This is a genomic window from Elusimicrobiaceae bacterium (assembly GCA_017528825.1).
Lineage (GTDB): Bacteria > Elusimicrobiota > Elusimicrobia > Elusimicrobiales > Elusimicrobiaceae > Avelusimicrobium.
Genome location: JAFXOI010000001.1, coordinates 172,846 through 213,410, shown reverse-complemented (window position 1 = coordinate 213,410; position 40,565 = coordinate 172,846). Strand labels below are relative to the sequence as shown.

Genomic DNA, 40,565 nt, shown 5'->3' with positions numbered 1-40,565 from the left:
TGAACGGCAAGGATATTCGATTACCGGAAAGATCCAAAGCGGATTGCAAACACTGCAAGACTATTTTTACTTAAATTATATAGCTCCTTGGTGGTATAGATATAATCCGTTCTATCAACAGCAAATGAGAGCGCAACAGGCGTTGGCTCAACAAGCCACTCCGGCCGTCGCAGAAGAAACCGGCGAAGAAACAGCGCAACAGACCGAGACTGCAACTGCGGAAGTACAAGAACAAGCGGCTTTGGCAGGCATGTTCACTTCCTCGGCATTTGCCTCACAACTGTTGGCCCTTCTTGCCGCAGGAAATACGTCAGCAGATCCAAATCAATCTCCCAAGAAACGAAATAGTCTGCTCAATCGTTACTTGCAAGCCAAATATACAAAGATTTTGAAAGAAATTCAGCCTTTGGCTAAACAGCGTGCTATATTTGAATTTTTAGCCATGGAAACAGACATCATCGATTCGTTTGTGGAAGATCAGGCCTTCTTGGCGGTATATCATAGCGAATTGAATAAAGCCATTTTGGCCACGAAACTGCCCGATGCCGTAAAAAAATTAGCATTACAGACGGTGGAAGATCGTATGCAGGCTGCCGCAGAAGCAGTGAGAGAAAATCCTGCACTGGCGGCTAAACATAAGGTAATGGCTATTCCGCTATATCATCACAACCGAATTATTGACTATTGGTTGGTGGAGCCGCCTGCCGGATTTAAGTTGAAAGAAAATCAGGAAGTATACGCGGTAGTCGGAGAAGAAAAAGGAAAAGCCGATTTATTTGAAAGCACCTATAAAGAAGAGGATAGAAGAGATAAAATTGAAAGCACTCGTTTGAGAGCTGATATCCCCATCACCAAAGAAGGCCGTGTATTTGCGACAACCGGCTTTGGATTGCGTAAAGTGGCGGAAGGTTTATCCTTGATGATTAACCATCTATGGCCTATGTATTTGATTTATGTGTTGGCAGGTCTTGGAAATGTGTCTAGCACAATTGCCACTTTTGCCAAAGCGTCCTTTACTTTGAGCCAGCAAGAGATGTATATCTTCGGCGGGGTGACTTCGGTGGTTATGGGATTGTCCTCGTTTGTAGTGGGGCTTTTGCAAGAACGGTTATCTCGAAATCCGGATGGTTCTATCAACAGTAGCCGCGGCCGTTTAATCAGCATGAATATTGGTATGGCCCTGTGCTTATTGGCCTTTGTATTGCCGATGTTTGGAGGAATTGCGGGCAATATGGGTCCTGCTACCGAAGTTAAGAAACAATTATTAATAGCCAGTTTCATTGCTCTGGGTATAGGAGCGGCATTTATTGATGTGGCTATGAAACCTACTTTGTTATCCGTCACTAAGAAAGGAGATTATCAAGCTAAACAAGGGTATTTAAGTGTCTTTAAGCAAGTGGTTGGAAATATGTCCAATTATGTGATTCCGCCGCTCGCTATTGGGTTGGGAAGTGTAATAGGACAGGCTTGGGATTGGAGCGTTTATTTCCCGATATATTCCGCTGTTACCATGGCTATCTTGGCATTATATAATGCGTTTAAGATGCATAGCCAAACCTTAGAAGAAACAGAATTTGTTCCGGAAAAAACCAACTTGTGGCAGGATGTTAAAAAGATAGGAACTGAATTCTTTGGCAGCCAAAAGTACAATCAGCTTTTCCGTCACGGTGTGGCCAAAACTATCGCCCACGGGGCCAACATGAGTATCTTGGGCTTGTACGTAAATAATTTGTTCAAGGATCATTATCCGGCAGATGAACATACGTGGCTTATTCACTCCTTAATTATGTTCACGTTACCGATTATTGTAGGCAGAATATTTGGTACGGCTGTGATGAAACATGATTTGAAAATAGGTAATAAGACTATCATTAAGAAACAAAATTTAGGAAGTATGCTCAAACTCAGTTCCGCCGCGGTTCTGTTGGCTTTGGCGGCAATTGCCTCCGGTGTTTGGACATTACAAATGGCAGGGGTTGTGCTGGCCGCTTTGGGTCTTACCAACATATCTCCGATTGTAGGCGGATATACAGCAGATCATACACGTAAAATATCCAATACGGTTTCGGCTATGTTGTCAGCCACTTCCGTAGTAACTTTTGGACTGGCGGCTTTGTTCGGTACATTACTGGAATGGAGTGGTAGCCCCTGGGTATCCTTCCTGTTACCGGCTGTCTTATTGAGTGGAATATTCCTCTTCGGTATGGAGATTTCTTCCCATCGTTTAGAAGGAGAAGGAACGCCTGAGATTTCCGGATGGAACTGGTTGCGTACTCAAATGCAACAATTTATGGGCGCGCCAAAAGCAGATGGCAACGCGGAAAATCCGACGGATGCCACTGACATAAACAATGAAGAAGATGATTGGATTGATTTTGACGGGGGAGAAGCCCCGGCGTACTAATTTATTTGCCTAGCAGTTTACGCAAAAGGCGGTCTGCATACGGAGTGGGGATGGACATTCCTACAGAAGCGTTACGGCTGGCGTGGGGCCCGTGATAGTCAGATCCTCCGGTAGCCAGCAAGTCATACTTACGTGCAATTTTAAGCAATTCTTGTTTTAAGGTATAGCTGTGAGCGGGATAAAACACTTCTAAGCCGTCCAATCCGGCTTCCACCCATTTTGGGAAATCCCATACTTCTTGTACGAGTCCCGGATGGGCCATCACCGCCAGTCCTCCTGCTTTTTTGATTTCTTGGATAGCTTCTACTACAGTCACGCCGGCCGAAGGCACATAACCTATTTGGCCGGGTACTAAATAATTGCGGAATCCTTCTTGGCGGGAAGAAACAATTTTTTTCTTACGCAGTGCATCAGCCACGTGAGCCCGGGATACGGTATGAGGGGCCAAAGCAAAAACATCTTCTTCCGTAATGTCTATTCCGTTTTGAGCTAATTGGGAAATAATTTTGCGAATACGGTTATTGCGGTTTTCGCGGTTCGTGCGTAGGAATTGTTGAAAAGCGGAATTTTGTAAATCTACTTGATAGCCTAAAAAATGTAAGTGGTCATGCTCGCGGGTGCTGATTTCCACGGCACTTACCCATTCTATGCTTTGTTTTTGACAGGCTGTTTGTGCTTGCAAAACCCCCTCTGTGGTATCGTGGTCGGACAGTGCAAAGAGTTTTACACCGGCCTTGCGCGCCTCGTACACTACTTCCTCTGGAGAAGAAGTGCCGTCGGAAAACACAGAGTGGGTATGCAAGTCTATCTTCATAAATTACACACGTTCTACAGCCGTGACACCCGGAACAATCTCTTTAATTTTGCGTTCTACGACAGCTTTGAGGGTCATTTGGGCTGCCGGGCAACCCCCGCATCGTCCACGTAAACCAACGGTCACGATACCGGTTTTTTCATCTACCCCAACGAGCTGTATATCTCCGCCGTCTGCTTGCAGAATGGGGCGAATTTGATCTATTACTTGTTGTACTTGTTCTTTCATGCTGATTTCTCCTGCTAACTATTTTCCTTATTATAGCTTTTTTGGTTTTATCTAAAAAAGGGAGGGGGTTGGCAAAACCCATATAATATTTGCTATACTTTGTATAGTAGATTCTATTTTGTCAGGAAGGAGATATTTAACCGATGAAAAAAATTACAGCTGTTGTATTGATGTTGGGTCTAGTAGCTCCTGTGTTCGCTCAGAAATACGCGAGTGTGAACACTACGAAGGCTAATATTCGTACCTGTGCCGGTACTAAATGTGCCGTCAAGTGGTATGCGTGGAAATATACTCCGTTAATCATGGTCAAAGCCAGCTCCGATAAAGAATGGGTGCAAGTGAAAGATTTTGAAGGATTTTCCGGTTGGATTTCCTCTTCCTTGCTCAGCCCTAACGGCGGCATGTCTGCCAAAGTGGACTTAAACGTACGCAAAGGGCCGGGCACCAGCACAGAAATTGTGTGCACGGTAGAGAAAGGTTACCCGTTCAAATATATTTCTAAGAAAGGGAGCTGGATCCAAGTAGAAGATGATCCGGCCGATAAAAAACAAGGCAAATGCCGCGGCTGGGTATACAATCAAAACTTGTGGGGCTTTTTCAAACAATAAGCCAGTAGTAAATTATGAAGAAATTAGTATTAGTAGTAGTAGCAATTAGTTTGGCGATATGTTGGATGTGTGTGCATCGACAAGTGCGTCCGGCTCGTTTTGCCATTAGCGGTACAATTACTGTACCGGAACGATTGGCAAGCGTAGCGGAAGCAGATAACAATTCCTGCGCCATCATTGTGAAAAATGAAGCGGATGTGCCGGTGGCTATTAAACGAGTGGTCAACCCTAAATTTCCGCTTGCTTTTGAACTGGGAGAAGATGATTTGCTGGCTTCTACGGTAGAAGGCGACTTGAAATTAGAAGTGCAAATCAATAGCCATGGCAAATTAGGTGTCATCAAAGAAGGTGATATTTTCGGCGCCGCTGAAACTACGGTGCAACCTAATACCAAGGAAGTGCTCATACAGGCCAACAAAATGACAGGAATGCCTCGTTTGGCGCGTAACACTCGAGGTAATTTCTTTCGCACAGCTGCTCGTTAATCGAAATTTCCTTATCTGACAAAATACCCGCTTTCAAAGCGGGTATTTTGATATAAAGACGCATGGGATATTAGTCCGAGCACTTGGGGGCGTCTGCCGGGCAATATCCTTTTCCGTAATCTTCGCAACAACCGCCGTTGGTGTAAGTACTTCCCCAACATGTATTCGAGTTGTTTGCAATACATTTTCCACCATTAAAAGTATTGGAGTTGCAATTTCCTCCTACATTACCATTACAAATTGCTCCTTCATTAAATGTATTATAAATACAAGCGGCGCCCGATGTAGAGTTTCCATTACATTCTCCTGCATTAAAAACTGAAAAATTACAACCACCGTATACGGTACCTGTACATTTACCGCCTAGATTGAACGTGGACCAACCACATGCATTATGCCCATCCCCCTTGCAAAGTCCTCCCTCGTTTATAACCGAACGTGCACATCCTTGTTCTACAGTGCCCGTACATATCCCACCTTCATTAATATCTCTCCGTTGTTCCTCAGTATAGCCACAATATCCATTTGCATATGGCATACCCATGGCACTGCAGCGGGCTTCTTCGCTCACATAACATTGCCCCGTCGTATTGGCCCACGCACACGTACCCGGATAATCTAGGATATATTTATCATAGCCGTTTTTACTGCCTGCCTTTTGTCCGGCTAGTAAATTTTTACACAAGCGTTCTGCGCGTGCATCTCCGCTTTTGGCTTCACAAAATAAATAACTTTCCGGATTTTTAAGTGCCATAGAAAGTCTTACATTCGGCAGCGTATCTAATTGCCCGGTAATGGTACTTTGGTTGGCACTTTTGGTGTCTATGCTATACTCGGCATCCGGCATAATATATTTATTATCTTGCGCTTCTCCAGGTAAAGACAAAACTAAAGCACTGGTATCCTCTGCGTATGCTCCGTTTTCCATATAGGCGGCAGTTTGGGCAGTTTGTAGTGCTTTGGCCGGGGTCAGTAAAGTGCTCCAGCGGCTTTTATCAATTGCTCCTTGATACATAGGCACTGCTACAGCACTTAAGATCCCTATAATCAGTACCACTACTAACAACTCTACTAGCGTAAATGCTTGTTGGTTGTGTTTCATAATTTCTCCTTTTCTGTTTATGAAACCCAACAAAAACGGCTGTTTATCTGTAAGCCAACGCTAAGGTCTTACATCATAAACAGCCGTGGTTTGCCACTCCCAAAGGGGTGGCAAACACTCGGCACACAACAAAGGGGTTATAAGGCCCTTTATTATGTGCCTAATATCGGCTGTTTTTGGATTAGCGTTGGATTATCTTTACAGATAATACCCCGTGTTCTGCACACGGTTCCAAAAACAGAATAAATTGTATACTGCGCTACTACTCTTCTAGTATAACAAATTCTTTTCTTAATTTTAAATTTTACTTGACCTTTTTTACAATAAATAGCAAAATAAGAATATAACCTTACAGGAGAGGATAAATATGCATAAAAAATGGATGTTTATAGCTGTTTCTTTTTTGCTTTCTGCCGGCTGGGTGCAGGGAAAACAAAATTTAGGACAAGAAGATGTCTTGGCGGCATTTGCCCAATATAATCCTTCCGCCCTAGAAAAAGCCACCCAGAATGACTCCTACGGAAAAATCCTTCAGGAGTTGGTTACCTCTGTTTCGATGCCCAATACAGAGGAAAATCAGGCAGAATTAATTGCACTGGCTAAAAATTTTGATAATTCGTTGCAGTTATACACCATTCGTTATGCTTATTTTGAAGGCAGAACACTGCAAAAGGTATCCGGTAGCAATTTAGAAGCGCTCGATCAAACTACCAGAGAGAGTTTATTGCCGGTGGTGCAGTCCATTTATCAAAACACATTAGATGTCAGAAATTTACAAGTAACATTCTATAAAAAACGAATTAAAGAAACTAAAAAATCGACTGATTTGTCGTCGGAACAAAAGAAAGAACAGGTGGCTCAGTTAAAACAAAAAGTCAAAGATCTGAAGGCCGAACTTCGTGCTTTGAAAAAGAATGCTACCCGGCAAATTGATGACACGGTGAGTTATTATTTGAAAGATATGCAGGACGCTTACGACAAGGCACAGACCGAACAATTGACGGCCTTGCAGTCCGCTACCCATGATGTAAAAGCTAATCATAAAAAACCGGTCGCCAAATAAATTATCCATTTCCGCCGCTACACCTACTAAAAGAGGTGTAGCGGTTTTTATGTGTATAGTTGCAGGACGTCCGTATAAATTGATTTAATATATAAATAACCCATTGAGAGGAAAAAGATATTGTATGATTCGAATGTTAATAGATAAGATTTTTGGAACAAAAAGCGAACGTGATTTGAAGAAAATTCAACATTATGTGGATAAAGCCAATCATTTCGCTGCGGAAATGGAGGCACTCTCAGACGAGCAGTTAAAAGCCAAAACCCAAGAATTTAAGGACCGTTTAGCCCAAGGCCAAACCTTGGACGATATTTTATCGGAGGCATTTGCGGTAGTGCGGGAAGCTGCCAAACGGGTAATCGGATTGCGCCCGTACGATGTGCAACTGTTGGGCGGTATTGTACTGCATCAAGGCAAAATTGCCGAGATGGGCACCGGGGAAGGAAAAACCTTGGTAGCGGTATTGCCTTCCTATTTGAATGCTTTAACCGGTAAAGGGGTACACGTAGTTACCGTGAACGATTACTTGGCCCGCCGTGACCGTCAGTGGATGGGGCCAATACATGAATTTTTAGGATTAACGGTAGGATATATTAACCATGATATGGGAAATATAGAACGCCGCGAAATGTATGCAAAAGATATCACCTACGTAACCAACAATGAATTGGGATTTGATTATTTGCGTGATAATATGGTGATTACCCGCCAAGACCGGGTCTTGCGTCCGCTTAATTATTGTATCGTAGACGAAGTGGACTCCATTTTAATTGATGAAGCACGCACCCCGCTGATTATTTCCGGCCCGTCGGATCAAAGTACAGACAAGTATTATATTGTTAATCGGCTCGTTCCGTCCTTAAAGGTACGTTTAATCACCGAAAATGATGAAGTGAAAGCCAAATATGAGCATATTGATTTGGCGGCCGGTTACGATGCTATTGTAGATGAAAAAAATCACACCGCTACACTTACCGAAACGGGTATTGCCAAGGCAGAAAATTTCTTGCATGTGCCGAATTTATATGATGATGTGCAATCCGAATGGGTGCATCACATTAATCAAGCCTTGCGTGCACATCACTTGTATGAACGGGATGTGGATTATGTAGTCAAAGACGGCGAGGTTATCATTGTAGATGAATTTACCGGACGTTTAATGCCGGGACGCCGCTGGAGTGATGGCCTGCATCAGGCGGTCGAAGCCAAAGAAGGTTTATCTATTAAAGAAGAAAACCAGACATTGGCTACGATTACCTTCCAGAATTTCTTCAAACTTTACAAGAAACTGTCCGGTATGACCGGTACAGCTATGACAGAGGCCAATGAGTTTTGGCAAATTTATAAACTCGATGTAGTGGAAATTCGCCCCAACCGTCCTTCGAAGCGCAGAGACTATCCGGATTTGGTGTTTTTGACAGAGAAAGATAAATTCCGCGCGATTGTGGAAGAAATAGAAATGCTTTGGAAACAAGGTGCTCCGGTATTGGTGGGTACGCGCTCTATTGAAAAATCCGAAAAGCTGGGAAATATGCTTCGCGCCAGAGGCATCCCGCACAAAGTGTTAAATGCCAAATACCACGAAATGGAAGCCCAAATCATCAGCCAAGCCGGCCGCAAAGGAGCGGTGACGATTGCTACCAACATGGCAGGCCGCGGTACGGATATTGTGCTGGGCGGTAATCCGGCTGATGAAAAAGAACAGGAATATGTGTTGAGTCAAGGCGGTTTGCATGTAATCGGTACGGAACGGCATGAAAGCCGCCGCATTGATAATCAGTTACGCGGTCGTTGCGCCCGCCAAGGAGATCCGGGTAATTCCCGCTTTTATATTTCGCTGGAAGATGAGCTGATGCGGTTGTTTGCCAATACGGCCAAAATTAGTGCCATTTTGGGAAAGATGGGTATGAAAGAAGGAGAAGCCATTGAGTCGCGTATGCTCAGCCGCCAGATTGAAGGCGCGCAACGTATGGTAGAAGGTCATAACTTTGATATTCGTAAACATTTGTTAGATTACGATAAAGTAATGAACCAACAACGCACGGCAATCTATGGCTTGCGTAATGCCATTTTAGACGGTGAAGATATGACGGACACCGTACTGAAAATGATAGATGAAGTGGTGGAAGAAATCGTAGCCACTCATTTTGTCCCGCGCCATCCGGAAAAATGTAATTTTGAAACGCTCAACATTACTTTACGTTCTTTGTTCCCGTATGCTTTTGAATATAATGCAGATAATACCAAAGATAAACATACCGAACAATTGGTGAGCGAAATTTTGGAAATCGTGGAGAAATTGTATCACGAACGTTCTGATTTCTTTATGCAGCAAGGTGTCAATTTCGCCGAGTTAGAACGGATGTTGTTGTTACAAATTATTGACAATGCATGGAAACAAAATTTGTATGAGTTGGATCAGTTGCAAAATAGCGTGAGCTTGCGCGGATATGCCCAAAAAGATCCGTTGATTGAGTATCAAAAAGAAGCGTTTAAGTTATATAGCGCGATGATGAATAAGGTGCGCGATCTGATGGTAGGGTATATTTTCCGCTTGCAATTACCGCCGGTGCGCCCAGCAGTATCTGCTAAAAAACAGGCAGTGTCGGATAACAAGACCAACGGAGAATCCGGCGAGGAAGACCCGCCCGTTAGCCACAAGATCGGGCGCAATGACCCCTGTCCGTGCGGCAGTGGTAAAAAATATAAAAAATGTTGCGGAGCGAAACAATGATTTCAAAAATTCACACCATTCTTTTGCTGGTAGCCAGCGGAGTAGTTCTGTTGTTGGCTTTTATCTTTTTTATGCATCCCGATCCCATAGAGGCGCAAGCTCCTTTGCTTACCAAACAGGCATTGGAAGAGTATCAAACACAACAACAGCAAACAGCACAAAAACGCCAAAATGAGGCAGCCGCTCGTAAGCGGGCGGAACTGGAAGCAAAACTGGGATTGTGTGAAACCAGTGAAGAATGTATTATCGTCGATAAAGATCCGTGCGGTTGTTTGAAAGGCCCGGAATTTGTGACAGCAATTAATTCTAATTTTTCGCTGGAATATTCCCGGTTAATGGAAAAACGTTTTTCCGTAACGACAGCCTGTCCTTCTGTTGGTTCTTCCGAGAAGGAATGCTCTGCTTCTGCCCGTGCGGTTTGTCAGGAAAAACATTGTAAGATTATTTATTAGTCAACTATTATGAGTTTGTTTCACCGCCCTTTTTTGAACGATATTTCTACCGATCAGGCAAAAGAAAAGCCCTCCGGTTGGAAGAGATTTTTGATAGAAACAGGGCGGTTTTGTTTTGTCTTGTTGTGTGCTTTGCTGACGGCTGTCTTATTCAAATTATCATATCCAAAACCTTCTTACAGTTTGCTGGCTTGGTTGGCATTGGCTCCCTTCACGGTGGCGCTGGTGCGCTGCCAGCAATTATCCAGTTCTTTTTGGTACTCCTGGCTTACCGGCATATTCGTGTATAGTGGCTTGTACTATTGGATTTTTATTACTTGTTGGCAAGGTGGCGGGCTGAGTGTTGCTCTCTCTGTGGCGGCATGGCTTGGATTAAGTGCACTAATGGCATTGCAGTTCGCATTTTTTGGTGTCAGTTGTTTCTACTTAAAAAGACTACACGGTTTGTTTCCGTTGTTAGCGGCCATGGGATGGGTAGCTTTGGAATGGGGGCACGAGGTATTAGCTTCTTATGTATTGGGATTTCCGTGGTTCACGTTAGCCTATTCACAATGGAATTTGCCGCAGGTAATACAAATTGCTTCTTGGACCGGTGCGGCCGGGGTAAGTTTTGTAGTAGCTTTTACGGGGCTTAGCATCGGCTATGCTTTTGCGACTCCTTCTTTGCGCAAAGGATTATTTCATTTACTCTTGTCTTTATTAACGTTTTTAATGACATACGGATATGGCTATTGGTATTTTAGACATGATACGTCCCGTACGCTACTTCGTTTACAGGCCGCTATCGTGCAACCCAATATCGACCAGTATAAGAAGTGGAGTCTGGAATTTGAAGAAGAAATTCACAATACGCTGTCGGAGTTAAATACCCGTGCGGCGGCTACAGAGCCTATGTTGGTGCTTTGGCCGGAAAGCGTTACGCCCGGGCCCATCCAAGAAGAACCTTATTTGGATTGGCTGAAACAAGGCCTCGGAAAACATAATGCATGGCAATTAGTGGGCTCTAACCGTGAAGAAGAAAAGAAACAATATGTGAGTGCTGTTTTGTTTTCACCCACTGGAGAAATGACTGCTGTTTATGACAAGACGCAATTGGTTCCGTTTGGAGAATTTATTCCCTTTGAAAAATGGGTGCGTGAAATTTTTCCGCAAGTACAAGTGTTAGGGGAACTAGGAGGATTTAGTGCCGGCAAATGGGAGCAACCTCTGCTGGCGATGGATCAAATTGCGTTCGGGAGTACGATTTGTTATGAATCCGTTTTCGGTCGTTTATGGAGAAGTCAAGCCCATGCCGGAGCCCGCTTTTTTGTCAATTTAACAAATGATGCTTGGTTTTTCGATACGGATGCTCCGTACCAACATTTGGCGGCTTCGGTGTTGCGCGCAGTAGAGTTGCGCCGGCCGGTACTGCGGGCGGCCAATACAGGTATTTCGGCGGTGATTTCTTCCCGCGGGGAAATCCTTTCTCAAGCTCCGCTCAACACGCAGGCAGTCTTAACGGCTGAAGTACCGTTGCCGCTAGGCCAAGATTTTAGTTTTTACGTGCGTTGGGGAGAATGGCTCTCTTGGCTCTGTGCGGCTTTTTATTTAACTATTTTAATCTCTGTCATGGCTTTTGTGTACGAGTAATTTATGAACATAGAATTTAAGGATATTGAAAATTTGTTGTCGGATTTAGAAGGCCGTATCCAAAAAATTGCCAGCATGGAAAATATTCCTGCCAAAGAGCAAGAGTTGGCCGCACAAGAAAAAGTGGCGGCGGATCCTTCTTTTTGGAACGATCAGAATAAAGCCAAAACGGTTACTCAAAAAATAGATAGTTTGAAAACTGCTTTAGACACCTATGCTTCCCTTAAAAAACAATGGGAAGATGCCCAGACTTTATATGAGTTGGCACGGGAAATGCAGGCAGAAAGCGAACTGCCTGTATTGCAGGAATCGTTGACAGAGCTGACCAAGCAAGTAGAGAAAAAAGAATTTGAAATTACACTTTCCGATCCGCATGATAAACTGCGTGCTATTTTAACCATTCATGCCGGTGCAGGCGGCACAGAATCGTGTGATTGGGCGCAAATGTTGCTGCGGATGTACACCCGTTGGGCCGAACAGCATGGTATGAAAGTATCTGTTTTGGATACTTTGCCCGGGGAAGAAGCCGGCATTAAAAATGCTTCCCTGATGATTGAAGGGGCTTATGCGTATGGATATTTGAAGGGAGAAAACGGCGTGCACCGGTTGGTGCGGGTTTCTCCGTTTGATGCCAATGCCCGGCGCCATACTTCTTTTGCTTCGGTGGATGTGTTACCGGATATTGATGAAGAAATTAATATTGAAATTCCGGAAAGTGATATTGAGCTAGAAACCTCCCGCGCCGGCGGTCATGGCGGGCAAAACGTAAATAAGGTGGAAAGTGCGGTGCGCTTACTGCATAAACCAACGGGGATTGTCGTTTCCTGTCGTATTGAAAGAAGCCAATTGCAAAACCGCCAAACAGCCATGAAAATGCTCAAAGCCCGTTTGTATGAAATGGAGCTGGATAAAAAACGTGCCGAGGCAGAAAAACGTTATGGCCAAAAGGGAGAAATTGCGTGGGGACATCAAATCCGTTCCTATGTATTTATGCCATATCAGTTGGTAAAAGATTTGCGCAGTAACTATGAAAGTTCTCAAATTACTGCCGTGATGGATGGGGATTTGGACCCGTTTATCTTTGCTTATCTGCGCCATGAAGCAGAACGAAAAGCATGAGCGAAATAACTTGCGGCGGTCTTTATTTACACCTTCCTTTTTGTCGTCAAAAATGTCAGTACTGTGACTTTGCTTCTTTTGCCGGAATACAAGAACATATAGACACCTATTTAAGTGCATTGGCTTTGGAAGCACAATCCTACAAAAAATATCGTTTTGACACTTTATACGTGGGAGGAGGTACTCCCAGTTTACTCTCCGTGGAACAATTGGAAAAATTGTGTGGGGTGGTGAGTGCTAATTTCGGCCCAATTTCTTCTTTTTCCGAAAGTACTTTAGAAGCTAATCCTGAAAGTTTGTCCGTTGAAAAATTGCATTTTTTGCATCAGCAAGGTTTTAACCGATTGAGTATCGGACTACAAAGTTTGGACAATTCGGTTCTGAAACGTATTGGCAGGATACATACAGCGGAGATGTTTTTATCTGCTTATGAGCAGGCTCGTAAAACCGGCTTTCAAAATATCAATGTGGATTTAATTGCCGGGTTACCCGGTCACAGCGAAACTCAATTTTTAACCGGTCTAAAAAAAGTAATTTCTTTAGCTCCGCAACATATTTCCGTATATGCTTTACAAGTGGAGGAAGGCACTCCTTTTTACCGGCAAGGAGTACAAGCAGACGAAGATCTCATTCGCCGTGAATGGGAACAAACGCATTTTATGTTGGAAGAAGCCGGATATACGCATTATGAAATTTCCAATTTTGCGCGGCCCGGATATGAAAGTAAGCACAATATCAATTATTGGCGCAACGGAGAATATCTGGGGTTGGGAAGTGCGGCGGCCTCGTATCAACGGGGGGCGCGCCGCAGCAATAGCCCCGCCGTATTGGAATATATCCGCCGAATGCAGACCCAGCAATCGCCGGTAGATTTTTCGGAAGAATTAACCGGTAAAGCAAAAGAAGGGGAAACGATTATGTTGGGTTTACGTTTGTTGGGCGGAGTGCGGCTGTCTGCCCGGCAACAGCAATTGTTTTCTGCGGAAATAGCGGATTTGCTACGCCTTGGACTTGTAGAGCAAAAAGCAGATTTACTAAAATTAACTTTTGAAGGGATGTTCTTGGCCAATCAGGCATTTATGGCGTTTGTGGGCCCTTTTGCGTAATATGCATATTACACCGTATCGTACCGCTATTTTTCAACTAAATGAGGATTTGCCGAACTTTATCGGTCGGCATATTTCGCAAGTAGCGGAAAAAGATATTGTAGTGGTTTCTTCCAAACTGTTCTGTTTGTGGAAGGGCTGTGCGGTAAAATACGAAAACGCCTCTCAAAAAATAGATTTAATCCGCCGAGAAAGTGAGAGCGTATTGCCCACTAAACTAGCTTGGTTAACCATCAAAAACGGTATGATCATGACCAACGGCGGGGTAGATGAATCCAATGCCAACGGATATTTGCTTTGGTTGCCGCCGGATCTATACGGTTGTGCGGCCCAGTTGCGCCAAGCTCTTTGTAAACACTATGGGGTGAAACAACTGGGAGTGCTTGTTACCGATAGTATGATTTTGCCCTTGCGTTCAGGTGTTATCGGGGCGGCGGTGGCTTATAGCGGATTTAAGGGTGTGCGCGATGAGCGCGGCAAAAAAGATATTTTTGGAAAACCGCTTCAGACCACACTCGTCAATTTGGCAGACGGACTGGCTGCAGCCGCAGCCGTGACCATGGGGGAACGGGACGAGCAAACGCCGCTAGCAGTTATTACGGGGGCCAAGGTGGACTTTACAGACCACACAAACCCGTCGGAACTGAAATATCCGCCGGAACAAGATTTGTATGCGCCGTTACTTCAAGCGGCCGGACTTATACAAAAGGAGAAAAAAGCATGAAAAGTATGATTGGTGAGTTTAAGAAATTCATCATGCGCGGAAACGTAATTGATATGGCTGTCGGTATCATTATCGGCGGTGCGTTCACAAAAATTGTGAACTCAATGGTAGCAGACATTTTAATGCCGCCATTAGGGTTACTGCTGGGAAAAGTAGATTTTTCCAACTGGTTCGTGGTAATCAAAGATGGCGCCAACGGGGCCGCTCATTATGCCACCATGGCAGAAGCGCAAGCCGCCGGTGCCACTACCTTAAATTTAGGTCTTTTCTTAAACGCAGTCATCAGTTTTGTGATTGTGGCATTCTGTGTGTTTTTGTTAATCAAAGCCATTAACAAACTCAATGCTCCCAAAGAAGAAGCTCCTGCTCCGGTAACGACCAAGAAATGTCCTTATTGCTGCAGCGAAATTGCTTTGGAAGCAACAAAATGTCCGCATTGTACTTCTGAATTGAAATAAGCGTACTGATTTACCGAAAAGCGCACCACCTGAGGGTAGTGCGCTTTTTTGAAAGAAAATAAACTGCATTTGCAAGCCATAAAAAACCCCCGCAATTATGTTTCGGGGGTTTAGCTCATATATGTCATTTTCATGACCCTGTTCCTCTTTCCCGCCGGGGCTATGTACTCGGGCCTTCGCACAATCGGGCAACACGCCGTGTCACCAGCAACTGCAGCCAACAGCATCATGCTTTCCAGCGGTACTTCGTACTACTAATATAATCGGATTTTGAAAAATTTCAAGGGGTATTTTTGAAATTTTATTTCTCGTTGGGAATCTTAGTCCGGAGCCAACTTGAAAATAAAAAATTACTAAAAAGTACAGGGGGGGTGGCGAGCATGGTGCCGTATATACGCGAACGGGGGATTTTAACGCGGACGGTTGTGTCTAATAAATTTTTTTCTTGTTCTAATTTATTAAGTGTGTCGGCCGCCCACAATACCGGCCATGCAACGGCCGCCCGATGACGGGGTTGCGTTTTGGGAATAGATGCCAAATACTCGTGAGCGGCGGAGAGTTTTTCTCGCCCCCAGGCAATCCATTTTTGTTTAATAGGTTCAAAACGGGAACTACTGGATGCGGCGAATAAATCTTGCGCGCTTAGCGAGGCGGTTTGTAAATCCGCTTGCGGAAAATAGCAACGTCCGATACGTAGATCGCGCGGTAAATCTCGCAAAATGTTTACAATCTGTAAAGCATCTCCGATTTGTTCGCCCAGTTTTAGGAAAGAAGCAGTATCGGATTTTAGCTTAACCGTATGCGCCAACAATTCACTCCAAAATATTCCGGGTGCGCCTCCCATTAAATGACAGTAGTGTTCCAATTCTTGTTGTGTTTGGAAAGCGGCTACGCCGCCTGAGTTTTCGGCGGGAAATGTTTGCAAGTCAATTTTCATGCCCGCACATACGGCCTGTACTACGGTCAAGATAAGTTCTTTTTTCCAGTTGTCTAATTTCTTAAATTCGGCAACACAGTCTATAAAATGACGCAGTAATTTTTCTTCATACATCGTAGATGCTGAAGAAGAAATATCGTCAATGAGCGTTTGTACTTTTTGAGGTTGCGGTTGCAAAATAAGCGTAGGAAATTGTTGTATCCAAGTAAGGCGTTTAGCCGGTTCAATTAAAGAAGTGTCTGCGATACTGTCGGCGTAACGGCACAACAAATAAGCTACACAAAACGCATCCCGCACCGAGCGCGGCAATAACCGTGCACTGAGATATAAACTGCGGGAAGTGTGTTTGAGTAAGTCGTTTAGATCCGTCATAATATCCATAGTATAAAATTTTATTGACACGAAATACAAATGTGTGCTATACTTTCTTATATGAAAGCAATTTATACTCCTAACTTGTCCATGGTAGTAGCAATTAATTCCTTTGCCGTAATGTGTGAAGGGACCGGACTTGTTGGTGGGTGTAAATAGTTAAAAATTAGATTTTGAATTTATTTACCCCACATTTAAAAAGAATGTGGGGTTTTTAATTTGAATAAAAACGGAGAAAAGAACATGAACATAAAGAACATACTTATCAGTGCAACAGTAGTTGCAACGGCCGCAGCGGCGGCTCAGGCGCTAGGATGGGGTACTGTTCGCGATATTAACGGCTATGGCGAAGAGTATTTGTTAGAGATGCGTACTAAAGCAGCTATGCAACAGGTAGAAAAAGAAGCGCAAAAGCAACGCATTGCTCAATTGCGCGCCCAACAACAAAAGGCTCAGCAAGCTCAGCAAGCTCAACAAGCTCAACAGCAACAACCCAAAGAGGCTGCTGCCCAACAAGCCAAACCGGCTCAGCAAGCAGAGGTCCAACTCCCTCTCTGCTATTATGGAAAAGAGGGTAAAATACTCGCTTTGAGTGATAGAACCGCAGAAGTACTAAACGGCCAAGCGGAGCCCGCTTGCAAACAAACTGCGGCTAAACCGAAAGCCAAAAAATCAACGGAAACAAAATCGAAAAAGAAAAAAAGTTTCTGGAGCTATTTACTTCCCGGACCCATGGATGGCGAATCTTGGGAGTCATATAACCAACGTATGAGTTACCCCAGCAGTCAACCTTTCAAGTAAGTCTTGAATGTTGAAATAAAAAGACCGCTTACGAGCGGTCTTTTTTGTGCTTTTTTATTCTTTCTGTTCTCAGGGAACAAGATTGTCTTTGTATCATGCAGTATTTACAGTATAACCTACTGCAGCTGTTGCAACAGATTTGCTACACTAAAGACATGAAACATTTTCTTTATACACATCGTCCGTTATGCGTGGCTTATGAAATGTTGCGTTGGGCGGGGCATCAAATGTTCGGACTGGGAAAAGTCCCCACGCCTGTTTGGTATCAATTTGACCAAAAACAAACGTCTGCTTCTCCGACGGAAACCTTGCCCATAGATAAAAATTGGTACCGCATTTGCCGGCCATTATATCGGCGGGAACATGTGTATTATGATATCGAAAAGGCTCTGGCAGTAAATCCAAAAATAAAAGGGATTGCTTTTATCTTTTTTATGGGGATTGGAGATTATTTGTACACGACTCCCGTGCTGGCCGCCTTAAAACAAAAGTTTCCTTCGTTGGCTTTTTATGGATATGTGGGTGCTCAATTTGACCGCAACAATTCACCGCTGGTGGGCAAATTATTAGAAGGAAATCCTAACTTTGAAAAAGTGTTTTACTTTGAGGGGTTTCGCCATCCGTTGATTTGGAAAAATTATGATTATACGACTGCCTTGCCGCAAATTCCGGAAGGATTTTTGGTGATGCCGGTGTATTACGATTACAGTATAAAGGTGCCGCACCGCGTCAGCAGTTTGTTTGAAACATTTAATTTACCGGTTCCGGCGCAAGTGCCCGCTCCTGTCATGTATTTCCCGGCAGAACCGGCTCCGGCCGTTCAAGAATATCTACAACAAATTTCTTCCAAAGCAGCGACTAAAAAAGGAATTATCTTTTTACAGCTGGATTCCCGCGGATCTAATTACACTTATCCGCACATGACTGCTTTGGTGCAACAGTTAACCGCGCTCAATTATCTAGTGTTAAGTGTTACCAAAGGCGGGCCGCTGGCGCATCCGGATTACCTGGAATTAGACATTAAAAAATTGGCAATTAATGATACGTGGCATTTACTATCTTTGTTAAAGGAAAAGTATGCGCTCTATGTGATAGCGGTAAATTCTGTTTTTTGGGCGGCTTCGGCGGGGCTGGGGCTACGTAATTTGGGCTTACAGCATTGGATTGATCCCAAGGTGCACAACTTGTGGTATCCCAATATAGAAGTGGTAACCAATCATCTTTATCCGCATTTGCCGCGTGAAAAGCAAATTTTTGCGCCACCGGAAAGTTATACTCGCCACAACAAAAAAATTATTGACTACAAACCGGATTGGATTGTGAAATGGTTTGAAGAGAAAATCATAAACTGATGCTAAATTTTAAATCCCCGTCATAGGACGGGGATTATCATTTATTTATATTCGTTGTAACTAGACATTTCTTCGAGTTTCTTTCGCGGATGCGGTTTGTCGTCCGCGGCAGAGGGGGCCGGATACCCTACGGCAATTAGATGCTCTATCTTTTTTCCTTTGGGAAGGTGAAAAAACTTTTCCGCTTTGGCAGAATTTAACCAGCCAATCCAACAAGTGCCCAGTCCCAATTCGTGAGCACGCAAAACAAAATGTTCGCCGGAAATACCTTGGTCTACCAAGTAAAATTCCGTACGGCGAAAATAATTGCCGATTCGACTGGTAAAATTTCCTTTATCGGATATAACAACTACTAGCACAGGCGCGGCGGCGGCCCATTGCGTTAGATTGTACACCCCGCTAAAAGCCTCTTTGCAAAAAGCCTCTTTTACTTTCGGATCGTCTATCACTAAATAATGCCACGGTTGCGAATTGCAGGCCGAGGGAGCCAAACGGGCGGCTTCCAAGCAGGCATTGAGTTTTTCCCGCTCTACGGGTTGGTCTAAAAATTTTCGCACGCTGCGGCGTGTACGAATTGCGTGTTCCAGTTCCATATCTGCTCCTATTTTGTATTTATATTAGCAAAATATATCCGAGTTTGTGATAGATATTATATAATGTTTTTATATGTAAAAATTAATGTTTAATAATTAGATTATCAGAAGGTTTGATTATTTCATTTCCGGGGGGAAAAATGAAGAAAAATCAACATCCTAAAACAGGGGAAAAATGTGATAAAAAGGCCGCGGCTTCTTTAGCGGCTTCAAGTGTAATACACTATTTTCAGTCTAAAAAATGGAAAATTATTTCGTTTTTTCCAAATTCAATCTGCGCGGGGAAAGAATTACTTCTAAAAAAGAATCGGTCTAAATAGCCCTCAGCGCATTCCCACATAAATCAACCATACCAGTATGTAGCGCAAGCCTTTTCCCGCCGCTACCAAGGGAATAAAGATGCACAGGGGCACTTGCAACATGCCCGCAGTCACGGTAATGGGATTGCCGATAAACGGTACCCCGGCCAGTAGTAAAGTAATATGTCCGTGTTTTTCAAAGAGTGCGCGTGGCTTACGCATGTATTTTGGCTTAAAGGGAAACCATTTCCTATCCTGCCAGTGCAGAATAGAACGTCCGAGGTAATAGTTGGCTAAACTTCCCAATGTATTGCCGGCGGTGGCGGCTACGATGAGTAGCAGAGCACTTTCTTTGCCAATGGCCAAAAAGGCAAATAAAACCAGTTCCGCCTGCGATGGCAACACAGAGGCTGAAAATACCGCCACAAAAAATAAAATGATTAGTTCATGTAATTGGGCCATAATTAAAACTAGTATGCCAAATCAGTTGTGCTTTTCCAAGGACAAAAAACAGTTAGAAAAGGGTTGTTGGCGATTACCGGTGCAAATGCTACAATAAACGTATGAAAGCCATTGTAATTACGATTGGGGATGAAATCCTGCTGGGACAAATTTTAAATACTAATTCCCGTTTTATTACGGACCAACTGGCCCGCATCGGAGTGGATACCCTGCGTACAGAGAGTATTTCCGATAAGCCGTCTGCCATTGTTGAGTCTTTGGATCAGGCGTTGCATCAGGCCGATGTAGTAGTGATAACCGGCGGTTTGGGCCCTACCAAAGACGACGTGACCAAAAAAACATTAGCTGATTATTTCCATACGAAACTGGTATTTAATCAAGCAGCCTATAAGCGCGTGGAGGAGTTTTTATCGCATTATCCGCGTGCACAAATGAATGAATATAACAAGAGTCAAGCGTATTTGCCGGAAAAGTGTGAAGTATTGCCCAACCCCAAGGGGACAGCCAGCGGCATGTGGTTTGAGCAGGACGGGAAAATTGTTGTTTCTATTCCCGGCGTTCCCTTTGAGGCAGAGTATTTGGTGGAGCGAGAAATCCTTCCCCGTTTAACGGCGCGCTTGGGGGCTGATTTGGTAAGGTACAATATGTGGACGGTGTTGCAAATACCGGAGGCGGAACTGGCCTTGCATTTGCGTTCTTTTGAGGAAAATTTACCGTCTGAAGTAGGGCTGGCTTATTTGCCCTCGCCCGGTTATGTACGGCTGCGCTTAACAGCCAAAGGGGAACAGGCGGCCGAGCAGTTGACTATTTTCAGTAAACAATTAGAAACCTCTTTGCAGGGATATACAGTTTTAGCCGGTGAAGAGCCCGTGGAAGATCTTTTACTACAAACTCTAGCACAAGCCGGCGTGAGTGTTGCTTGCGCCGAAAGTTGCACCGGAGGAAATATCGCTCGTTTAATTACCCGCCGTCCCGGTGCGTCGAATTATTTTTTAGGCGGAGTGGTGGCTTATTCTAATGAACTGAAAAACAAGGGACTGGGAGTGAGCGCAACAGATTTAGAACACTACGGGGCCGTGAGCGAGCCCGTCGCCAAACAAATGGCGCAAGGAGTGAAACGTTTAACGGGAGCCGATTGGGCCGTGGCCACTACGGGCATTGCAGGCCCTACGGGCGGAAGTGCACAAAAACCGGTCGGTACGGTATGGATTGCAGTGTCAGGGCCCCACGGAACACAAGCCCAAGAATTTCATTTCTCCGCTACACGGGAACGAAATATAGCCAAAGCATCATTACAAGCATTACAGTGGTTGGTGGAAAGTATTCAGATGGACATGAAAAAGGGTCAAAAGGATTCGGAACTGCTAACCTATGTAATGGAAAACGAGGAAGTTCTTTCCGTCTGTTTGGACGACCTAGACCGTACTTATGATGTCGCTCCAAGTACAATAGGTTTGGATTATAATGAAATCTGTAATAAGTGATTTAATTAACCAGTAAACTATCATTAAAGTTACGCTACATAATAATATACGAACTGTACTGGCAGCATACCTATAACCAAATCTGGCCCACCAAGGCCTGTTAGATTTGGTAAATAAGAGCTGCCAGTATTCTTTATTCCGCCACATTTCGCCACTTCCAATCCATAGCCAAAGCAGTATTTATGACAAAAACCGCGAACCAGATGCCTTATACGCAGTATCTATTTTTTCAAAATAGCTGATTTGCAGGGGAATTAAATAACACTCACGCATTCTATTTGTAATATAGTACAATAAAGAAAAGTTAACAGAAGGAGCCAGAACAAAATTAAAAAGTAGCACATACAATTTGTGAAGATTATTTGTTGAAGTGTGGGACAAGCCCACACCGAGCAAAGAAGGGAAATTCTCTTCTGAAGCATGTTAGCACTCATCAAATAATCGTCTGCTTTTGTGCCTACCCCATGAAATATGGGGTAGGCAAGCGGCGATTATTATTTAGGGGTCAGTGCTAACAGCTCTTAAATAAAGTTGCCGCTTTTTTGTCGGTAAATTTATGATGAAAGAGAAATTATTGTAACAACTAAATGTAATAAGGAGGTATTATGTGTAAATGCTCAGAGAAGAGCTGTAACAACCAAGCGGACTATTTGGTCTTGCTGACAAAGTATTATGAAGATACTCATCAGATGTTCGTAGAGATTGACTATACTTGTCCTTTGTTATGTGAAAAGCATAAACAGGAAAATGAGGACAAGAAGAAAGAAGACCCAAATCATATTTGGTCTATTGATTATCCCTATTCAAATAAAAATGACACTACAGGAATGACAAAATATATCCCGTTACGGAAAATTATAAATTACTTAAATAAACAATAAGGAGTGTATATGAAAAGAAGCTTGATGTTTGGAATATTGCTGGCTGGGTTAGGTCTAATGACAGCTTGCAACTCTAAAAACGTAGTAAAAACTCCCCAATTGAGTGTAAAAGTGTTGGAAACGATTCCAGCGACTTCTACCCCCGATTGGGTCAATAGTACACAGGAATTCTGGGAAAAAGGCGGTCAGTATTATTACCGCGGTACAGCGGAAGGATATACTAATCTGGAAGCTGCTAAAAGAGCCGCATCTGCTTCCGCTCGCGTAAGCATTGCAGAACAAGTAAAAAATGTGGTGCGTAATGAATTTTCTCGTGCCATGGAATCAGGAGCTTATGATGAAACTACTGGTGGTTATTTAAAAGATGTATTCTTTTCTGCTGTGGATAATTTAACATTGAGTGGCGTACAGGTAAGAGAATCCTATTTACAGCATTTGCTGGAAACGAGTGATATGAGCGAACGAATGTATTACCGTGCGTATATATTAGCTTCTATTAGTAAAGCAGATTATAATAAACTGGTACGTGCCGCATTTAGTGATACTAAAGCACAGGTATCAGCCAATAAAAGTGCCAAACAGTTGGCTGCTGAAACGGAAGCTCGTTTTTGGAAACAGCAAGAACAAGCACAGTAATTCAGTTTGTCAGGAGAGGGACCGTGGTCCCTCTCTTTGATATAGTATTGATAGCTTTATTTGGGTCATATGTCTCATTTAGTTAAACAAAATTGTATTATCTTTTTGGCAGTTGCCATGCTCTGTAGTTGCAATATGACTACGGTAAGAAAAAAGACTTTTGTGGACTACCATACTGAAGGGGTTCCTGCTACTCCCATTGTGTCTTATAAAGCACACGAAATACATACTACAATTCGCGAATCCACAGGGGAAAAATGGGTATTTCCATTTGTTCGTGGTGCTGCTAATGGGGATCCTGGATTCCTGGCGACGATCTTTATGCTCTGGGGCATTCCGCTAGGTTTTGATTTATTCACTACTATTTTTATAGCACCGTTTGCTCATACTGCTACGAAGACTGTTTCTTATGATGCAATGCTGGTGCTTAACGGTAAGTTAGTTGATGCTGAAAATAAGCCACTTGCTCACTATCGTTTTAATGTTCAGTCTGCTCTTGGATCACGTAAAATTGTTACGGATGAAGAAGGTGTTTTTTCATACAGGCTGACTTCTTCTAGTATTGTAGACACTGTGCCAGTAGTTTTTATTTTCCCTGATAATCACGTGAAGTCTATTGCTTATGAAAAACCATTTAAATCTGGACAAAGGAAGGTGGTCTGGACTTCAGATAATGCTGTACATACTAGTTCTATTGATGCAAAAGGCCGTGTTATCGTGTTAAAAGGAAAACTACAAAAAGAAAATACTACACGTAAAAAAAAGGACAACACCAAAAGTAATTTATTGGAGAGCAATTGGAGATCAAGAGATGAAATACAACAAACGAATTTTCTTCATAAGTATCTGTCTGATAAGTTGTAGCCTTTTCATTCAGGCAAAAGCAGTTTCTTTTACAAAAGAAGGAACTCATATTGTGCCATCTAACCAATCACAAGACCAGGTAATTGCCTATTTAACGCAAAAACTAACTCGTGAAGCTACAGAAGAAGCAGGCATTTTTATCAAATCAGAAATGCATATACAAGAAGGCAATATTACTAAAGAAGAAATTACTAATATTGCGGGTTCTATTTCAAAAATTAAGAAGGAAAAAGTAAAAACATATACCGAAAATGGACAACAATACGTATATATGAAGTTAAATGTGAGAGTAGATACGGAGAGTGTAAGTGCTTTTTTGACAAAAATTAAGCAAGATCATACATATAAAGATGAAATAGAACGATTGCGCAAAGAAAATTTACAATTAGAAGAAAAATTACGTACTGCTAATAAACAACAATTTGATGAAGAACTATCTATAGCCGCCAAACATCAAGTAGAGATACAAAAGCAAAGAGCGCTTGAGTATAACAAGATGGCGCTTCAGGCTAAAGAAGAGTTAGCTATGGCAGAAAGATCACAACAAGAACAAGAGGTCAAGCGCCAACAACAGATACAGCAGATGCAGCAACAAATGGAGAAAGATAATTTGATTCGTCAACAACAAATTGCCAAAGAGAAAGATGAACTAAAAAAAGCAGAGTTAGAAAACCAGGCGCAAATTAAACAATTAGAACACCAAGCTCAAATGAGTTCATATCAAATACTGCTTGCAGATCAAATTTCTATTCAACAAGCTGTGCAGGAGGCCCAAAATATACAACAAGAAATTGGTGATCTGACTCAAAAGTTTAACATTTTACAAACTAATGCTAATAGAAACCTAGTTCAAGGTTATAAACAACAGGAAAATACTATTCGTAATGAACAATTTACAAAACGAGAAAAACCTATAAAAGATGCTTGGGAAACTACGGACAACTATAATCTTCGTGTAGAGCAGTATCGACAAGATAAAGCAAATTTTGAGACTAAAAAATCAACTCGTTTAGCACTGTTGGACAGTGAGAAACAAGCAGCAATTGCCAATAATGAAAAGCAAATACTACAAGCCAAACAAACAGCAATTACTCCGTTTGTCAATAAATTGAAAAAAATGCAACAGAACTATTTCCCTCATGCTAATCGTCCTCGTGCTACTTTGGTTTCTATTGACGAAATCAATGCAGATGAACAGTGTTTTATAATGAACATTAGTTATGAAAAGACAACCTATCGCTTGCTGTTTGATTTTGAAGATATTGGACTTGCTCGGGCTAAATTGCTGTATCAAACAAAGAATCAGTTTATTATTGAGCCACTTTTCCAAATTGATAACAAAAAAGGTGCTCCGCAAGCAGTGGTGTCTTCTTTTCGTCTCACACATTCGGGAACTAAATTGCAAAAAACACTTTATTTGTATGTATGGATAGAATATTTGCCAGAAATTAAACAATATACAACCTCCCAAAGAATTTGAATAAGCAGTAAGAAGTAGATTGGATGCATGATAGGGTTTTTTAAGAACTATTAGTTGTTGTTATGACAAAAATTATAATACTCTTGTGTTTATTATTGAGCGTTAGTGCGTGTAGAGTAGTACCAACATATAGGATTGAATATACATCTGCCTCTCAACCGTCCTGGGTAAGCAGTACACAAGATTTTTTGCAGAGAGGTGGTTGGTTGTATTACAGATCCATAGCGGAAAATGCTAATAGCATAGAAGAAGCACGTCGTTTGGCTGCTACTCGTGGGCGTTTGACAATGGCTGAACAAATCCGTACGCGCATTAAAAGCCAATTTGTTTTAACTATACAAAGCAATCATATAATTTCAAATCATTCTATACAAGATGTTTTTTATGAGAAAGTAGATGGACTCATTCTTACAGGTACTCATATAGAAGATAGTTATTATCAAAAGATTCGAGTTAAACATAGCAAACAGGATCAAATGTTTTATCGTTATTATTTGTTATTAAAAGTATCTGAAGCAGATTATAATAACGCGGTTCAAGAGGCCTTTTCTGAAACAATTCAGGATTTACCTCAGTATAAAAAAGATCTCTCAAACATTTACAAGCAATTTAATAATAATTAACATATAGATTGTTCTATTGTTTGTCCACTGTGAATATGTGTGGATTATTTTTCTTCAGATGAGAGATAAACATAGGATATTATCCAATATAAAAAAATGGATTTCCTAATTTCTAATGAAACAGCTAATATTGGAGAGGCACTCTATCGTTGTATATTAGTGTGGGGAATCTATCGGAAAAACTCAACACGCAAGCGTTGGCTTATTTTTAACTCAACAAACAGTATTTACAAAGTTACAGACACATGTTGTGATAAGGTACTCAAGCATAGGCCAATATAGGTATCTATGCCATCCCGCATAACATGTTGTTCTATTATGCGGGATAGTAACAAAGAACCATTTAATCTAATACGAGCAAAGGCCTATAAAATAGTAGTGGATTTAGCTAGTATATGGGTAAATAACTGTAATCTAAAGCAAAATATAGTACACTGTACAATATGAAATTTTTGACATCAGAACAAATAGCTCATATTTTGCAAGTAAACAAGATGACGGTTTACCGTGAAATTAAACGAGGTAAACTGAAATCGTATAAATTCGGTAAAGAACTACGCATCCGAAACAGTGATTTTGAAGCATACTTACAGGATGCGTATCAGGCTGCACAACAATCCATAGCTGTTCAGCATAGCTGCATAACCCCAACATCTTCAAAAACGATTGAAAGGGGTAAAATGGCTCAGCAAACAGCATCTAAAAAACCGAATAGAACAGCAAATAGACCTAGTCGGACCAAGATAGTTAAGAAAGCTACTCTTAAGAAGGTTGTTAAGAGCCAATCTAACTTTAGTAAACAGAGTAAATAAACCATGCTGCAAGATAAATTAAATCCACAATACGCTACCTTAGATGTGTTATTAATGATGTTGCTATACAATGCAAAGAAACCTGTACAGATTCCAACAGAAATATTTAAGAAACATAGTTTATTTTTTGCTAAGCATCATACAGTTAGCGTATTAGTACAATGCTCAGATAAAGAAAACATCCACGCAGATACTATAACACTAAAATGTACAAATAAGAGTAAGCTCCGACGACTCATTGAAAAATACCTTTCCTTATATCGAAGGAATAAAGTTTCTAGTAATGAAGTGGTATTGGGTTGTGAAAAAATGGATGCAGTCCTGACAAGGATTGTGTCTATACAGGGTCGCCACAAACGCAAGATATCTTTTGAATTTACAAATATTAGTAAACGTATAAATTCCGGTATAATCAATGCCTATCCATTGGATACAGCATCCTTTGTAATGGCATGCAGTTATAATGGATTTCCAGTCAGAGGGAGTCTCGGAAATAATACAACAGGTAAAAAATATTTTATAGTGGAAGTGGATGATTCTGCCTTATGGGATAATGTAGTAACCCATGTTCGTACTGGTTGGCGTGTACGGTTGAATTCTACTCAGGCGAAATGCCAAGGCCACCCAATAGAATTTGATAGGTCTTCAGATAAACAGAAACGCTTATTAGATATGTTGGTATCGTCTAAAAATGGTGTGGCAGATACCGATAAAATTATTAGAGAATTAGAAATAGATAATACCAACAGAAAAGGGGAAGAAGATATAGAATTCGCTTTAGAGCGTATCCGTGAGCTTGGACGTGAAATAAGAAAGAAAGTTAATAAACAATGCAAGAAGGACGGGTACGGTCAAGCTAATTTCCGTATAGAGGTTGATAAACGTCACATTAGATTGATAGACGTAACTCCTGTATAGTAACGCAAAAACTTACGTTTTATGAACCCTTTTGGCATATTGCCAAAGGGGTTCTTTTTGTAAGGTCCCATATAAGAGAGCTGCTAAATCTGGGTTTGTCCCACCTCGCCTACGTCTGAGCATATAGGTCCATATTGCTATTGCTTTCCGTTATTTTCGCCGTGCGAAACTGAAGTACTATGAAACAAAATAGTACTTCAAATAACGAAAAGTCGTTCAAAGAGTCCTTAGAGGAGCTCTACGGGCACATTGTTTCTGAACAAGAAGCGTTTGATGCTCAATATGACCTGTCAGAATTATTAAAGGTCTTAGATGAAATAGACCGAGCTCTGCCGCACAAAGACGTTCACGGCTTACCGGACGAAGATGTTACGTTTCAAGGCGGTGTCCAATGATTGATACTGTTGCCTTGAAAATTGATAAGTATTTAGATGGCTCTTATGGTTCTATTGCTTGGGAAGTAGAACAACCTGATTTATTTAGCAATATAGATGTGGCAAGCTTTTCCGGTAGTAACTGGCACAAGTGGAATAAGCGTGGCCAAGAAAAGCGGCTACAGGACTATTACCCACACGTGGAAATCTGGAATTTCTCCGGATACAAATCCTGCTACTGCTTGTTTGTGCGTTTTTCCGTACCAAAATTAATTTACGGGAACAATCTATTAGAGGTAACAGATGCCCAGTTTAACACGGTATGCCAGATGCTACAAACCAAGCTACAGACAATGGGAATCAAGGTTGATATAAATGCAATCCGTGCTGCTTCCGTGAATAAAGTCCACTATGGTAAAAACATCATATGTTATGGTGTGCCTGTTGAATTAGTGTTGACACGTTTAGTAGCAGCCAAACCGTGTATTGCGGGAATGGATGTACAGAAAACTATTTTTCGTAATGGTAGGCAATTTTCGTTTCACAACAAAACACGGGAAGTTTGTTTCTACGACAAGCGCCAAGAAGTTCTCCAGTACCACCGGAAAGATACAAAGTTGGAGTGGTTGTTCAAACGACCTGACCTAAAAAATATTCTGAGAATAGAAGTCCGATTGAACAAGAAAACCAGCTTCAAGCGACACTTCAAAAGTACGGACTTAACCTTTCAAGATGTATTCAGTGAGCAAAAGGCAAAAGAGATTATCACGGATTACTGGGATACTATTTATAAGTCTGTACAATTTATACCACCTATGTGTTACGCTCCGGAGTACCAATTGTTAGCCGGACCGGTTACGGGTGTGCTAGAACGGGATTTAGAGTTGCTCGGACTTCGTAGCGTGGTTAATTCTATGGGATATGCTGCTGCTTATAAATTGATGAGTGCCTTGTATCCAAAAGATAAGATGCCTGCTTTGTTTGGTAAATTGCAGAAGAACGTGCCTTCACTGGTACTTCCGGCAGAATATGACGTGCTACGGATGATAGATGCAGAGCTGAAACAGTTTAAGTGGTTAGGCAAACATTCGTGGGGGTTGCGTCAAAAACTGTTAAGGAACAAAGAGCCACTGACTTATCAGTGTTTACTAACGGTAAAGGATGCGGCAAAGTACGCTAAAGTAAACGAACGAACGCTGCAAAAATGGTTAAAGGAAGGCCGGATTGGGTACTTTAAGATTGGCAATGAGTATCGTCTTAGAAAAGAGGACTTATTTACCCTATTTTGTGGTAAGAAAATAGTGTGAGTGTCTTATATATTATAGTTGTTATACAAGATACTTGTAAATCAAAGTAAATAATAGTAAATTATAGATAGTGAGGAAAAGAAAATGACAAATAACAATCAAAATACTAAACTGACCGCCACAAAAGCGGTTATCTTAGCCAGAGTATCAAGCCGGAGTCAAGAGGATGGATACTCTTTAGATGCTCAAACTGAAATGTGCCGTAAATACGCAACACAGAATAACTTGCAGGTTGTAAAGGAATATCAAATTGTGGAATCATCTACCCAAGGAGCACGTAAAGAGTTTAATAAGATGATACAATTCGTATCCCAGCAAAAGGGATGTACCGCTGTAATTGCACACACTGTGGACCGTTTCCAACGTCGTTTTAATGAAACTGTAGCTTGTGAACCTTTCATTTTAGCAAGCCAAATGGAACTACACTTTGTGCAATCTAATTTAGTAATCAATTCGGAAAACTACTTCAATAATGCTCTTGTCTGGGATGTGAACGTAATGGGTGCACGGGCTTACATCAATGCCATCAAGGTCCATACCCGAAAGGGAATAGCTCGCAAGATTGAGAAAGGCGAATGGCCATGTAAAGCTCCGGTCGGTTATAAAAACGTAGAGCAGAACGGTAAGAAAACAATCATCATTGACCCAGTAGCAGCACCACTGGTTCAAAAGTTTTTTCAAGATTACGCTACAGGTAATTATTCACTGGAGCAAGCATCTAGGGATTTTAAGAAGGCTGGACTTATCAGCTGTAGAGGTGTACCATTTAATGCAGCCAGTATGCAACGAACACTTACTAATCCGTTTTACTATGGCATAATGAACGTAAAGGGAGCTTTGAGACCACATAGTTACGGTCCTCTCATCTCTAAACAGTTGTTTGACAAATGTCAACAGGTACGTGAAGGTTTTAATAAACAACCACTCCGGTACGATAAACTGCCTTTCACTTTCAAACGGATGATAAAATGTGCTGATTGTGAATCGTACATTTCCAGTTACCACAGATACAAGAAGAATAAAACAAACAACGGAGAACACCACTACGTTTATTTACGCTGTGCTGGCAAAGCAAATAACAAGGAGTGTTCTTGTGGGGAAATCCGTGAAGAAGTAGCTACTAAAGCGGTTATGGAAACACTCAAAGCAATTCAAGTTCCACCTGCTTTGCTGAAAGGTGTACTGGCTCAGCTGATTGGTAAACTGAACACGCAGGAGAAAGCTCAACAGACAGAATTAGCTAACGCACAGCGGCGGTTAGGCCAGATTGCCAAAGAGAAGGAAGTCTGGATACAGAAGGAAGCAGCAGGACTTCTTCCCAGTCAAACAGTTAATGAAAAGCTGCAAGCTCTGGCAGAGGAAGAAAAGAGTCTGCAAGCTAAGCTGTCCGGTAAGCAGAAACCTTCCAAACAGGTAGCGTGGACGTTGGCACGTGCTGTAAACCTGCTTTCACGTTTGCCGGAACTCTATGCAGGTTCGCAGAATTTGCAGAAACGTAAGATTTTGAACCTTTTATTTGCGAACCTCTTAATGAAAGGAAAAAGTATTGAAATTATAATGAAAAAACCCTTCAGTTTCGTGGCCGAAGGGTCTAAGTATTGCGTATGGGGTACTTTATTGCACGAAATGTATAACTACTTTGCATTTGGGCTTTACAGCATCCCTGTTTATAAATCCGAACTCCGACTACTATGAGTATATTATAACAAAATCCGCCAACTTGCTTTCAAAAATCGGTAATTTGGCGGATTTTCAATGCCAAGAAACACATGTCTTATGCACGCTGGCACTGCTCAAAAACTGCTAAATCCCAGGGGATTTTAATGCTTAGGGGTTACAGGGGGAAGAACATATCGGAGTAGCAATAACTCAGCGTGTTGAATATCTTCATGAAAATTAGTCGTGGGCATCCTTCGCACATGTTCTTCGGTAATTTCGTACAGGGGGCAATCTCCTTTTCGGTAATGAGGGAATATGGCTTTGATGTGTGATTCCACAGCTGTGGCATTCATTGGGCTTTGGTAATGCCCTTGTTCTTCACATATCCGTTTCCATTTTTGGCTTTCTTCGGTGGGTAACAGAGAAACGAGGAAATCTTCAAAGCTGTACTCAAAGAAGTATAAGCGTTTTAATCTGGCATTATAAGGTGCTATGTCCTCTCCACGTTTGAAAACATCATAATCTAAAAATACCATTACATCTGTTGTTAATACTCCGCCGAGGTCCTTTTTAATTTTCTTACCCGCCTTTTTGACAGCATCCAACACTTTCTTCAAGGTGTGGCCTTCGGCATTTTCTATTTTGAAACTCACCGGAATATCCATGCGCGAACAATAGGAGTTCAGCTTGGTAAAAAAAGATTTTTCTGAGCTACCTTCAACCACAATATAGATATTTTTGATTTGTTGTGTCATAAGTAAGCGTTTGGAATCCCTCTGTAATGCCCTTCTAAGTATTGCTTACGAAAATTGACATCGTTTCTGGCATTGTCAAAATCAACAACACGGGTGAGAGTAGTGCCTTTGGAAACAGTGTTGTTAATAACCGCAATATCAGATACCCGCACATTTTCATCTTCCAATATGTAGGGATCATGTAAAGATGTAATTAGTTGGGCATTCATTGTATTATACCGTTTGGATTTGAACATCTGTAATAATTCTTTTAACAAACAAGGGTGCAACGAAGCATCCAATTCATCCCAAATAAGGACGCCGCCTCTTTTGATGGCTAAAATAAAGGTGCCGATAATAGAAAATAAGCGGATTGTTCCCTGCGATTCTTCTTGGAAAAACTCAAAAGGGATTTCTTTTCCTTCAATGTCCTTGTGGAACGAAATGATACGATCTAACCGCTGTTTGAGTTGGTGCGATTCTTTTTCAACATAAAACGATGCGGGAGCTACCGTTACTGGTGGCAAAAACGGAATCGTTTTTTCTTCTTGAATCAGCTCTAAACGTGTGATTGTCAGATCCAGAAGTTGGAGAATGTGGGTTATTTCGGCAAAGGCCTCGTCAAAAGATATACCCAAACCTTTGAACGCATCAAATATCATGGAAGGATGCAATGTATTTCCAAGAGTAATTACTCGCGTATCTATAATCAAGTATTGACATGCCCCAGAGATGTTTTGATCAAGACCTGGAAGTCGTCCGGTTAGTTTGGTTAAGAAAGAGTGGATTTGCATATCTCCTTCTGAACATTCCACGGAAAGAATATTGTTAAATTCCGTTAGCCCGTATCCTTTTGTTTCAATGGTTTGTGTTACGAATTTATGGCCTTGTATTTCAAACAGCACCTTCTTTTGGCGGGTAAATTTTTCTTTAATAATGTGTGTTTGATCGTACTCAATAAAGTGTGTGTACTCCGCTCCCTTCCAGATAAAATTCAACTCAAAGGTAGTAGTATTGTATTTTTTGTTTAGTTTGTTTGGAATAAATTTTCCTTTGATACCTTCCCGCAATATATGAAGATAACAAGAAAACGCAGCAACAAGGTTTGTTTTACCCGAAGCGTTTGCGCCGAAAAGCATCAAAAGCGGTACGACTCTATCTCTTCCAGCTTCTAAAAAGGGAATCGTTTCTTTTTCTTTATAGCCATTGGGTGCCTTCTTTTCCATATAGGTTAGCGGCACTGTTGTTTCCAAAATTGATTTGAAATTCACAACCTTAAATGACTTAAACATTTAGCTCCTCCGTTAAATAAACATATTTTCTGTTTATCTTTGTACTAATAGCATAGCATAAAAGCAAATAAAAAGTCAATATAAACGTATTTTCTGTTTATTTAAGTAAAAAGCCACCAAACAGGTATGTGTTTGGTGGCTAATCGCGAAAGAATAGGCGTGTTTTACATCCCCATGTTTTCCCATTCCGTACGCTCTATCTTTGTGTTAAAACCACCAATCAGCAGTTCTTGGTGCTTGGTCAGCCCAGTATAGGACAAGCTGGCTTCCTCATAACGCCGGAACGCAAACACGGCCGAGTTCATGATCTGCTCGTTAAAGATGCCTATATTGACCAGCAGTTCAAAGTCCGGTATTGTTAAGCCCGTTACCTTCTGGAAGAGTTCCGGTTCCAGCTGGGTGATTACGTCTTGCAAGGTTTGTTCGCGGTAGTCCGTCAAATACATAAACACGGGGATCCTAGTTGCGAATTTGAGTAGCTTTTCTTGTATCTCTTTTCGTTTGGATTTAATTTCTTTTTCTTCTTGTGTTAGTTCCTTCTTTTCTTTCTTTGAAAGTTCTTCTTTGTTCTCTTGCTTAGCTTTTTTAAGTGCTTCGGACTTGTTCACTAGCGTTGTGATGTCCTTATTCAAATTACGGAACCCTTCAATGCGAGATAAAGCATCCATGGCCTTGTCGTTTTCCATCAGTTTGAGCAAGGTCGGGTTGTCCACATTTACAAGTAAGGCACTTTGCCAACGCCGTGCCAGCATGGAAGATGCCGTGCCGGAGATAACCAAGTCCAGCAGCTCGCTGGCGTTGATTAGTTCCATAGTGCTGCCGTCATAACAGAGCACGGGCAGGAAGTTGATAAACTCTTCCACACGCTTTTCCGGCGATTCCTTACTGTTTGCGTTTAAGCGTGCACTGTATTCGGCAATCTGGCTCAATGCCCGATCCGGTGCGAAGTCAAACACATAACAGGTATCTTTCACAATACCTTTTTCATTTGGGTTCGTTCCGTCCGGATTTTTAACCGTCCAGGGAGATTGCACACGGAAGGCCGATTGAAAATAAGTTTCTGGGCTGGACGTATTACGCAGCATAAAAATCCCGCCCCATTCCGGCACTGTTACACCTGTGGTAAGTTTCCCACAGGAGAGCGTGATCGTTTTTGTGTCAAACCCTTTGCCGATGGCACGCCGGACAGGTTCCAGGGCATCCACGCCCATTCCGGCTTCATTTCCGGCACAGACAATCACCTTATATTCTTTATAAACCGGATGCTTGCTTAGTAACGTACCCATTGCTTTGCAGCTGGCCACGGACGGCAAAAACCAAAATGTATGGCTTAGGGCACTGAGCAAACGCACGTCGGAATATGGCATCGGCGGTTTCTTGCCGATTTTCAGTTCATCTAAGGTGGTGGGTTTGTATTGACCACGGATCAAATTTAGCCAGTCGGCCACTTCTGCTTCGTGCACAAATTTACACACGGAACCTTCTTCTTTTGCTTTGAAAAACTCGTTCAGGTCAAATTCGTTATACTCACCCAGCAAGGCAATGGAACGTATTTCTTCCGGCATTTGGTAGGTCATCATCACCATTTGGGGAAGCTCCAAGTACGGGTTTTCTCCTTGTTTGGGATCCCAGTTGTTTTTCTCGCGTTGTTCGTCGGTATAAGTCCAGTTGAAGATTTGGTCTTCTAAAAACTCACCGTTGTTTAACGCACGGAACGGCGTGCCGGACAGGTACAAATAAGCACTGGTGGTTAGTGGCATCTGCTCTTCATCGTAGTATTCCAAGCCGTCGCCGTCTTGTTTTTTCTGTTCTGCTTTGTCTTCGGCATCGTACAGATCCTTTGCGTTTTCACGCCAGGCCCCAAAGTGGTATTCGTCCAGTATAATGCAATCCCAGTTTATACAGTGAATCTCTTCATTACGCGGTTTAATACCGCCCGCATCCGTTTTTTGCAGTACGTCTTGGAAGCTGGCAAACCACACAAACGGCTTCTTGGGATCTATTTCATTATATTGTGTTCCGGTACGGGAAACGAATTGCCAGTCCTTGAAATCCACATGGCTGACTAGATCCGATTCCCACGAATTTTGCACCGCTGGCTTAAATGTAAGCACCAGCACCTTTTTCCAGCCCATCTCTTTGGCTAATTGGTACGCGGTAAATGTTTTGCCAAACCGCATTTTGGCGTTCCACAGGAAGTGCGGTGTTTTGTGTTCCCGCTCATAGGAAAAGTTTTTGAAGTATTCGCTAGTAACTTTGACCGCTTGGGCTTGTTCGGGCCGCATGGCAAAATCCATCCGGCGTTCGGTGATAGTGGTTTTGTGGTTTTTAACGGCAAAGATGGCCTGTTCCACCTCTTCCAACGTACATTCAAACCATTCTGTATGCTTGCCTTGCGTGGTGCGTTCTTCTGCCCCGTTTTTACGCAGGATGCGGTGCACATCCTTATCAGTAAAGAACGTGCCGTCTTTGCGGATGGCAACGTCTTCCAATAGCACTTCAAAGGGGTTATCCACGGGTTTATGGGTAGGGAATTGTTGTCGGATCCGGTCCACTACATTGCCGGTAGTGAATCCAATTTTTAGGAACCCACGGCCATTGCGTTTGCCTTCCCAGTCGGCGGTCTTATATTGCGGTTCCGTATAGACATATATTTGTGGAATCTTGTGGCTGTTCAATAATTCGGGCATGGGGTTCTCCTATTCCATCGGCTTAATCATGGACTCTATAAAGTTGATTTCGTCCTTCGTCAGTCCGTACTTTTTGTATAACTTGGCATCCGTCCACGGTTCGCTAAAATCTTGCATTGGCACATATTTATAAACAGCCCTTCCAGCTCCTTGGTCCTGTTTTCTAATACCTACCATGCAACGGAAGAATTTGGTTTTAATATAACTAAAACAGTTCTCCATTTCCTTTTGGGTTTTGAAGGGCCCAATCTGAATGAATGTTTCGGTGCATAACATTCCTGGCGTGGCCAGGACTGGCGTGGCTGGTACTTCTCCTATCTCGCCACATCCATAATTGCGTGTCATAAAAATTTTATAATCATGGAGCATATTACGTTGTGGGATGGGATAATCGGGCGGAATAAAACGTGATTCTCGTCTTAGGTGGCATAATCCCACAACTTCGTATCCGTCTTTAATTCTTCTGCACCCCATTTTTGGCAAGTCATATTTGATTGGGTGTTCAAATACATCTCCGCGTAGTCCATAAGGTTTCATGGCTGATACCAAACTCATAAAACTTTCTTCTTGTTTGGCTTGGACTTTATCTTTGATGGGAATAAGTTGATTACACCGGATAAAAATGTCATCTCCTTCTTCTACCAAGTAGCGTTTTGAATGGCTAACACCGTTTATATCATGTCGGTAAATGTCGCACTTTTGTTCAGAATCGCGTGTCCACAAGAAATAACACACACCACCTTTAATATCTACCCCTCTGAAACACTCATTTGAATCTGCAAAATCGTGTAATGTTTTGAAATGTTTATCATGAATCATCGTGCTTCGGAAAGCATCCAATCCTTTGCCCCCAGTCATCCAGCGGGAAGGTATAATCATGGTTAGATACCGCGGGTTTAGTCGTTTGGCTTGTTCTACAAATAACTGATAAATCGGGCTGGCACTTGCTTGTGCTCCACCATCACTTAGTTGATACGGCGGATTGCCGATAATTACGTCAAATTTCATATCTTTTAACCTCTTGAAAACTGTTTTGTTGTGTTCTTCGTCGCAGTGAATAAAACTGTATGCGTGGGTTTCTAAAATGTCGCCACGGTCGTACTGGCTTTGGCTGGCCCCGCATAAGGTGCATTTGCCGTTTTCCCAGACGTGTTCCGTGCGAGTATAGTCAATGTTGCCGTCCGGTGTGCTAAATGTACAAATGGAGTATTCCCCATCTGCTTTCTTGGAACAGTAAGTGGAACGCCGTGCCAAAAGCCCTGTCAGCTCCGTAATAGCCAGCCCGTACAATTGGTTTGTAAAGATGTGCCGGATCCGCTTTTCCAGGTCGGGAATGAGTTCTTTTTCGCCTTCAATCAAGCGTTTGGCAATTTCCCGCAGGAACACGCCGGATTTGCAACCAGGATCCAAAAACTTTGTTTCCGTACTTCGGAACAGTTCGGGCGGAAGCATATCCAGCATTTCATTTACCAGCTTGGGTGGTGTGAATACTTCGTCGGAAGACAAGTGGGCAATGCAGTCCAAAATGTCCGGCTTGTGCAATTCTTTTAAGAACGTCATTTAGTTTCCTCCAATAATTTGCGGTAATGTACAGGCGGGTAACGTTTAACAGCTTGCGGAATGTACACGGGTTGCTGTTTTTCGTTTAAGGAAGACGTGCCGAACAAGTCCAGTCCGTCTTCCGGTTTATTGTTTAATGCTTGGAAAGCGTACTCTTCCCTATTAAATCGGTAGCCGAGCAGTGTCCACTGGGTGAACGTGATTTTGTCTATTCCGTTTAATGAATCACCTTGCAGAATGTTCTTACTTAGTACAAAGCGGATGATGTTTTGAAATGCTTCATCGGGTTTCTTACGCAGGGAATCTTTGTAGCACTGTACGGCCATATCAAAAAGGCGTTGGCGGGATTCTTTGACGTTGTCTTCTAATAAGTCAATGCCGTAGATGCTGCCTAAGGCGGAGAGCAGTTGGGCTTCAAAGTCGGCCCGTTTAGTGCGGTAGCGTGCCCGTAAAGTTTTGAGCTTGCGTTCCAATATGGCAGTAAGGAAGTTCCCCGTGCCGCATGCGGGCTCCAAGAAGCGGCTGTCTATGCGTTCCGATTCATTTTTGACCAGGTCCAGCATGGCTTCCACTTCACGGCGTGCGGTGAGCACTTCGCCAAAGTCGGCCACGCGTTTCTCGCTTTTGATTTGTTGTTCCTTTCGTTCCGTCATAAATATATGGGCGGAATCCAAAGGAAAAGCGGACAGCTTGGGGATATAAAAACGGCTGTATTACGTCCAGGTCTAAGCTCAGCCCCGGATATAAACAGCCGTAACCCCTTGCCGTCTTTGCAGACGGCAAGAAGCATTTTCGGCATAAGCACCGAAAGGGATCAGCTCTCAGTGTCTATGCTTAAATTGGCTGTTTTGGTGAGCTTAGATATTGGTTTCCCAATAGCTATCCTACTCTTCCAGCAGGATCCCAAAAACAGTAAAAAAGTTTATGCCCAGTTCGGGCTGTTCTGTTTTATCTCCTTTGCAAATTTAATGTGATACTTCCATTTTAGCAAACCTGTACCCAGATGCGTATAAATTCCCATGTTTGGTTGTGTTTTGTAGGCCAAAAAAATCATTTAGAACAGATGGATTGAATATAGAGGGGTAAAAATCAGTTCAAGACACCAGTTAAATGCTTACAACCTCCTTAAAAGGCGCAAAAACAGGTCTTTGGTGTTTTTGAAAAAAGGACATTTCTCCGACGGTGGGGGATTTTTTTGAACACTTAGGTTGATTATAGGAAGGTAGAAGGTTCCGTGTTGTGCCATTGAAATACTGTCAGTGGCCTTCAAAACATGAATTATAACCTTTGCCTACTATACAAGATGAGTAAAGATCAGACGTACTCCGCTGAAAATTTAACTTCATTCAGCGAAGAGTTTTTAGATAAGACAAGACAGCTGTTTCAGCCGCTTGCTGGTAGAGATTTGAGTGATGAAGAGTGTGCCCAGATTGCCAGAAATATGATCGGTTTAGAAATGTTGTTACGTCAGTTGAGGATAAAATATGCGTAAGAAAGTGCCTATACATTTGATTAAGAAGGACAAAACTTATACTTCCCAAGAGTTAGCAGATACTTTGAAGGTACATGTGCGTACGGTACAAGCATGGCATAGAGATGGACTGCCCGCGTTGCCGGACACGTTCCCTTTACTGTTTAAGGGGGAAGAAGTGAAGACGTATTTGTTTCAGCAACGCAAGGCACAGAAACAACCGCTACAACCGAATGAATTCTTTTGCATGCATTGCCATGCTCCCAAACGAAGCGTGTCTGGTTGTGTCCGGATCGTACCAAGCCACAAGAAAATGGGCCAATACCAGCAGTTCCAAATTGTAGGAAAATGTGAAACGTGTGGCAACGAAATAAGCCGTGTCGGTTCTACTAAAACACCGGAAGTGTTGGAAATCATGAAGCAGTATCAGTCCGAAAACCAAAAAACAATACAGGAGAATACCATATGACATTAAGTATTAGTGTGCAGCATGGATCGTTAGTGAAATGCTGTCAGTATAATGAAATTAGAAACCAGGAGAAAAACCATGACTTACAATAGCATAAACGAACAAATGAAACGTAAATATGAAACCTATCTAACCCATTCCAAAGGTTTGGGTGATGACAGTATTAAAGTAGCTCGCAGAGCACTTGCCAGGTACGACGCCTTTACCAAACACGCTGATTACAAAACATTCAATGCCCAGAAGGCCATTGATTTCAAGGTGTATTTGCAAGCTCAAAAGTTAGCCAAAACAACTCATGCAAACTGCATCAAGCAGATGAAACAGTTCTTTGAGTGGCTTTCATGGCAACCTGGGTATAAGAGCAAAATCCAGCGGGATGCGGTGGACTATTTAAACCTTTCCCATAAAGAAAAGCAACTTTTAAGAACCGGAAAGCTAGAACATATCCCGACTTTGGAAGATGTTAGGCAGCTGGTGGAATCTATTCAGCCACTTACAGAAGTGGATCAGCGGGATCGTGCTCTGATTTCGTTCCTGTGCCTGACAGGAATGCGTGATTCAGCAGTGGCCACTTTATCCTTAAAAGCGTTTGATGCAAACACCCTACTGGTGGATCAGAATCCGGAAGACGGTGTAAAAACCAAATTTACCAAACGTATCTATTCCAAAATGTTCCGCTTTGATGAACAAATGGCGCAGTATGTGCTGGATTGGGTGGCCTATTTGTATAAGCGCGGTTTTGTAGGTACGGATCCGATGTTTCCACGCTCCAAGAACCGCAAAGAAGAAGGCAATCTGAGCTTCCAAGATGCCCTAGAAGTGGAACCCGTGTTTTGGAAGGATGGAACTAACATCCAGCGTGTAGTGAAGCAACGTGCCGAAGAAGCCGGATTAAAATACTTTCATCCCCATTTGTACCGACACCTTGCCATTCAGTTAGCTATAAGCAAAGCACAGAATGGAAAAGAAATCAAGGCCGTGAGCCAAAATTTTGGTCATGAAGAAGTGGCCACTACATTGAACGTTTATGGTAACTACCAACCAGCGGAACTGATATCCGTTTTGAAGAATATAGACGGACGACAAAAGGAAGTCAGTGTGATTGAACAGCTTACGCAACTGCTTCCTTCTATTGTAGAACAACTAAAAAAAGGAGATAATAAATGATATAATATGATATATGATGCCACTTATAGATGAGTTGGAAAAGTTTAGATTAGAGAGAAGGATTTCACAAGCCAAGCTAGCCGAAATGTTAGGCGTGTCATTTGTTACAGTTAATCGTTGGTTTAACGATAAGACCGTGCCAAACAAAATGCAGCAGTACCATATAGAGAAGCTGCTAAACGCAAAGGAAAGTTAAGATGGAGAAAGCCGTATTGTATTTAAGGGTGTCCAGCAAAGGCCAAGAAGATGGCTATTCGCTAGATGCCCAAGAAAAGCTCGGTAAAGAGTATGCCCAGAAACATAATTTAGAAATAGTTCGTACCTGGCGCGGATCAGAATCTGCCTGGGGTAAAAAGAAACGTTGCAGGTTCATTCAGATGTTGGATTATGCCAAAAAACATT

41 protein-coding genes (1 of these 41 running past the window's edge) are annotated in these 40,565 nt (G+C 42.3%); 30 read left to right on the top strand and 11 right to left on the bottom strand.

All coding sequences use genetic code 11. From position 1 onward, the window contains the following. The coding region (locus tag IKN49_01010; GenBank protein MBR3631639.1) for an MFS transporter at window positions 1-2,404 on the top strand (2,404 nt) is incomplete at its 5' end. A gap of 1 nt (window position 2,405) precedes the next feature. Here IKN49_01010 and IKN49_01005 read toward each other — a convergent pair. Together IKN49_01005 and IKN49_01000 are read right to left on the bottom strand one after the other, a co-directional pair. After that, window positions 2,406-3,218 (bottom strand): PHP domain-containing protein, encoded by an 813-nt coding sequence (locus IKN49_01005; GenBank protein MBR3631638.1) that lies wholly within the window; start codon window positions 3,216-3,218, stop codon window positions 2,406-2,408. Window positions 3,219-3,221: 3 nt separating this feature from the next. After that, window positions 3,222-3,446 carry a NifU family protein gene (locus tag IKN49_01000; protein MBR3631637.1) on the bottom strand — a complete coding sequence of 75 codons (225 nt, stop codon included), beginning with the start codon at window positions 3,444-3,446 and terminating at the stop codon, window positions 3,222-3,224. Between the two features lie 143 nt (window positions 3,447-3,589). Here IKN49_01000 and IKN49_00995 point away from each other — a divergent pair, with 143 nt between their 5' ends. Both IKN49_00995 and IKN49_00990 read left to right on the top strand, forming a co-directional pair. Continuing rightward, a complete protein-coding gene (locus IKN49_00995; protein ID MBR3631636.1) occupies window positions 3,590-4,054 on the top strand; it encodes an SH3 domain-containing protein in 465 nt (154 codons plus the stop codon). A 14-nt stretch (window positions 4,055-4,068) separates the two neighbouring features. Then, the gene (locus IKN49_00990; GenBank protein MBR3631635.1) at window positions 4,069-4,539 is read left to right on the top strand and encodes a hypothetical protein; all 471 of its coding nucleotides are present in this window, start codon (window positions 4,069-4,071) and stop codon (window positions 4,537-4,539) included. Between the two features lie 70 nt (window positions 4,540-4,609). On the opposite strand, the gene IKN49_00985 is transcribed toward IKN49_00990, so the two are convergent. Further along, window positions 4,610-5,641 carry a prepilin-type N-terminal cleavage/methylation domain-containing protein gene (locus IKN49_00985; protein MBR3631634.1) on the bottom strand — a complete coding sequence of 344 codons (1,032 nt, stop codon included), beginning with the start codon at window positions 5,639-5,641 and terminating at the stop codon, window positions 4,610-4,612. 367 nt (window positions 5,642-6,008) lie between these two features. Here IKN49_00985 and IKN49_00980 point away from each other — a divergent pair, with 367 nt between their 5' ends. The 8 genes from IKN49_00980 to mscL all read left to right on the top strand — a co-directional run bounded on the left by IKN49_00980 (window position 6,009) and on the right by mscL (window position 14,926). Beyond that, the gene (locus IKN49_00980) at window positions 6,009-6,704 is read left to right on the top strand and encodes a hypothetical protein (protein MBR3631633.1); all 696 of its coding nucleotides are present in this window, start codon (window positions 6,009-6,011) and stop codon (window positions 6,702-6,704) included. 124 nt (window positions 6,705-6,828) lie between these two features. After that, window positions 6,829-9,438 carry a preprotein translocase subunit SecA gene (gene secA, locus IKN49_00975; protein ID MBR3631632.1) on the top strand — a complete coding sequence of 870 codons (2,610 nt, stop codon included), beginning with the start codon at window positions 6,829-6,831 and terminating at the stop codon, window positions 9,436-9,438. Then, window positions 9,435-9,890: a hypothetical protein gene (locus IKN49_00970; protein MBR3631631.1), complete on the top strand. Its 456-nt coding sequence runs from the start codon at window positions 9,435-9,437 to the stop codon at window positions 9,888-9,890. Before secA ends, IKN49_00970 begins: the two co-directional genes overlap by 4 nt. A gap of 9 nt (window positions 9,891-9,899) precedes the next feature. Further along, window positions 9,900-11,519: an apolipoprotein N-acyltransferase gene (gene lnt, locus IKN49_00965; protein MBR3631630.1), complete on the top strand. Its 1,620-nt coding sequence runs from the start codon at window positions 9,900-9,902 to the stop codon at window positions 11,517-11,519. Window positions 11,520-11,522: 3 nt separating this feature from the next. Next, entirely contained in the window at window positions 11,523-12,638 is a 1,116-nt protein-coding gene (gene prfB, locus IKN49_00960) for a peptide chain release factor 2 (protein ID MBR3631629.1), read from the top strand. Beyond that, the gene (hemW, locus tag IKN49_00955; protein MBR3631628.1) at window positions 12,635-13,744 is read left to right on the top strand and encodes a radical SAM family heme chaperone HemW; all 1,110 of its coding nucleotides are present in this window, start codon (window positions 12,635-12,637) and stop codon (window positions 13,742-13,744) included. Before prfB ends, hemW begins: the two co-directional genes overlap by 4 nt. 1 nt (window position 13,745) lies before the next feature. After that, window positions 13,746-14,468 carry a coenzyme F420-0:L-glutamate ligase gene (locus tag IKN49_00950; protein MBR3631627.1) on the top strand — a complete coding sequence of 241 codons (723 nt, stop codon included), beginning with the start codon at window positions 13,746-13,748 and terminating at the stop codon, window positions 14,466-14,468. After that, entirely contained in the window at window positions 14,465-14,926 is a 462-nt protein-coding gene (gene mscL / locus IKN49_00945) for a large conductance mechanosensitive channel protein MscL (protein MBR3631626.1), read from the top strand. Before IKN49_00950 ends, mscL begins: the two co-directional genes overlap by 4 nt. A gap of 301 nt (window positions 14,927-15,227) precedes the next feature. Here the strand turns inward: mscL and IKN49_00940 are convergent, their stop codons facing one another. Beyond that, complete coding sequence (locus IKN49_00940) at window positions 15,228-16,244, bottom strand: squalene/phytoene synthase family protein (protein MBR3631625.1); 1,017 nt, start codon at window positions 16,242-16,244, stop codon at window positions 15,228-15,230. A gap of 234 nt (window positions 16,245-16,478) precedes the next feature. Here IKN49_00940 and IKN49_00935 point away from each other — a divergent pair, with 234 nt between their 5' ends. Together IKN49_00935 and IKN49_00930 are read left to right on the top strand one after the other, a co-directional pair. Further along, complete coding sequence (locus IKN49_00935) at window positions 16,479-17,036, top strand: hypothetical protein (protein ID MBR3631624.1); 558 nt, start codon at window positions 16,479-16,481, stop codon at window positions 17,034-17,036. 155 nt (window positions 17,037-17,191) lie between these two features. Then, complete coding sequence (locus tag IKN49_00930; GenBank protein MBR3631623.1) at window positions 17,192-18,388, top strand: hypothetical protein; 1,197 nt, start codon at window positions 17,192-17,194, stop codon at window positions 18,386-18,388. A 41-nt stretch (window positions 18,389-18,429) separates the two neighbouring features. Here IKN49_00930 and IKN49_00925 read toward each other — a convergent pair whose 3' ends face one another. Both IKN49_00925 and IKN49_00920 read right to left on the bottom strand, forming a co-directional pair. Then, entirely contained in the window at window positions 18,430-18,981 is a 552-nt protein-coding gene (locus tag IKN49_00925) for a nitroreductase family protein (protein ID MBR3631622.1), read from the bottom strand. A 323-nt stretch (window positions 18,982-19,304) separates the two neighbouring features. Then, complete coding sequence (locus tag IKN49_00920) at window positions 19,305-19,742, bottom strand: DedA family protein (protein MBR3631621.1); 438 nt, start codon at window positions 19,740-19,742, stop codon at window positions 19,305-19,307. A gap of 101 nt (window positions 19,743-19,843) precedes the next feature. On the opposite strand from IKN49_00920, the gene IKN49_00915 reads away from it, so the two are divergent. From IKN49_00915 to IKN49_00865, 11 genes are all read left to right on the top strand, one after another. Further along, a complete protein-coding gene (locus tag IKN49_00915; protein ID MBR3631620.1) occupies window positions 19,844-21,226 on the top strand; it encodes a competence/damage-inducible protein A in 1,383 nt (460 codons plus the stop codon). A 605-nt stretch (window positions 21,227-21,831) separates the two neighbouring features. After that, on the top strand, window positions 21,832-22,107 hold the full coding sequence (locus tag IKN49_00910) for a hypothetical protein (protein ID MBR3631619.1): 276 nt from the start codon (window positions 21,832-21,834) through the stop codon (window positions 22,105-22,107). 9 nt (window positions 22,108-22,116) lie between these two features. After that, window positions 22,117-22,743: a hypothetical protein gene (locus tag IKN49_00905; protein ID MBR3631618.1), complete on the top strand. Its 627-nt coding sequence runs from the start codon at window positions 22,117-22,119 to the stop codon at window positions 22,741-22,743. Window positions 22,744-22,812: 69 nt separating this feature from the next. Beyond that, on the top strand, window positions 22,813-23,607 hold the full coding sequence (locus IKN49_00900) for a hypothetical protein (GenBank protein ID MBR3631617.1): 795 nt from the start codon (window positions 22,813-22,815) through the stop codon (window positions 23,605-23,607). Further along, window positions 23,555-25,087: a hypothetical protein gene (locus IKN49_00895; GenBank protein ID MBR3631616.1), complete on the top strand. Its 1,533-nt coding sequence runs from the start codon at window positions 23,555-23,557 to the stop codon at window positions 25,085-25,087. The genes IKN49_00900 and IKN49_00895 overlap by 53 nt, the downstream gene beginning before the upstream one ends. 62 nt (window positions 25,088-25,149) lie before the next feature. Beyond that, window positions 25,150-25,710, top strand: coding sequence for a hypothetical protein (locus IKN49_00890; protein ID MBR3631615.1), 561 nt, complete (start codon window positions 25,150-25,152; stop codon window positions 25,708-25,710). A gap of 443 nt (window positions 25,711-26,153) precedes the next feature. After that, window positions 26,154-26,522, top strand: coding sequence for a helix-turn-helix domain-containing protein (locus IKN49_00885; protein ID MBR3631614.1), 369 nt, complete (start codon window positions 26,154-26,156; stop codon window positions 26,520-26,522). A 3-nt stretch (window positions 26,523-26,525) separates the two neighbouring features. Continuing rightward, on the top strand, window positions 26,526-27,440 hold the full coding sequence (locus tag IKN49_00880) for a hypothetical protein (GenBank protein MBR3631613.1): 915 nt from the start codon (window positions 26,526-26,528) through the stop codon (window positions 27,438-27,440). Window positions 27,441-27,619: 179 nt separating this feature from the next. Then, on the top strand, window positions 27,620-27,835 hold the full coding sequence (locus IKN49_00875; protein ID MBR3631612.1) for a hypothetical protein: 216 nt from the start codon (window positions 27,620-27,622) through the stop codon (window positions 27,833-27,835). Next, a complete protein-coding gene (locus IKN49_00870; GenBank protein ID MBR3631611.1) occupies window positions 27,832-29,121 on the top strand; it encodes a helix-turn-helix domain-containing protein in 1,290 nt (429 codons plus the stop codon). The genes IKN49_00875 and IKN49_00870 overlap by 4 nt, the downstream gene beginning before the upstream one ends. Before the next feature lie 84 nt (window positions 29,122-29,205). Beyond that, window positions 29,206-30,816 (top strand): recombinase family protein, encoded by a 1,611-nt coding sequence (locus IKN49_00865; GenBank protein MBR3631610.1) that lies wholly within the window; start codon window positions 29,206-29,208, stop codon window positions 30,814-30,816. Between the two features lie 125 nt (window positions 30,817-30,941). Here IKN49_00865 and IKN49_00860 read toward each other — a convergent pair whose 3' ends face one another. The 5 genes from IKN49_00860 to IKN49_00840 form a co-directional block, all read right to left on the bottom strand. Next, window positions 30,942-31,535 carry a hypothetical protein gene (locus IKN49_00860; protein MBR3631609.1) on the bottom strand — a complete coding sequence of 198 codons (594 nt, stop codon included), beginning with the start codon at window positions 31,533-31,535 and terminating at the stop codon, window positions 30,942-30,944. Then, window positions 31,532-32,806 (bottom strand): ATP-binding protein, encoded by a 1,275-nt coding sequence (locus tag IKN49_00855; protein ID MBR3631608.1) that lies wholly within the window; start codon window positions 32,804-32,806, stop codon window positions 31,532-31,534. Before IKN49_00855 ends, IKN49_00860 begins: the two co-directional genes overlap by 4 nt. 164 nt (window positions 32,807-32,970) lie before the next feature. Next, the gene (locus IKN49_00850; GenBank protein MBR3631607.1) at window positions 32,971-35,496 is read right to left on the bottom strand and encodes a GIY-YIG nuclease family protein; all 2,526 of its coding nucleotides are present in this window, start codon (window positions 35,494-35,496) and stop codon (window positions 32,971-32,973) included. A gap of 9 nt (window positions 35,497-35,505) precedes the next feature. Continuing rightward, window positions 35,506-37,056 (bottom strand): Eco57I restriction-modification methylase domain-containing protein, encoded by a 1,551-nt coding sequence (locus tag IKN49_00845; GenBank protein MBR3631606.1) that lies wholly within the window; start codon window positions 37,054-37,056, stop codon window positions 35,506-35,508. Continuing rightward, the gene (locus IKN49_00840) at window positions 37,053-37,709 is read right to left on the bottom strand and encodes a hypothetical protein (GenBank protein ID MBR3631605.1); all 657 of its coding nucleotides are present in this window, start codon (window positions 37,707-37,709) and stop codon (window positions 37,053-37,055) included. Before IKN49_00840 ends, IKN49_00845 begins: the two co-directional genes overlap by 4 nt. Before the next feature lie 6 nt (window positions 37,710-37,715). On the opposite strand from IKN49_00840, the gene IKN49_00835 reads away from it, so the two are divergent. From IKN49_00835 to IKN49_00810, 6 genes are all read left to right on the top strand, one after another. Continuing rightward, window positions 37,716-38,030 carry a hypothetical protein gene (locus IKN49_00835; GenBank protein MBR3631604.1) on the top strand — a complete coding sequence of 105 codons (315 nt, stop codon included), beginning with the start codon at window positions 37,716-37,718 and terminating at the stop codon, window positions 38,028-38,030. Between the two features lie 329 nt (window positions 38,031-38,359). Next, window positions 38,360-38,548 carry a hypothetical protein gene (locus IKN49_00830; GenBank protein MBR3631603.1) on the top strand — a complete coding sequence of 63 codons (189 nt, stop codon included), beginning with the start codon at window positions 38,360-38,362 and terminating at the stop codon, window positions 38,546-38,548. Next, the gene (locus IKN49_00825; GenBank protein MBR3631602.1) at window positions 38,541-38,996 is read left to right on the top strand and encodes a helix-turn-helix domain-containing protein; all 456 of its coding nucleotides are present in this window, start codon (window positions 38,541-38,543) and stop codon (window positions 38,994-38,996) included. The genes IKN49_00830 and IKN49_00825 overlap by 8 nt, the downstream gene beginning before the upstream one ends. 78 nt (window positions 38,997-39,074) lie before the next feature. Next, window positions 39,075-40,163, top strand: a complete 1,089-nt coding sequence (locus IKN49_00820; protein ID MBR3631601.1) for a tyrosine-type recombinase/integrase — start codon at window positions 39,075-39,077, stop codon at window positions 40,161-40,163. 13 nt (window positions 40,164-40,176) lie between these two features. Next, a complete protein-coding gene (locus tag IKN49_00815; protein MBR3631600.1) occupies window positions 40,177-40,359 on the top strand; it encodes a helix-turn-helix transcriptional regulator in 183 nt (60 codons plus the stop codon). Window position 40,360: 1 nt separating this feature from the next. Continuing rightward, a protein-coding gene (locus IKN49_00810) for a recombinase family protein (GenBank protein MBR3631599.1) crosses the window boundary here: on the top strand, window positions 40,361-40,565 show its 5' end (the start). 1,334 nt of this gene lie beyond the right edge of the window; the window shows 205 of its 1,539 coding nt (coding positions 1-205); its start codon is at window positions 40,361-40,363; its stop codon lies beyond the right edge, outside the window.

What these genes read in the sequence shown, in the direction of transcription:
- IKN49_01005 (MBR3631638.1), bottom strand. Translation starts at nt 3,218, where the DNA reads ATGAAGATAGACTTGCATACCCACTCTGTGTTTTCCGACGGCACTTCT.
- IKN49_01000 (MBR3631637.1), bottom strand. Translation starts at nt 3,446, where the DNA reads ATGAAAGAACAAGTACAACAAGTAATAGATCAAATTCGCCCCATTCTG.
- IKN49_00995 (MBR3631636.1), top strand. Translation starts at nt 3,590, where the DNA reads ATGAAAAAAATTACAGCTGTTGTATTGATGTTGGGTCTAGTAGCTCCT.
- IKN49_00990 (MBR3631635.1), top strand. Translation starts at nt 4,069, where the DNA reads ATGAAGAAATTAGTATTAGTAGTAGTAGCAATTAGTTTGGCGATATGT.
- IKN49_00985 (MBR3631634.1), bottom strand. Translation starts at nt 5,641, where the DNA reads ATGAAACACAACCAACAAGCATTTACGCTAGTAGAGTTGTTAGTAGTG.
- IKN49_00980 (MBR3631633.1), top strand. Translation starts at nt 6,009, where the DNA reads ATGCATAAAAAATGGATGTTTATAGCTGTTTCTTTTTTGCTTTCTGCC.
- secA (MBR3631632.1), top strand. Translation starts at nt 6,829, where the DNA reads ATGATTCGAATGTTAATAGATAAGATTTTTGGAACAAAAAGCGAACGT.
- IKN49_00970 (MBR3631631.1), top strand. Translation starts at nt 9,435, where the DNA reads ATGATTTCAAAAATTCACACCATTCTTTTGCTGGTAGCCAGCGGAGTA.
- lnt (MBR3631630.1), top strand. Translation starts at nt 9,900, where the DNA reads ATGAGTTTGTTTCACCGCCCTTTTTTGAACGATATTTCTACCGATCAG.
- prfB (MBR3631629.1), top strand. Translation starts at nt 11,523, where the DNA reads ATGAACATAGAATTTAAGGATATTGAAAATTTGTTGTCGGATTTAGAA.
- hemW (MBR3631628.1), top strand. Translation starts at nt 12,635, where the DNA reads ATGAGCGAAATAACTTGCGGCGGTCTTTATTTACACCTTCCTTTTTGT.
- IKN49_00950 (MBR3631627.1), top strand. Translation starts at nt 13,746, where the DNA reads ATGCATATTACACCGTATCGTACCGCTATTTTTCAACTAAATGAGGAT.
- mscL (MBR3631626.1), top strand. Translation starts at nt 14,465, where the DNA reads ATGAAAAGTATGATTGGTGAGTTTAAGAAATTCATCATGCGCGGAAAC.
- IKN49_00940 (MBR3631625.1), bottom strand. Translation starts at nt 16,244, where the DNA reads ATGGATATTATGACGGATCTAAACGACTTACTCAAACACACTTCCCGC.
- IKN49_00935 (MBR3631624.1), top strand. Translation starts at nt 16,479, where the DNA reads ATGAACATAAAGAACATACTTATCAGTGCAACAGTAGTTGCAACGGCC.
- IKN49_00930 (MBR3631623.1), top strand. Translation starts at nt 17,192, where the DNA reads ATGAAACATTTTCTTTATACACATCGTCCGTTATGCGTGGCTTATGAA.
- IKN49_00925 (MBR3631622.1), bottom strand. Translation starts at nt 18,981, where the DNA reads ATGGAACTGGAACACGCAATTCGTACACGCCGCAGCGTGCGAAAATTT.
- IKN49_00920 (MBR3631621.1), bottom strand. Translation starts at nt 19,742, where the DNA reads ATGGCCCAATTACATGAACTAATCATTTTATTTTTTGTGGCGGTATTT.
- IKN49_00915 (MBR3631620.1), top strand. Translation starts at nt 19,844, where the DNA reads ATGAAAGCCATTGTAATTACGATTGGGGATGAAATCCTGCTGGGACAA.
- IKN49_00910 (MBR3631619.1), top strand. Translation starts at nt 21,832, where the DNA reads ATGTGTAAATGCTCAGAGAAGAGCTGTAACAACCAAGCGGACTATTTG.
- IKN49_00905 (MBR3631618.1), top strand. Translation starts at nt 22,117, where the DNA reads ATGAAAAGAAGCTTGATGTTTGGAATATTGCTGGCTGGGTTAGGTCTA.
- IKN49_00900 (MBR3631617.1), top strand. Translation starts at nt 22,813, where the DNA reads ATGTCTCATTTAGTTAAACAAAATTGTATTATCTTTTTGGCAGTTGCC.
- IKN49_00895 (MBR3631616.1), top strand. Translation starts at nt 23,555, where the DNA reads ATGAAATACAACAAACGAATTTTCTTCATAAGTATCTGTCTGATAAGT.
- IKN49_00890 (MBR3631615.1), top strand. Translation starts at nt 25,150, where the DNA reads ATGACAAAAATTATAATACTCTTGTGTTTATTATTGAGCGTTAGTGCG.
- IKN49_00885 (MBR3631614.1), top strand. Translation starts at nt 26,154, where the DNA reads ATGAAATTTTTGACATCAGAACAAATAGCTCATATTTTGCAAGTAAAC.
- IKN49_00880 (MBR3631613.1), top strand. Translation starts at nt 26,526, where the DNA reads ATGCTGCAAGATAAATTAAATCCACAATACGCTACCTTAGATGTGTTA.
- IKN49_00875 (MBR3631612.1), top strand. Translation starts at nt 27,620, where the DNA reads ATGAAACAAAATAGTACTTCAAATAACGAAAAGTCGTTCAAAGAGTCC.
- IKN49_00870 (MBR3631611.1), top strand. Translation starts at nt 27,832, where the DNA reads ATGATTGATACTGTTGCCTTGAAAATTGATAAGTATTTAGATGGCTCT.
- IKN49_00865 (MBR3631610.1), top strand. Translation starts at nt 29,206, where the DNA reads ATGACAAATAACAATCAAAATACTAAACTGACCGCCACAAAAGCGGTT.
- IKN49_00860 (MBR3631609.1), bottom strand. Translation starts at nt 31,535, where the DNA reads ATGACACAACAAATCAAAAATATCTATATTGTGGTTGAAGGTAGCTCA.
- IKN49_00855 (MBR3631608.1), bottom strand. Translation starts at nt 32,806, where the DNA reads ATGTTTAAGTCATTTAAGGTTGTGAATTTCAAATCAATTTTGGAAACA.
- IKN49_00850 (MBR3631607.1), bottom strand. Translation starts at nt 35,496, where the DNA reads ATGCCCGAATTATTGAACAGCCACAAGATTCCACAAATATATGTCTAT.
- IKN49_00845 (MBR3631606.1), bottom strand. Translation starts at nt 37,056, where the DNA reads ATGACGTTCTTAAAAGAATTGCACAAGCCGGACATTTTGGACTGCATT.
- IKN49_00840 (MBR3631605.1), bottom strand. Translation starts at nt 37,709, where the DNA reads ATGACGGAACGAAAGGAACAACAAATCAAAAGCGAGAAACGCGTGGCC.
- IKN49_00835 (MBR3631604.1), top strand. Translation starts at nt 37,716, where the DNA reads ATGGGCGGAATCCAAAGGAAAAGCGGACAGCTTGGGGATATAAAAACG.
- IKN49_00830 (MBR3631603.1), top strand. Translation starts at nt 38,360, where the DNA reads ATGAGTAAAGATCAGACGTACTCCGCTGAAAATTTAACTTCATTCAGC.
- IKN49_00825 (MBR3631602.1), top strand. Translation starts at nt 38,541, where the DNA reads ATGCGTAAGAAAGTGCCTATACATTTGATTAAGAAGGACAAAACTTAT.
- IKN49_00820 (MBR3631601.1), top strand. Translation starts at nt 39,075, where the DNA reads ATGACTTACAATAGCATAAACGAACAAATGAAACGTAAATATGAAACC.
- IKN49_00815 (MBR3631600.1), top strand. Translation starts at nt 40,177, where the DNA reads ATGATGCCACTTATAGATGAGTTGGAAAAGTTTAGATTAGAGAGAAGG.